Consider the following 55,487-nt stretch of genomic DNA (forward strand, 5'->3'; position numbering starts at 1 on the left):
GCAATCACGGCATGTCTCCTTTCCTTGGTGACCACGATCCCGGACCCGGGATGGGTAGATTGCGCGATTCTCGCGGCAAAAAAGTGAAATAGTCGAAATTTTGACGCTATCAACTTGGATTGGATGCAGCGAACTGTGATTCGTATCGGGATTTCACATGGGTAGCACGGGCATCAGGCGCGGACCGTTGCGTCTTCGATGCGGGATCGTCAAGGTACCTACTCTGTTCCGAAAACATGCCCACGATGCTTTCCATCCGCCCTGAACTGCCCGCAGACACTGCTGGAATCCACTCCCTGACCGAGGCGGCCTTCCGCAGCGCGCCGCACAGCAGCCACACCGAACACCACATCGTCGACGCATTGCGTGAGCGTGGCGAGCTGAGCATCTCGCTGGTTGCCGAGGATGCCGGCCGACTGGTCGGTCATGTCGCGATTTCCCCGGTCAGCGTGCAGGACGGCAGCCAGGGCTGGTTCGGGCTCGGGCCGATTTCGGTGCTGCCGGAGCAGCAGGGAAGGGGCGTAGGCACGGCATTGATGCAGGCCGCGATCGAGGCGTTGTGCGCGCAGGGTGCGCGGGGCTGCGTGCTGTTGGGCAAGCCAGGCTATTACGGGCGTTTTGGTTTTCGTGCCGTGCCGGATCTGGTGCTGCCGGGCGTGCCGGCGGAGTATTTCCAGACGCTGTGCCTGCAGCCGCCGATGGCGCAGGGCGAGGTGCGTTACTCGCCGGCGTTCAACGCGGTCGGTTGATCGGGGGACGGCCGGTGCTCCGGGCGCCGGTCAGCCTTGATGGCGCAGGTGAATGAGGGGATATGGACGACCCTGCGAATCCACCGGCGAGCGGCCGGTTTCAGTGAAACCCATGCGCTGATAGAAGCCCACAGCCTGCGCATTCTGCGCATTGACGTCGGTAGTCAGCTGCGGATGCAGGGCCAGCGCATGCAGCAGCAACTGGCGGCCGATGCCGGTTCCGCGCACGTCAGGATCGATGAACAACGCTTCCATGTGTGAGCCGTCGATCAGCATGAAGCCCTGCGGCCGGTCCTGGTCGTCGACTGCCACGACCATCGGGGCCTGCGGCAGGAAGCCGGCGACTTCAATATCGATCGTCTGGCGGTCTTCGGCGCTGAGGAAGTCATGGGTAGCGTCGACGGCGCGACGCCAGAGATCGACGAGCGCGTCGCCATCGGTGGCACGGGAAGGGCGTAGGTTGGTCATGGGATCGGCCAAGGTGCTTCGGAATACCCGGATTGTACCGGTGTGACAGCCGGCAACAGAAAGCCCCGCCGAAGCGGGGCTCTGAGCATCAGCGTTCGCTGTGTGCCTTACTGCACGGTGCAGCCGGACACGGCCGGGAAGCCGATGACTTCGCCATTGCCGGTGCAGGCAAGCGTGATCTTCTGGCCCTTCTTCAGGCTGGCAGCCACGTCCTTCGGCAGGTCGCTGGCCTGTACGAAGCCGAACGGCTTGGCACTTAGCTGCACGACCGGCTTGTCCATGAAGTCCGAGCTGATCGAATCGACCGTGCCGGAAACCAGCAGCGCCTTGCCCTTGTACTTGCCGTCAGCAGCGATCTCGTTGTCCTGGTAATCGCTGAACATCGTGGTGGCGGTCACCTCCAGCGCCGAGGCGGGTGCCATCGCGGCATCGCTGGCGACTTCGGGGGCTGCGGTTTCCGTGGCCTTGGCGGCAGCATCTGCCTCCGCGGCGGCGGACGCAACGCTGGCTTCAGCAACGGCCGCATCGTACTGGCCCTTGCTCTGCGCGCTGATGCCACTCATGGTGCCGGCAAAGATCGCCAGGCCGACGAAGTACACGATCGGCGAAACGATGATCGAGCCCAGCAGCTGGAACAGGCCCTTCATGGCGCCGCCCTTGGCCATCGCAACGATGGCAAGGATGAAAGCCACCAGGTTCAGCGGCCAGCCCAAGAACAGGCCCAGGCCGGGGAACGGTACGAGGAAGCACAACCAAGCGATCGCCAGCGTGATCCATGCGGCTTTTCCGGCAGGGCTGGCCTGCACGGTGGTATCTGCAACTGCGTTCAAAACTACCCCCTGTAGAGATCGAAAGGTGAAATCGTTGCCGTCAAACAGCGGCGCGCCATGTCAAAGCGTTGAAAGCGCGGACGCAGCGTGAAGGAGTCTTCACGCAAGATCAAGCGGCGATGCAGCGTTGACCGGGCGCGGCGCGGCGCGGCGCTTCGTATCCAGGCAGCGGAAGCATCAAAAAGCCTGCGCTACACTAGTCGCGCGCTCACCCCTTGAATCCGAGAAACGCCATGACTGATACCTTGGGCGTGCCGGTGCACGACGTCGACGAGAGCTGGATGCGCCACGCATTGGCATTGGCCGAACGCGCACAGCGTGAGTTCGACGAGATCCCGGTCGGTGCGGTACTTGTGGGTGCCGACGGTCAGCTGCTGGGCGAGGGCTGGAACCTCAACATTGCCTCGCACGATCCCAGCGCGCATGCCGAGATCGTGGCCATGCGCGAAGGGGGGCGGATGCTGGCCAATCATCGCCTGATCGGCAGCACCCTGTATGTCACCCTGGAGCCGTGCGCGATGTGCGCGATGGCGATCGTGCATGCACGTGTGGCGCGCCTGGTCTACGGTGCAAGCGATCCCAAGACGGGCGCCTGCGGCAGCGTGTTCGATCTGGTCGGTGATGCCCGCCACAATCACCGGGTCGAGGTCCATGCCGGTGTGCTGGCCAAGGAGGCCAGCAACCGCCTCACCAATTATTTCCGGGCCAAGCGCGGCAAGCCGCCGCTGCTGCTGGAGGACCACGCCGGCGAGGGCTGAGTGGCGAAAGGGTATGATGGCCGCCACTTTCCTTTACCGGCCGGCCTCGTGCCTGCCCAGCAACGAGGCGACACGATGGCAGAGAACGGCGCGGCCAACGAGCGACTGATCTGGATCGACCTGGAAATGACCGGGTTGGATACCGACAACGATTCGATCATCGAGATCGCCACCGTGGTCACCGATGCCCAGCTCAATGTGCTGGCCGAGGGCCCGGAGTTCGCCATCCACCATCCGCTGGAAACACTGGAAGCGATGGACGAGTGGAACCGCAACCAGCATCGTCGTTCGGGCCTGTGGCAGCGCGTCATCGACAGCACCACGACGCTTGGCCAGGCCGAAGCGCAGACCGTGGCCTTCCTGGCGCAGTGGATTCCGGTCGGCGTGTCGCCGATGTCGGGCAACTCCATCTGCCAGGACCGCCGCTTCCTGCACCGGCAGATGCCGCGGCTGGAGAAGTACTTCCACTACCGAAACCTGGACGTGTCCACGGTGAAGGAACTGGCCAAGCGCTGGGCGCCGACCGTGGCCGCGGGCGTGGGCAAGAACAGCAACCATACCGCGCTGAGCGATGTGCACGATTCGATCAACGAACTGCGCCACTACCGCCAGTTCATGGGCGCGCTGTCGGGGCTACCCACTGCCTGAGACGGTCACCCGGTGGGGTCGGCTCCCTTTCCAGCGGAAAGGGCTCTGACCCCCGCGACGATCCGTTCAACTTCCTGGCGCTAAGATCGGCCGTATGAACGAGCCCATCCTGCTGCCCCGTGATATCGCCCACGACGCTGGCGACTGGTCTGACCTGCAGCGGGCGGTAGCGCTGCTGGAGGCACCCACGATCACCGCGCGCATGGCCAACCTGGTCGGCACGCCGCTGGAGTTCGCGGTGAAGGCGCTGCCCACCTCGGTGTCCAACCGCATCCACGGCGCGGTGCAGGCGGCGTTGTCCAAATCCGTGCAGGCGGCGCTGTGGAGCATGGACAACACTCCTGGCAAGGGTGCCTCGACACGTTGGCACAAGCTGGCGGCGGCGACATCCGGTGCGGTTGGTGGTGCGTTCGGCTTTGCCGCGCTGTTCATCGAGTTGCCGGTGTCGACCACGATCATGATGCGTGCGGTGGCCGACGTCGCCCGCAGCGAAGGCTTCGATCTATCGCAGTTCAGCACCCGCCAGGCCTGCCTGGAGGTGTTCGCGCTGGGCGGCAATTCGCCGCGTGATGACGCCAGCGAGACCGGTTACTACCTGGCCCGTGGCTTTACCACCGATGTGATGCGCCACCTCTCGGCCGAGCTGGCCGGGCGCGTGGTGACGGGGCGTGACCTGACTCTGGGCGTGGCGCCGAAGGAAGCCGGCAAGCTGTTGGCCAAGCTGGTGGAAAAGGTCGCCGCCCGATTCGGTGTGGTGATCACCGAGAAGTTCGCCGCGCAGGCGGTGCCGATCGTCGGTGCGGCAGCCGGCGCCACGCTCAATACCATGTTCACGGACTACTACCAGGACATGGCCCGCGGCCATTTCATCGTGCGCCGGCTGGAGCTGAAATACGGCGAGGAAGTGGTTCGCAGCTGCTATGACCGCATCGCACACGGTGGGGCGTTGATCGAACCGACGTTGTAACGATGGGGTCAGAGCCCTTTCCTGCGGAAAGGGATCCGACCCCGACCTCGCACAGGGTCGGAGCCCTTTCCGCAGGAAAGGGCTCTGACCCTTGCCTGGCAGGCACAACTGTTTTGCACAAACGCGCCTGTTGCGCGCGCAGCGCCATCCCCATCCTTGCCGGCAATCCCCCGCAAGAGAATGCCGCCATGTTGTTCACCCCCCACCGCCTGGGCGCGCTGACGCTGCCCAACCGCATCGTGATGCCGCCGATGACCCGCTCGCGTGCGGCTGTCGGCAATGTTGCCACCGCACAGATGGCCGAGTACTACGCCCAGCGTGCCGGTGCCGGCTTGATTGTCAGCGAAGGCACCCAGATCAGCCCGCAGGGCCAGGGCTATGCCTGGACCCCGGGCATCCACAGCGAAGCGCAGGTGCAGGGCTGGCGCAGGGTCACCGATGCCGTGCACGCGGCCGGTGGACGCATCTATGCCCAGCTCTGGCATGTAGGCCGTGTCTCCCATGTCGCCCTGCAGCCGGAGGGCGCGGCACCGGTCTCTTCCTCGGCGCTGCTGGCCGAAGGGGTGAAGGTTTTCGTTGACCCGACCGGCGCTGGACCGGAATCCGGCGTGGGCGAGATGATCCAGCACTCGATGCCGCGCGCGCTGGGCGTAGAGGAGATTGCGGGCATCGTGGCCGACTATGCGCAGGCGACCCGCAATGCACTGGCCGCTGGCTTTGACGGCGTTGAGCTGCATGGTGCCAACGGTTATCTGATCAACCAGTTCATCGATTCGCAGGCCAACCAGCGCACCGATGGCTACGGCGGCGCGCTGCAGAATCGCCTGCGCTTCCTGCGCGAGGTGGTGCAGGCGGTGGTCGATGTTGCTGGCGGCGACCGTGTCGGCGTGCGGCTGGCGCCGTTGACCACGCTGCAGGGTGCAGTGGACGACACGCCGCAGGCGACCTATCTGGCTGCCGCGCACCTGCTGGGCGAGCTGGGCGTGGGCTATCTGCACATCGCTGAGGCCGACTGGGAGGATGCGCCGGTGATGCCGGTGGCGTTCAAGCAGGCGCTGCGGCTGATCTATCCGGGCACGTTGATCTACGCCGGCAAGTACACCGCGGAGCGTGCCGGGCAGGGGCTGGCGGAAGGCTGGGCCGACCTGATCGGCTTCGGCCGGCCGTTCATCGCCAACCCGGATCTGCCCGAGCGACTGCGCACCGGCGCGGTGTTGAATTCGCCGGATCGCGCGACGTACTTCGGTGGCGGTGCAGTGGGGTTCACCGATTATCCGGTGCTGGCGGAGGCCATGGAGGCCGTGGAGGCCTGATTCCGCATCCGCCGGGCATGGCCCGGCGCTACCTGGCCAGCTTCGGTAGCGCCGGGCCATGCCCGGCGGGCGGAGGGGTCAGGGCCTGTCGCGCACCAGTGCGTCTGCCTCGACCACGCCGCCATCCTTGCCATGCAGGTACAGGTGCATGTCCTGCTGCGGATACGGGATGTTGATTCCGGCCTTGTCGTAGCCCAGCTTGATCTGCTCCAGCAGCGTGACCTTGGTGCCGAAATGATCGGCCGACTTCACATAGCAGCGGATGCCCAGATTGATCGCATGCGCACCCAGCTCGTACACCACCACGTCCGGTGCTGGCGTCTGCAGCACGCGCGGGTCGGCCTTCATCAGCGCCAGTGCGGTATCGCGGGCCAGCTGGATGTTGTCTTCGTAACCGATGCCCACGACCAGTTCGATGCGGCGGGTGGGCTCTGCCGTAAGGTTGATGATCGGAGCGGCGGTTATCAGCGTGTTGGGAATGGTGGTGTGCTGGTTGTCGGCACCGGTGATCACGGTCTGGAAAATGCGCACTTCGCGCACGGTGCCGGTCTGTCCGGCGATGGTCACCACGTCGCCCACCCGGAACGGACGCAGGGTCACCAGCATCACGCCCGAGGCGATGTTCGACAGCGAATCCTTCAGTGCCAGGCCAACGGCCAGGCCGGCGGTGCCCAGTACGGCCAGCAGCGGGGTGATCTGTACGCCCAGGGTGCCGATAGCCAGCACCGCCACGATCACCAGCGAGGCCGCATAGACCACGTTGCGCAGGAAGCTGCCCAGCATCGGGTCCACGCCCATGCGCGCGGTCGCACGTGGCATCGCATTGGACAGGCGTCGCGCCAGCCACATCCCGACGAGGAACACGACGATGGCAGCGAACAACGGCACGCCATAGGTTTCCAGCAGGCGCTCCCAGTCGAGCGAATGGAACCAGGACGTGGTGGCGGGCGAGGGTGGGGCAGCGGCGATCATGCGGACTCCTTTGCGACGGGAACAGGTGCGACAGGAACATGGCGTGCGCGGACGCCAGAAACAGCAAGCCCCGCGAAGGCGGGGCTTGCGTGCAACTTCAGTATGGGCCGACGTCGATGAAAACGACGTCAGCCATCAAGCGTCAACAGATCAACCCTTGGCCTTCAACTTGGCCAGACGCAACCACGTATCGACCACGGTGTCCGGATTCAGCGACACCGACTCGATGCCTTCCTGCATCAACCACTCGGCCAGATCCGGATGATCGGACGGGCCCTGGCCGCAGATGCCGACGTACTTGCCCTTGGCACGTGCCGACTTGATCGCCATCGACAGCAGCTTCTTCACCGCCGGGTTACGTTCGTCGAACAGGTGCGCGACGATCGACGAGTCGCGATCCAGGCCCAGGGTCAGCTGGGTCAGGTCGTTGGAGCCGATCGAGAAGCCGTCGAAGATTTCCAGGAACTCATCGGCGAGCAGTGCGTTGGACGGCACTTCGCACATCATGATGATCTTCAGGCCGTTCTCGCCCTGCTTCAGACCATTCTGTTCGAGCACCTCGACGACCTTGCGGCCTTCTTCCAGGGTGCGCACGAACGGGATCATGACCCACAGGTTGTCCAGGCCCATCTCGTTGCGCACGCGCAGCACGGCTTTGCACTCCAGCGCGAAGGCGGCCGAGAAGCTCGGATCGACGTAACGGCTGGCGCCGCGGAAGCCGATCATCGGGTTCTCTTCGTGCGGCTCGTAGCCGCTGCCGCCGATCAGGTTGGCGTATTCGTTGGACTTGAAGTCCGACAGGCGCACGATCACCGGATTCGGTGCGACCGAAGCAGTCAGGGTGGCGATGCCTTCGGCCAGGCGGTCCACGTAGAAGCCGACCGGGTCGGAATAACCGGCGATCTTCTCGTCGATCTTCTTCTTGGTCGCGGCGTCCTGGCGGTCGTATTCCAGCAGCGCGTTGGGGTGGATGCCGATGTGGCTGGCGATGATCATTTCCAGGCGTGCCAGGCCGATGCCGGCGTTCGGCAGCTGGCCGAAGTCGAAGGCACGTTCCGGGTTGGCCACGTTCATCATGATCTTCAACGGTGCCGGCGGCATGTTGCCCAGATCAGTGGTGGTGCGCTCGAAACCGAGCTTGCCTTCGTAGATGAAGCCGGTATCGCCTTCAGCGCAGCTGACGGTGACCAGCTGGCCATCTTCGATGACCTTGGTCGCGTTGCCCGAACCGACCACGGCCGGCACGCCCAGCTCGCGGGCGATGATCGCTGCGTGGCAGGTACGGCCACCGCGGTTGGTGACGATCGCCGACGCGCGCTTCATCACCGGCTCCCAATCGGGATCGGTCATGTCGGCGATCAGCACGTCGCCCGGCTGCACGCGGTTCATGTCTTCCAGCGTCTTGACCACACGGGCCACGCCAGCACCGATCTTGGCGCCGACGGCGCGGCCTTCGGCGAGAACGTTGCCGCCCTTTTCGGTCAGCGCGAAACGCTCGATCTGGGTGGCGTGGCTGCGCGACTTCACGGTTTCCGGGCGCGCCTGCACGATGAACAGCTTGCCGCTGACGCCGTCCTTGGCCCACTCGATATCCATCGGGCGGCCGTAGTGCTTTTCGATGGTCAGCGCCTGGCGGGACAGCTCGGCCACGTCTTCATCGTTGATCGAGAAGGTGGTGCGCAGTTCGGCCGGGGTGTCCTCGATCCTGACGCGCTCGCCGGGGACATCCGAATACACCATGCGGATCGCCTTGCTGCCGAGCGAACGGCGCAGGATCGCCGGCTTGCCGGCCTGCAGGGTGGGCTTGTAGACGTAGAACTCGTCGGGGTTGACCGCGCCCTGCACGACCATCTCGCCCAGGCCGAACGAAGAGGTGACAAACACCACGTCGCGGAAGCCGGACTCGGTGTCCAGGGTGAACAGCACGCCGGACGAACCTACGCCCGAACGCACCATCAGCTGCACGCCGGCGGACAGGAACACGTCCTCGTGCTTGAAACCATGGTGCACGCGGTAGGCGATGGCACGGTCGTTGTACAGCGAGGCGAACACTTCCTTGACCTTGTGCACGACATCGTCGGCACCGGTGACGTTTAGGAAGGTTTCCTGCTGACCGGCGAAGGAAGCGTCAGGCAGATCTTCGGCGGTGGCCGAAGAACGCACGGCTACGGCCACGTCGCCGCCGCCGTTGTCGGCGCTCAGCTTGGCGTAGGCGCTGCGGATGTCCTGGTCCAGCTGCGGCTGCAGCGGCGCGTCGATCACCCAACTACGGATCTCCTTGCCGGCCGCGGTCAGCGCGGTGACGTCCTCGACGTCCAGCGTTGCCAGCTTGTCGAAGATGCGCTTGGACAGGTCGTTGTGCGCGATGAAGTCCTTGAAGGCTTCAGACGTGGTCGCATAACCTCCAGGAACGGAGACGCCCAGACCGGCCAGGTTGCCGATCATCTCGCCCAGCGAGGAATTCTTGCCGCCTACGCGGGCCAGGTCGGCCAGACGCAGTTCGTGCAACCACAGGATGTTCTCGTTCAAGCGCGATGCTCCGTTTGGCCATCGCCCGAGGCGGGCTTGGATGGCCGCGTCCGTAGGAAGAAGCCGATATGATGCCGGGCAGACCACCGTCGGCACAAGCTTGTGTTGGCGGCCCTTTTAGGCTTCGTAGGGGGTAAATGCGCGCATGTCGACCATCCGTCCGGTGTTCTACGTTTCCGATGGAACCGGTATCACCGCTGAAACCATTGGGCATAGCCTGCTGACCCAGTTCTCCGGGTTCAGCTTCATTACCGACCGGATGTCATTTGTCGATGACCCCGAAAAAGCCCGGGAAGCCTGTGCCCGGATCCAGGCGGCGGGGGAGCGGTACCAGGTCCGGCCGATCGTGGTGAACTCCTGCGTGGACCAGAGCCTGAGCGTGATCCTGTCCGAAAGCGGGGCGCTGATGCTGGATGTGTTCGCCCCGTTCATCGAGCCGCTGGAGCGCGAACTGTCCAGTTCCCGGCTGAACCGGGTCGGCCAGGCCCACGGCATGGTCGACTTCGACACCTACCACCGGCGCATCAACGCGATGAACTTCGCGCTGACCCATGACGATGGCATCGCGGTGAATTATGACGACGCCGACGTGATCCTGGTGGCGGTGTCGCGGGCGGGCAAGACGCCCACCTGCATCTACCTGGCCCTGCATTACGGGGTGCGCGCGGCCAACTACCCCTTGACCGACGAGGATCTGGAGAGCGACCGCCTGCCGCCACGGCTGCGCAACTACCGGCGCAAGCTGTTCGGCCTGACCATCGACCCGGATCGCCTGCAGCAGATCCGCCAGGAGCGCCGGCCCAATTCGCGCTACGCCAACCTGGACACCTGCAAACGCGAGGTCGCTGCGGCGGAGGTCATGTTCCAGATGGAACGCATCCCGACCCTCAGCACCACCCATACCTCGATCGAAGAGATCTCCAGCAAGGTGCTGGGTACGCTGGGATTGCAGCGCGAGCTGTATTGATCTTTTCCCTCGCGCCGCGCTGCCGGCCAGCGGCCGGCACTACCAATGGGCGCTTCAACTGCGCCCTGTAGAGCCGAGCCCACGCTCGGCTGGGCCACCGGGTTCTGGCCGAAGAGCAGCCGAGCATGGAGTCGGCTCTACAGGGGTGATCGCCGTTGGCGGCTTGGCTGCGGGTTGAACCGTCCCCACGTTGAAGCACCAACGTGTAGGATCAACCCATGGCCCGAGCATTGCCCCGTACCGAGCGCATTCCCCGCCTGAGCCGGCTGAGCTGGCTCATGGGGCTGTACGCAGAAAACTACCGCCATCTGGTGCGCCTGTTCGCTCCGGCTGAACTGGTGGCGGGAAGCTACGTCTCTTCGGTAGGTGATGGCCTGGACGTGCGTCTGGATGTGATCGAGTGCCACCGCTACACGGTGGAACTGCGCCTGACCTACGACCTGGCCGACCCGGTGACCGGTGAACCGGACCCATCAGCCTTCGTCCGCCTGTACCGGGACGCGCGCCAGGCCGAGACCACCCACTGCTACGTCGGCCGCCGCTGGCAGGACACGATGGGCCTGTACCCGCCGCCGGCCGAGCTGATCAGCCATCGCATGCGGATGAACACCTTCCTCGGCAAATGGCTGGAATACCTGGCCGAACGCGGCCATGGCGTGGCCACCCTGCGCCGTGACCCTGACGGCAACGCCGTGGGTGGGGGCGACCGTCGCCTGTCGCTGGTGCGTTGATCGGCCATAATCCACGGCTGACCCGCCGCCGGACCCGCACATGCCGTATACCCCGATCGTCGCCACTCTGGGCTATGTGCTCTCGCCCGATCGTCGCCAGGTGCTGATGATCCATCGCAATACCCGTCCGGGCGACCACCACCTTGGCAAGTACAACGGCCTGGGCGGCAAGGTCGAACCGACCGAGGACGTGGCCGCCGGCATGCGCCGTGAAATCGCCGAGGAAGCCGGCATCGACTGCACGGCCATGCGCTTGCGCGGCACCATCAGCTGGCCGGGTTTCGGCAAGCATGGTGAGGACTGGTTCGGTTTCGTGTTCGTCATCGACAGCTTCGAGGGTGCCCCACACGGCGGCAACCACGAAGGCACCCTGGAGTGGGTGGACGTGGACAAGCTGGACACGATGCCCATGTGGGAGGGCGACCGCAACTTCCTGCCGCTGGTGTTCGATGCCGATCCGCGCCCGTTCCACGGTGTGATGCCTTACCGGGATGGACGCATGCAGAGCTGGTCCTTCAGCCGTCTTTGACCTGGCCGGCACTACCTCCCCCGGTAGCGCGCTGGGCCATGCCCGGCCGGCACTACCGGCAGCGCGCCAGCAGCAGGTGGAAGTGCTTTTCCCGCTGCTGGCCGTCATTGCCGGCTGTGCATTCGCGATGCGAGCGCCATGCCGTGACGCTGAAGCCGGACACCCGCAGCGCCAGCTCCACGGCATCCAGCTCATGCAGTTCGAAGTCGGCGGCGAAGGGCAGGCTGCGCATGAATCCAGCATCGCCGAAGGCCAGGCATAGCCGTCCGCCGCGATGCAGCACCCGCGCCAGTTCATCCAGCACGGGCGCCAGGTTCGGCCAGCAGTACAGGGTGTTGACCGCCAGCGCAGCATCGACGCAGTCATCCGCCAAGGGCAGGGCATGGGCATCGCCCTCGCGCAGCGCGGCACGCCCGGCAAGGCCGCTGGCGGCAAGATGCTGGCTGCCGGCGTCGACCATGACGCTGGACAGCTCTACGCCCACGTAGCGACTGCCGCTGGCCTGCAGCAGCAGCGGCGCGAAGGCGGCGTTGCCTGGGCCGATCTCCAGCACCTGCTCTCCGGGAGCGACGGCCAGCAACGCGATTGCTGCCTGGTTGAGGGCGCCGTTGCTGCGGTTCATCGATTCGCCCACGGCCAGCGCGGCCTCGCCATGGGGCTGCCGCAACTGCGCGGCCAGGGTGCGTGCATCCAGCATCAACATCGTCCGTCGGTAAGAGGTCGGACGTGGCGGCGGCGGGTCCGCCGCAGACCATAGCGCCAGCGGATCGGCTTGGGAAGTAGGGAAACCCCGGCGCGAGGTGATGAGGAAATGTCCAACGTCGCAGTCGGTGAGAGCCAGTTGTCCACAGGGGGTGTGGATTACGCGTGGGCAACTTTGTGGATAAGCACTGGCAGGCGCCACCCCCCTAGGCTGTCAAGATGGGTGGCGAAAAATTCACCGCCGGTGAGGATCGGTGAGTGACGGGTGAAGGGCGGGGGCAGTCCACGCTGTTGCCGGTGGCGGCGCTCGCGGTACCCTGTGGGCCTTGATGCCCCGTGAGACTTCATGAAACGTCACTTCTCGATGCTGCGCGAGTTCCATCTGGCGGACTGGTTCACCCTCGCCAACGCTTTCTGCGGCACCGGCGCGGTGTTTGCCGCAATGCGTTTCCTGCAGGATGGCGAGCGCGGCTATCTGCTGTTCGGCATGGCGCTGATCCCGCTGGCTTTCATTTTCGATGCACTGGACGGCCGTATCGCGCGCTGGCGCAAGTCCAGTTCGACGCTGGGCCGCGAGCTCGACTCACTGTCGGACGTGATTTCCTTTGGTGTCGCACCCGCAGCGCTGGCCTATGCCTGTGGCATGCAGGGCGGCTGGGACTGGCTGGTGCTGAGCTACTTCGTCTGCTGCGGCGTCAGCCGCCTGGCCCGTTACAACGTGACCGCCGAGGCGATGAGCGGTGACGAAGGCAAGGTGAAGTACTTCGAGGGAACACCGATCCCCACAAGCCTGGCGCTGGTGATCGTGCTGGCGATCGCCGCCGGCACCGATGCCATCGGCCACGACCTGTGGATGGGCCAGTGGCAGATCGGCCCCTGGCAGCTGCATCCGTTGGTGCTGCTGTTCGCGCTGTCCGGGTCGCTGATGATCAGCAAGACCCTGCGCATTCCCAAGCCATGATCCAGCCCTGCGGAGGAGCGCGATGACCAGCTCGGCCAACGACGCCGGCAGCAGCGATTTCGAGAACCTGGCCCGGCAGTACTTCGGTGCCTGGGGCGATGCCCTGCGCCACGCGACTGTGCAGGGGGCCCCCGCTGGCGACGACCCGGGCAGCTGGAAGCACCTGTTCGACTGGTGGGGGCAACTGCTGCCCGAGACCGGTGCGGCCGCACCGGAAGAGGCGGTGCGGCGGTTCCGTGAACAGGCTGGCAGCTGGTACGGCACCATGCAGGAAGTGGCTGCACGCTTTGCCGGCCGCGATGCCAGCAGTGCCGAGGTTGCCCAGGCCTGGCGTGAAGCGGTGAAGGGTCAGGGCGACGGCATGCTGCAGTGGATGCTGCAGGGCGCCCGTGGCAGCACCCATGCCGGCGCTGCTCCGCCCGAGTTCATGGCGTGGTTCCAGCAGTTGCAGACGCTGGCCGGTCCTTGGCTGCAGAGCCCGGCGTTCGGGCCCGGCCGCGAGCACCAGGCGCGGTGGCAGGCCCTGCTGCGCGCGCAGGAGGAGTACCAGCATCACTCGCAGGCCTATGTCGAGCAGATCAAGCAGGCGCTGGAAGAGGCATTCGACCTGTTCGAACAGCGCCTGGCCGAGCATGAGCAGCCCGGCAGCCAGCTGACCAGCGCACGAGCGATGTTCGATCTGTGGATCGAAGTGGCCGAGGAGGCCTACGCCAAGGTCGCCATGTCTGCTCCGTTCCAGCAGATCTACGCGGCGCTGGGCAATGCGCAGATGCGCCTGCGCGCGGGGCTGCAACGCGAGGTGGAACAGATGAGTGAACGCATCGGCCTGCCGACCCGCACCGAGATGGATGCCGCCCACCGTCGCATCGCCGAGCTCGAGCGCAATCTGCGCCGGCTGCAGGCACAGGTGGCGGTGCTTGCCGGTACCGATGCGGTTGATCCGGTGGCCCAGCCGGCGCCTGCGAGGGTGAAGCCCGTCGCGCGCAAGCCTGCCGCGAAGAAGGCACCAGCGAAGAAGGCTGCCGCGAAGAAAGTGCCAGCGAAGAAGGCCACCTCCCGCACCACCACGCGGAAGTCGTAGGCCATGAAAGGACCGCTGGGCTTCAATGCCGATGACCTGATGCAGGAGACCCTGGCCATGCAGCGCAAGCTGATGGAAGGGTTGAAGCTGTTGCCGCAGGTGGAGGATGTCGACTATGGCGCCACCGCCCGCGAGGAAGTCTGGCGCGATGGCAAGGTGGTGCTGTATCGCTTCGTCGGCGAGAACGCACCGGTCCGGCGCACGCCGCTGCTGATCGTGTACGCGCTGGTCAACCGCCCATACATGGTGGACCTGCAGGCCGATCGCTCACTGGTGCAGAAGCTGCTGGCGCTGGGCCAGGACGTGTACGTGCTGGACTGGGGCTATCCGGATCGTTCCGAGCGCTACCAGACGCTTGAGGATTACCTGCTGCGCTACATCGATGGCGCGGTGGATGCGCTGCGCGCACGCAGTGGAGGCCCGGTCGACATGCTGGGCATCTGCCAGGGCGGCGTGTTCGCACTGTGCTACGCCGCGTTGCGCAGGCAGAAGCTGGGCAATCTGATCACCATGGTCACCCCGGTCGATTTCCAGACCGCCGACAACATGCTGTCGCACTGGGCGCAGCAGGTGGACGTGGATCTGCTGGTGGACACGCTGGGCAACATCCCGGCCGATCTGATGAATGCCAGCTACCTGATGCTCAAGCCGTTCCGCCTGAACGTGCAGAAGTACGTGGGCCTGCTCGACATCCTCGATGACAAGGCCGCGCTGGAAGATTTCCTGCGTATGGAAAAGTGGATCTTCGATTCGCCCGATCTGGCGGGCGAGGCCTTCCGCGAGTTCATCAAGCAGTTCTACCAGGGCAACGCACTGGTCAACGGCACCGTGCATATCGGTGAGGAGGCGGTGGACCTGGCCAAGGTGACCCTGCCCGTGCTCAACATCTACGCCGAACAGGATCACCTGGTGCCACCGGATGCATCGCGTGCGATGCGTGGCCGGCTGGGCACGCAGGACTACACCGAGTCCAGTTTCCGCGGTGGGCATATCGGCATCTACGTCTCCGGCCGCGCGCAGCGCGAAGTGCCGGCGACCATCGACAACTGGCTGAAGGAACGCACGCCATGAAGTATCTCCCCTTGCTCGCGCTTGCGCTGGCCCTCGCACCGGGCATTGCCGGCGCCGCGCCCAGCGCCGATGCGCGCCGCGAGATCACACAGTTGATCGGCAGCCTGGATGGTTCCCAGTGCCAGTTCCAGCGCAATGGCAGCTGGTACGGTCCCGCCGATGCGCGCGCCCACCTGCAGCGCAAGTACGACTACCTGCTGAAGAAGGACATGGTCGACAGCGCCGAGCAGTTCATCGAGCGTGCGGCCAGCCAGAGCAGCATGAGTGGCAAGGCGTACCGGATCCGCTGCCCCGGCCAGCCCGAACAGACCTCGGCGGCGTGGTTCGGCGCGCGCCTGCAGGCATTGCGCCAACGCACGCCGTAGACACGGCAGGCGCTACAGTGGCCGCAGCCAGTCAGCCGGGAGACCTCGCCATGAACGCTGTGCCGCGCACCCTGTCGCGCTCGCTGAACGACCGCATGATCGCCGGGGTGATGGGCGGCATCGCCCATCGTTTCGGCTGGAACCCGACCCTGGTACGGGTGCTGTACGTGGTGATCTCGCTGGCGTCGGCCGCCTTCCCGGGCATCCTGATCTACCTGCTGCTGTGGCTGCTGATCCCCAACGAGGCCGATTGAACGCCGCGTCCCGGCCCTGGCCGATCTGGCTGCGCGCGCTGCAGGTACTGGGCGCGCTGTGGACCGTTCCCAATACCCTGATCGGCCTGCTTGGCGGTCTGGCCGGGTTGCTGGGTGGTGCGAAGATGCGCTGGAGCGGTCGAGATTGCGCGGTGGTTTTCGACCATTGGCCGTGGGGCCCGGGCGGAGCGATCACCCTCGGCAACGTGATCCTGCACACCGGCCACGACCTGGGCATGTGCTGCCGTACCTACGCGCATCAAGCCGGGTGGGGCGTGGAGCCGTTGATCCGGCTGGATGACCATGAGCGCGCGCACGTGTACCAGTACCTGGTGCTGGGGCCGCTGTACCTGCCGGTGTATCTGCTGTGTGGCGGCGTCAGCGCGCGCAATCCGTTCGAGCGTGCGGCTGATCATTACGCGCGGTTCGGGCAGGGCTGGTGGCCGTAGTTTCCTGCCAACGGCGCAGCCCCTCGTGGGTGGGCGCATAGAGCGATTCATGTGATTGGGCCGGGCGGGGTGGGTTCGCGGGACACGCCGTAAACCCATCCCTGGGGGCTCGATGGCGCCATCCATGGCGCCAACGGTCCCGCGAACCCACCCCGCCCGGCCCCTGACAGTTTCCGGGTGCGTCCACCCACGGAAAAGAAAAAGAACAGCAGAAGCGGGTTGCGCGCTGCGCTTGCTCGTGTAGAGCCGAGCCTGCGCTCGGCTTCGCGGACTGGCTTGAACGCAGCCGAGCGTGGGCTCGGCTCTACAAGAAACGGCCGGCCAGGCCGCTTTTGCTTTTGATCTTCTTTTTCTTCTGCGTGGGTGGACGCGCACGGAAATTGTCAGGGGTCGGGTGAGATGGGGTCGCGGGACCGTTGGCGCCATGGATGGCGCCATCGAGCCCCCAAGGACGGGTTTACGGCGTGTCCCTCGACCCCATCCCGCCCGGTCCAATCACATGAATCGCTCTACCCGACCACCCACGAGGGGCTGCGCCGTTGGCTGGGAACCCCTCCATTCGTTAGCCGGAAGTTAAAGGTCCGTAAGCATTCTGCTGCTATCCCGCAGTCATCTGCATGCAACCGATCGTCATTAGTCTTCGTGACGTTCCAGTCAGCTTGGTCGCGGTAAGCTCTACCCCGATGGGCTCGCAAGTACCGCTCATCGTGTGCAGTACGCAGTAGCAATTTGGAGGAAGACATCACATGGCAATCGTTCTTTATGTCGGTGGTAGCAAGGATGGCGAGAAGGGCGTGGTGCCCTACGGCTTCAGCAAATCCCGCGCCGATACCGCGCTGGGGCCGGAGTTTTACACGGAGCGGTTCATGGAACTGCAGGGTGTCGGCAAGGTCCGCCTGATGGCGCTTGAGAGCCTGCGTGACGACATCGTCATGCAGCGTGCCGCCCGCCACTACCGCTGACCTTCGCAATACGCGGCAGGACGCGCCCCACCATCGCGCGTCCGCGCCGGCATCCCAGCCCCGGGGCCAGTCCGAGCCCCACTTGCCAGGATGCCGGCGTCCGATCCGGACCCGCCGCCTGAACCGCCGTTCTGTCAACGCCTTGTCCCTGCCGCCCGCGCATTGCAAGAATGGGCCTTTCCCGCAATGCGGCCCAGGCCGGAAACAATGCACGACGCCAAGCACGCCCAGCGCCAGCTCGCCCAGCAGATCGCCCAGACCATCGCCGATGAGATCGGTGCCCAGACCGCCCAGGTCAGCGCCGCCGTCGGCCTGCTCGATGAAGGCGCCAGCGTTCCGTTCATCGCCCGCTACCGCAAGGAAGTCACCGGCGGCCTGGACGACACCCAGCTGCGCAACCTGGAAACCCGCCTGACCTACCTGCGCGAGCTGGAAGACCGCCGTGCGGCGGTGCTGGCCAGCATCGGCGAACAGGGCAAGCTCAGCGATGAGCTGCGCAACGAGATCCTCGCTGCCGACACCAAGAGCCGGCTGGAAGACCTGTACCTGCCGTACAAGCCCAAGCGCCGCACACGCGCGCAGATCGCCCGCGAAGCCGGACTGGAACCGTTGGCCGACGGCCTGTTGGGCGATCCGACGCGGGACCCGCAGGTCTTTGCTGCCACGTTCGTGGATGCCGACAAGGGCGTGGCCGATACCAAGGCCGCGCTGGAAGGTGCCCGCGCGATCCTGATGGAGCGCTGGGGCGAGGACGCCACGCTGGTGGGTGAACTGCGCAGCTGGTTGAGCGAGCAGGGCGTGATCCGTGCCCGCGTTGCCGAGGGCAAGGAAACCGAGGGTGCCAAGTACCGCGATTATTTCGAACACGCCGAGTCGCTGGCGAAGATCCCCTCGCACCGGTTGCTGGCGCTGTTCCGTGCGCGCCGCGAGGAGATCCTGTTCCTGGAACTGGACCCGGGCAAGGATGCCGAGGCGGGACATCAGTACGCTGAAGGGCGCGTGGCGCACAACGCCGGCATTCGCGAGGCGGGGCGCCCCGGTGATCGCTGGCTGCTCGATGCCTGCCGCCTGACCTGGCGGGCCAAGCTGCACATGCACCTGCTGCTGGACCTGTTCAACCAGGCCCGCGAGAAGGCCGAGGCCGAAGCCATCGCGGTGTTCGGCGACAACCTCAAGGATCTGCTGCTGGCCGCGCCGGCTGGCCCGAAAAGCGTGCTGGGCCTGGACCCGGGCATCCGCACCGGCTGCAAGATCGCCGTGGTTGACGCCACCGGCAAGCTGGTCGCCACCGACACCATCTACCCGCACGAACCCCGCCGGCAGTGGGAGCAGTCGCTGCAGACGATCAAGCAGCTGTGCACCAGGCACAACGTACAGCTGATCGCGATCGGCAACGGCACCGCCAGCCGCGAGACCGACAAGCTGGCCGGTGAAGCCATCAAGGCGCTGGGTGACAACGCACCGCAGAAAATCGTGGTCAGCGAAGCCGGGGCTTCGGTGTACTCGGCGTCGGAAACGGCTGCCAAGGAGTTCCCGGACCTGGACGTGTCGATCCGTGGCGCGGTATCGATCGCGCGCCGCCTGCAGGACCCGCTGGCCGAGCTGGTGAAGATCGAGCCGAAGGCGATCGGTGTCGGGCAGTACCAGCACGACGTGGATCAGTACCGCCTGGCGCGCGCGCTGGATGCGCGGGTGGAGGACTGCGTTAACGCTGTCGGCGTGTACGTCAACACGGCGTCGGCTGCATTGTTGTCGCGCGTGTCGGGCCTGTCGTCGACGGTGGCCGAGAACATCGTGCGCCACCGCGATGACAATGGTCCGTTCAAGCGTCGCAAGGATCTGTTGAAGGTGTCGCGGTTGGGCGAGAAGACGTTCGAGCAATGTGCGGGCTTCCTGCGCATCGCCGATGGTGATCAGCCGCTGGATGCATCGTCGGTGCACCCGGAAGCCTACCCGGTGGTCGAGCGCATCGTGGCCAGCACCGCGCGCCCGATCAAGGCGCTGATCGGCGACGGCAGTTTCCTGCGCGGGTTGAAGGCCGAGCAGTTCACCGACGAAACGTTCGGTGTGCCGACCGTGCGCGACATCCTCAAGGAACTGGAAAAGCCCGGCCGTGATCCGCGCCCGGAGTTCAAGGCGGCTCGTTTTGCGGATGGTGTCGAGGACATCAAGGACCTGCGCGAGGGCATGGTGCTGGAGGGTGTGGTCAGCAACGTGGCCGCGTTCGGTGCGTTCGTCGATATCGGCGTGCACCAGGACGGCCTGATCCACATCTCGGCGCTGTCCGATACCTACGTGAAAGATCCGCGCGATGTGGTCAAGGCCGGTGACATCGTCAAGGTGAAGGTGCTGGAGGTGGATGTGCCACGCAAGCGTATCGCCTTGACCCGGCGTCTGGACGATACGCCCGGCCAGGCCACCAGCCGCCCGGGCAGCCGTGACGAACGCAGCCAAGGGCAGGCGCCACGTCGCGACGCCGGCAACCCGGGGCAGGGGCGTGGTGGCCAGGGGCGCAACCCGGGCACCGGCGGACGCCCGGCACCGGCTGCGCCGCCAGCCAACAATGCCCTGGCCGAGGCGTTCGCCAGAGCCAAGCGCAGCTGAGTCTGCCGTCCCCCTCCCGGCGCGGCCGGGTGGGGGACTTGTCGATGTTCCCCGGCAATGCGCACACTTGCGCTGGAAGGGGGGCTTGGGGCCCCGCTGTCGCTGGGGAGGCCATGCCGTCAGCACCATCCGCCTTGTTCCGTGACCGCTGTGGCGCCTCGCCACGGCCTGCGGGCAGCTGCGTCTGCAGGGGAGGCGGCTGATGGCCGATCAGGGCAACAGCGGCAACGCACTGCTGGAGCGCCGGCTGCAGGAACTGGCCGAAGAGCGCCGTCGCCTGGCGATGATCATCGAGGGCACCGCGGCCGGCACCTGGGAATGGAACGTCCAGAGCGGACAGATGCGGGTCAACGAACGCTGGGCCGAGATCGTCGGCTACCGGTTGGACGAGCTGGAGCCGATCTGCCAGAAGACGTTCATCGCGCTGGTCCATCCGGATGATCTGGCGCTGTCCGATGCGGCTCTGCAGGACCACTTCGATGGCCGCACCGACCACTATGTCTGCCTGTTGCGGATGCGCCACAGGAATGGTGAATGGATCTGGATCCACGACCGCGGACGGGTGTTCGAGTGGGACGGACAGGGCAGGCCGCTGTGGATGGCCGGTGCCCATGCCGACGTCACTGAACTGCAGCGGGCGCGCCAGGATGCGGCCGAAATGCGGCAGCGACTGCAGGCAGTAGTGGATGCATCCGACGAAGTGGCGGTGATCGCCACCGACACCGACGGCACAATCACCCTGTTCAACACGGGTGCGCAGCGGCTGCTCGGCTACACCGCTGCCGAAGTAGTGGGTGGGCGCCGGCTGGACGCCTTCCACGACCCGGTTGAACTGCAGGCGTGGCTGCGCCCGCAGGCGACCGCTGACGGACAGGTTCCCGGCGTGTTCGAGGCACTCAGTGCGCGCGCCGACGGCCAGACGTATTCGCGGCAGTGGACGTTGCTGCGCAAGGATGGCCAGCGTCGCCAGGTGCGCCTGTCGATCAGCGGCATGGATGGCGCCGATGGTGAGCGCATCGGCTATGTCGGCATGGCCATCGACATTACTGAAATCCTGCAGGCCCGCGCCGAGGCACGACTTGCCGCGGACAAGTTCGCCGGTGCGTTCACCTCGGCGGCACTGGGCATGGCGCTGGTGTCGCTGGAAGGACGCTGGCTGGATGTCAACGATGCGCTGTGCCGCATTCTTGGCTACCCGCGCGAGGAGCTGCTGCAGGTCGATTTCCAGCGGTTGACCCATCCGGCCGATCTGCAGACCGACCTGGCCCTGGTGCAGGATTTGCTGGCGGGGCGACGCACCCACTATCACCTTGAAAAGCGCTACGTGGGCCGTGATGGCAACATCATATGGGCGCGGCTGTCGGTATCGCTGGTACGCAATGAGCGCGGCGAACCGCTGCATTTCGTGTCGCAGATCCAGGATGTCAGCGCGCAGCGCAGCAGCGAGCAGCGCCTGTTCGAAAGCGAACAGCGCAGCCGCATCACCCTCGATGCCGTCGCCGACCTGGTGCTCAGTGTTGCCTTGGATGGCCGCATCGAATATGCAAACGCGGCTGCCGTGCGAATGCTTGCCGGCGATGGCGCACTGTCGCTGGCCGGGCATCTCGTGCAGGACGTGCTGTCGTTGACCACCGAATACGCACCGCAATCGCAGCTCGACGTCAGCGTACTGTTGGATCCGGAAAGCAATGCCGTGGACCTGCACGCCGATCTGCTGCTGCGGATGGGGGCGGCGACAGTACCCGTGGACCTCACCCGGGCCTGGTTGCGTGACGACGAAGGGCATGTGCGCGGCGCCGTGTGGGTGTTGCGCGATGATACGCAGCAGCGTGCACGCGAACGCGAGGCGAGACACCTGGCGGAGATGGACCCGCTGACCGAACTGGGTAACCGCCGCGGCTTCGAAGTGCACCTGCAGCAGGCGATCACCCGGGTCGAGCGGACGGGCCAGGCGGCTTCGCTGATGTATATCGACCTGGACCGGTTCAAGCCGGTCAACGATACCTTTGGACACCTGGCCGGTGACGCAGTGCTGTGGGCCGTGGCCAGCGTGTTGCGTCATGGTGTACGCGATTCGGATGTGGTGGCGCGCCTGGGCGGTGACGAATTCGCGGTGATCCTGTCCGGGTGCAGCCCGCGGCGCGCGGCGCGCATCGGCGGTGAACTGCTGCATACCCTGTCCAGCCTGTCCATTCCGTGGGACCAGCATCAGCTGCGGATCGGCGCCAGCATCGGCATCGCGCCGCTTGCTGCCGGCATGAGCGTGGACCAGGCCGTCGCGGCCGCCGATGCGCAGTGCTACCGGGCCAAGGCGATGGGCCGCAACAACGTGCAGGTGCAGGGCGAAACCAGTGAACTGCGCGGCGGCTCGCCGGCGGACGGCAGCGACCTCAGCGACGGCTGATCTCAGCCTGTGAGAGGGGCGCGGCGAATACTGCGCCAACGCCCCGCCTTCGCAGGAAAACCAAATGACGTGCTGGAACCTGAGTGCAGTCCGTGCCTATGCGCCGGCCGTTGTCGGCTGGTCCCTGGCTCTCTCCGGCTGGCTCCGGCTGGAGCAGCTGCGCAACGATCAGCAGGCCCGGATGCTGGTCCCCGTGGTGCAGTGGGGCGTGGCGGTGATGCTGCTGTTCACGCTGGGCTGCATCGTCGCTGCCAGCGTGACGATCTGGCGCGCCGGGCGTCGTGATGCGCAGCAACGCCGGTAGCGTAGCTGCTGCACTGATGAGGTGCCGGCCTCAGCGCAGCACTTCTTCCGCATCCACCAGCTGCACGTCGTGCATCATGTTGAGGTAGGCCTCGTAGTAGCCCTTGTGCGAGGCGCCAACGATGGCCAGCATGCGCGTTCCCGGCCGCTGGCCCAGCACTTCGCGGATGTTGGCGACCATGCGCAGGTTGCGGGTTTCCCAGTAGCCCACATAGTTGCGACCAAAGCCCTGGGCGGAGGGCTCGACCAGCGCGGCGCCGAAGTCCGCCTGGTAGGCCTGCAAGCCGACGCCGGGGCGGTTGTAGGCGCGGTACAGGTCCAGTACGCCACCGACCTTGCCGATGTTGGCATACAGCGGCTCGTCGGCGTCCAGCCGTGCGTTTGCGTGCGGGTTGTCCCAGGCCTTCATCATCGCTTCGCGTGCCGCCTTCTTGTCCTCGGGCGGGGTGGGCGAATCGGCAGTGTGGTCGTCCACTGCCCACAGGCGTTCCAGCCCCAGGCGGGCAGCGAGGACTGCCGCCACCAGGTTGGTTTCATTGCGGCGGGTCAGGCTCTTGTCGAGAATCCCGACCAGCGCAGCATCCAGGCCGTCGCCGGCGATCCGGTCCTGCACAGGCAGACGCAGCCATTGCACCTGCGCCGATCCGCGCTCGCCAGCGGCCAGGAACACCGCGGCCAGGTGCCGACGCTGCGCTGCTGTCGGGCTTGCCGGCCATGCCGACAGCAGGCGTCCCATCTCGGCGTTGGCGCTGGGCACGTCGAGGCCGGTGGCGACGCGGGCCTCATCGGTGTCGTAGCAGTAGGTTTCAACGCTTTCGGCATAGCGGCTGGGATTGCGACGCATGAAGTCGCACTGCAGGCCGGACAGGTTTTCGGTGGCAATCGCCTGCGGGCGCCAACGTGCCAGGCGCTGCAGCAAGGGCTCCAGCATGGCCGGCTCGAAGGTCTTTGGCAGTTCCGACAGATGTGCTGTCCCAAGCACCAGTACTTCGTTGTGGCGACCGGCAGGTGGTCCCTTCAGCTGGTCGGGATGGAAGCTGGGACGGAACCCCGCGTCGCTGGCCAATGCGCCGGCACTGCACAGGCTGAGGATGATGATGGCGTTCAAGCGTCGAAGCATGCTGCCTCCCAGGAAAAATCCAGTCAGTGGGCACATGCTCGCCGGCAGCGCGCCGGCAAGGGATGTCCCGATGGTCATTGCAACCTTCTGCGTGCCTGCCGCATCCCCTTTCCGTCGGCGCTGGTCCAGAATGGTGGCTGGAAGACTTCCGGAAGCGCGTCATGGATGAAATCGCCACCATCGTAGCCGCAGGTGCCGTGCTTGGTGCACTGGCTGGCTGGATCGGGCCGGGCAGGTGGCGGTGGCAGCTGTTGCGGCTGGTACCGTTGCTGCTGGTGCCGTTCGCGTTGTACATCCTCGCCACCCGCAACTGGTTCCTGGGTGGTGGTGGGCCACTGGTGGAACCTGCGCTGCTGGTCGTCTGCGGCAGTCTGGGCTACCTGCCGGCGGTGCTGGCAACGATGCTGCTGCGCTGGGTTCTGCGGCGCGCCGCCGACCAGGGACTGGCTCCCTAAAGTTGTTGGCCGCCGCGCCGATACCTTCTCTGGAGCCCGCTGCTGGCTCCCGCTGCCGGACCCGAGGCTGCCTCCGATGGGCGGCCCGTGCCGTGTGCTCCGCCGCTGTTTGATGACGATCGCAGCTGCCGTACTGTTTCTGCCAGTCGCTCGAGTGACGCCTTCCGGCGTCTGCAGTCCCAGGCAATCGAAGTTGCCGCCGGGCATCCCGCCCGGCGGGTCGCAACCGCTACCCGGACACCGAGGATCAGACGATGCTTATTTCAGGCTCCATGGAAGGTGCTCAGGCGCCGGCCGAAGTGCTCACCCGTTGGTCTCCCCTGCGCGTGCTGCAGGGGGTGTTGGGCAGGCAGCGCCGCGCCACGGAAGTAGCCGAGCAGCATCGGCGGCACGTCGAGCTTGAGGCCCAGGTTGCTGCACTGCATCGGGTGCAGGCGGTCATCGAGTTCGCCCTCGACGGCACCATCCTGCAGGCCAATGACAACTTCCTGCAGGCAGTGGGATATCGCCTGGATGAGATCCAGGGCAGGCATCACTCCCTGTTCGTCGATCCCGAGGACGCGCGCAGTACCGGATACCGCGACTTCTGGGCGCGACTGGGCCGCGGTGAATTCGATGCAGGGCAGTACCGGCGCTTCGGCAAGGGTGGGCGCGAGATATGGATCCAGGCCTCCTACAACCCGGTGCTTGACCAGCACGGGCGGCCGTACAAGGTGGTCAAGTTCGCGACCGACATCACGGCGCAGAAGCAGCAGGCGGCCGAGTCGACGGGGCAGCTGGCCGCCATCGACAAATCGCAGGCGGTGATCGAGTTCAGCATGGATGGCCGCATCCTCACGGCCAATGCCAACTTCCTGGCCGCCACCGGCTATACGCTGGAAGAAGTACGCGGCCAGCATCATTCGCTGTTCGTCGAGCCCGACTACCGGGCCAGTGTCGAATATCGCCGGTTCTGGGAAAAGCTCGGCTCTGGCGAGTACGACGCAGGCCAGTACCGGCGGCTGGGCAAAGGTGGCCGCGAAGTGTGGATCCAGGCGTCGTACAACCCGATCCTCGACGCGGGCGGGCGGGCGTTCAAGGTCGTCAAGTACGCCACCGACATCACCGCACAGGTGCATGAGAGCCAGGCCATGCAGCGCGCCGTGGCACAGACGCGCGAGGTGGTGGCGTCTGCAAAGGAGGGCGACCTGACCCGGAGCATCGCCATGGCCGACAAGAGCGGCCCGATCGCCGAACTGTGCGGCGGCGTCAACGCGCTGGTCGAAGCGATGGCCGGGATCATCGGCCAGATCAAGTTCGCCGCGGACACCATTGCGGTGGGTGCGAGCGAAATCGCCGAAGGCAACAACGACCTGTCCCAGCGCACCGAGCAGCAGGCGGCGTCACTGGAAGAAACTGCAGTGTCGATGAAGGGGCTGGCCGAGACCGTGCAGCGCACTGCGACCAATGCACGCCAGGCCAGCCAACTGGCCGGCGGCGCGGCCGATGTGGCCGCACGCGGTGGTCAGGTGGTGCATGAAGTGGTCTCGACGATGGCGGTGATCAACGCCTCCTCGCGTCGCATCGTCGACATCATTGGTGTGATCGACGGAATTGCGTTCCAGACCAACATCCTGGCGCTCAATGCGGCCGTGGAAGCGGCGCGTGCCGGTGAGCATGGTCGTGGTTTCGCCGTGGTCGCCACCGAGATCCGTGAGCTCTCGCAGCGCTCGGCGGGTGCGGCGAAGGAAATCAAGCAGCTGATCGATGCATCGGTTGCCAACGTCGGCGCCGGAACGGCGCAGGTCGAGAGCGCAGGGCGGACGATGGACGAGATCGTGGTCGACGTGCGTCGGGTCAGTGACCTGATGACCGAGATCAGTGCCGCTGCGCAACAGCAGAGCGACGACATCCAGCAGATGAACCACGCGGTGGATCTGATCGACCAGGGCACGCAGCAGAATGCGGCGCTGGTCGAAGAGGCATCAGCGGCCGCGCGCAGCATGGAGGAGCAGTCCTCGCAGCTGTTGCAGACGGTGGCAGGGTTCCGTGTGCACGCGGGGGCTGGTGCAGGGCATGGCCATGGCGTGCATGCGCCGGCGCTGCGGGTGGTGTAGCGCGTAGAGCCGCGCCGGCCTATGGGTCGTCGCCGTCGTCGCCCTGGCCGCCATGCAGCTGCGGATGAGTGTGCGCATACATCCAGAAGTCGCGCGGCTGCCTACGGACATGGCGATACGACTGCAGCAATCCCTCGCGTTGCATGCCTGCGCGTTCGAGCACGGCAATGGATCGCAGATTGCTGTCGAGTACGGTGGCCTGGATGCGCACGCAACCCAGTGCGGTATGCGCCCAGGCGATGACCGCGCGCGCCGCCCCGGTTGCCAGCCCGCGTCCCTGATGGGCAGGGGACAGGTCGTAGGCCAGTTCAGCCCGGTGGTGCTCGATGTCGATGTCGTTGAGGCCGACGGTGCCGAGCAGCTGGTCGTCGCTGTCGAGGATCGCCCAGCGGCGGCATCGCGTGCTGCGCGCATGGTCGACGATCTGCCGCTGCAGACCCTCTACAGAGACATCGCCCCAGCTGGTGTGCTCGATCACGCCCGGCAGCGACAGGTAGTTCGACCAGACGACAGCGTCCTGCGGGACCAGTTCGCGCAGATGAGCCTGGAACGTTGGGGGAAGGATGGGAGTGGAGTGCAATGCCATCGTTTCAGTGTCGGCGGCGTCGGTCGGGCAGGGCAAGCCCGGAAACGACAAAGGCCAGGTCGTAGACCTGGCCTCTGATCGTGGTGCCGGTGAAAGGACTCGAACCTTCATGGGGTCACCCCCGGCTGATTTTGAGTCAGCTGCGTATACCATTCCGCCACACCGGCAGCAGCGGGCTAGTGTACCCGAGCCCGGCGGGTGTTCATAGAGGTGCGGGCGAACGGAGCCGAAATGGCGTTGAATTGTCGGTATCGGCTGGCTGCTGGCTATACTGTGAAGGCTTAACAGGCACAGGAGCGATAGCGCTATGTCAGCGTTGCAGGACCTGCGGGTGCTGGTAGTCGAAAACGATGAAATGAGTGCAGCCCTGCTGCAGATGCAGCTGGTGCAGTCCGGCGCTCTGGTCGTCGGCCTGGCCGCGTCCGTTGCCGAGGCGCTGCGCCTGCTGGAAGAGGCCGCCCCTGACGTGGCTCTGTTGGATTACCGCTTGGCCCACAACGAGACCAGCGAACCGGTTGCTGCGGCGCTGGCCGTGCGTGGTGTGCCGTTCGTGCTCGCCACCGGCATGGCCGCTGAACAACTGCCGGTTGCGATGCAATCCGGCGTGCTGCTGATCAAGCCCTACCTGTCGGCGGAACTGTCCAAGGCCTTGGTCCGCGCCGTTGGGCGTTCCAGCGCCAACGCCTGATCCAGCCGCTCAGGCGGCTTCCTCGTAGACGTAACGGATGTCCTCGCGGTCGTCGAGGATGGCGTACTGCGCCGCCAGGTTGTCCGGGTCCGGGTTGAGCCATGCGTCCAGATGCTCGGCGCGGATCGGCAGTACACCCCGGTCATGGCCGGCAGCGGCGACATCGATTGACGGTCCATCGGTGATGGTGGCGAAAGACAGCAGGCGTCCTTCCGGACCGTCCCATTCGGCCCACAGGCAGGCCAGCAGCAGGTCACGCGGCGGGTCGGGGCGGAATTCCAGCACCACGTCCTGTGCTTTCTCGTCATTGTGCAAGGTGCGGCCGGCAATGGCGTGGCGAGGTACGTGTTCGTAGAAGGCCTGTACCACCACCACGCCATGGCGCAGCCCGAAGGCCCCGCGCCAATAGCCTTCCAGGCTGTCCCGCCGCGCATTGTAGGTGCCGGGGTAGAGCACATCGCTGCGCGCTGGCTTGTCCGGCAGCCGGCATTGATAGCGCATGGGCTTGATCACGCGCCGGCCATTCTCGCTGACCATTACCGGTGCGTAGGTGCCGGGGAAAATACGGTTGTCACGTGGCAGCAGCTGTTCCCGGTGCAGGTCGTCCAGCCGTGCCTGCGCGCGGTCGATGCGGTTGCCGGCAACGCGCAGGTCATTGCGCGCCTTCTGCGTGGGTCGGGTGGCCAGGGCTGCATTGGCGATGTCGCGACGTTCAAGCTGCCGTTCCAGTTCGGCCTGCAGCTGCTGCCGCTCCTGTGCATGCCATTGCTGGATCTTCGCCACGATGTCGCGGCCTAGTTCGGTACGCGCACCTGCAAATCCGTCGTCCATGGCTTTTGGCGTCTTCGGCCTTTTCTTGCCGGGATCATGCGCATAGAGTTCGGCGAATTCCTCCAGGGAGAGGACGGCGCCGAACTCGCGCACCAGCTTGGCGTAGTCGGCGCGGATCAGGGCTGAATAGCACATGGGACTCTGCCGGAAGATGGGTCGCAGCGGCTGCGACGTGGATGCGGCAGGATAGCCCGACCTTCAAGGAGACGTTGCATGAATGATCCACAGACGATCCAGTTCCGCGAGGCGGTGCCGACGGCCGAGGACTACTGCCAGCTGCGCGCATTGGCCGGCCTCAGCGCAAAGACGCATGAGGCGGCGACGCGGGCATTGCCCAACACCGTCTTCGGCGTCTGTGCCTACCAGGGCAGCGAGCTGGTAGCGATGGGCCGGATCATCGGCGATGGCGGTTGCCATCTGCAGGTCTGCGATATCGCCGTGCTGCCTCGTCTGCAGGGTCAGGGTCTTGGCAAGGCGGTGATGCAGCGTCTGAGCGACTGGATGCAGGGCAACCTGCCGCCGTCGGCGTACGTGAGTCTGTTGGCCGATGGCGAAGCGCATCGGCTGTATGCGCAGTTTGGCTTTGCGCCGACCGCGCCAGCCTCGATCGGCATGTATCGCCGGTTCTGAGGTGCGGTCACCGCGGAATCGCAGGCAAAGAAAAACCCCGGCCGAAGCCGGGGTTTCAAAGATTGGCGTCCCCACGGGGATTCGAACCCCGGTCGCCACCGTGAAAGGGTGATGTCCTAGGCCTCTAGACGATGGGGACGCACGAAAAACTTCAAGTTGTAGAACTTTCGACGGCCTAATGCCGAAAGTGGTGGAGCCAAGCGGGATCGAACCGCTGACCTCCTGCATGCCATGCAGGCGCTCTCCCAGCTGAGCTATGGCCCCATGAAACTTCGGATTCCTGCTGGGAGCAGGGTCCTTTTTGAAACTGGCGTCCCCACGGGGATTCGAACCCCGGTCGCCACCGTGAAAGGGTGATGTCCTAGGCCTCTAGACGATGGGGACGCACGAAAAACTTCAAGTTGTAGAACTTTCGACGGCCTAATGCCGAAAGTGGTGGAGCCAAGCGGGATCGAACCGCTGACCTCCTGCATGCCATGCAGGCGCTCTCCCAGCTGAGCTATGGCCCCGTGTTACCGAGCCGCCTATCATACCTGCCTGTTCACATTTGTGGAAGCTTTTTTTGAAGCTTTTTCATCGAACCGTTCATTGCCACAAGGGCAGGGAGCGTTCCGACGCCACAACCTGAATGCCGGTGGGCGGTGAACAAAAAAGACCCGGTTATCGGCCGGGTCCTCGTTGTTCATGATGAGTGGCGTCCCCACGGGGATTCGAACCCCGGTCGCCACCGTGAAAGGGTGATGTCCTAGGCCTCTAGACGATGGGGACGCAGATCTCATCAATGTTCTTTGCGACCTTTCGACGGCCTAATGCCGAAAGTATGGTGGAGCCAAGCGGGATCGAACCGCTGACCTCCTGCATGCCATGCAGGCGCTCTCCCAGCTGAGCTATGGCCCCACGTCGCTGAGGAGCGAAATAATAGCTGTGCCCCCGGGGGTTGGCAAGCGCTTTGTTGCACTTTTCTTCACGTAACGCGCGCGGTGGCGCAGCTGCGTTTTCCGCATGCCGGGCAGCACATGTGTCGATGCAGACGCGAAGGGTTCAGCGGTCTTCCCCGGTCAGCGCTGCCAGGATCGGGCACTGGTCGAGGGCGCCATGTCCGGGGCAGGCATCAACCAGTTGGGAGAGGGCGCCATGCATGCGCTGCAGTTCGGCCATCCGCAGTTCGATGTCCTGCAGGCGTATCCGCGCAGTGTCACGCACGCTGCCCATGTCCTGCGGAGGATGGTCGCTGAGGGAAAGCAGTTCACCGATCTCATCGAGACTGAAGCCCAACGCCTTTGCCCGGCGGATGAAGCGCAGGCGTCGCAGGTCCTGCTCGCCGAAGATGCGGTAGCCACCTGCCGAGCGCGCTGCGGTGGGCAGAAGCTGCTGACGTTCGTAGTAGCGGACGGTATCGATGGGAACGCCTGCCTGACGTGCCAACTGACCAATGTTCACGGCGGACTCCTTGGGACCTGCCCTGCATAGTCATCCCTGGACTCTGGTCAAGAGTCAAGGCTTTGCCCGCGCCGCCTATTCAGCACACTTTGCAACTTTCTTCATATCCCCCAGGGCAAAGCAGTTCCTACCCTGCGCCTGAACCGGCCGCTCGACGGCCTGAACCGGAAGAGGAGGTGGGGAGTGGAGGGAATCAGGAACGAGGGATTCGTCGAGGTTGCGGTGGTTGAATACCCCGGAGGCGACCCGTCGGCTGCATCGGTGCTTGCCGAAATGGCGCACGTCGCCAATCGTCTGGCACAGCAGCAACGTCGACCCTGCAAGCGGGTGCTGGTGACCCGCTGGATCGTACCCGCCAGCAATACCGGCGTGCATCGCATTGCCGGTGCCGAGATGCTGGACGCGGCAATTCCTGCGGTGATCGCCTTGCCGGGGCAGGTCAGTTCCAGCGCGTCGGTGCGTGCCGAGGACGTCCTGCTGGATTGGTTGCGAGCCCACTACGACGGCGGCAGCCTGCTGGCCGCCGCAGGTGACGGGGTGAGTGTGCTGGCGCGGGCCGGTCTGCTGACCGGGCGTACGGTGTCCGGCCCTGACCTCAACCGCCATCCGGCGCTGCAGGTGCAGGTCGGCAGCTGGGCGCCCAGTGAGCGGGCACTCGTCGATGACGGCGATCTGCTCACCGTGGGCGGCGCCCAGGCCTGGCGCTTCCTTGGCTTGCGCCTGCTGTACCGGCTGCATGGCCAAGGCGTGGCCAGCGCGGTGGCACAGCAGTTGGGAATAGTGGTGCCGGTCGGCATCCAGCAGGATCTCGAGCGATTCAGTGCCAATTTCGCCCATGGCGACCGGGACGTGCTGAAGGCACAGCGCTGGTTGCATACCACGGCTGCACGTGGGGCCACGCTGGGGGCGATCTGTGAGATCTCCGGATTGGAACCGCGGACCCTGCAGCGTCGTTTCCTGAAGGCGACCGGGCTGCGGCCCATCGAGTACTGCCAGCGGCTGCGCGTGGCGAAGGCGCAGACGTTGCTGCAGCAGGGCGCCAGCATCGATGAAGTTGCATGGGGTGTGGGTTACGCCGATCAGAGCGCATTCCGCCGGCTGTTCCTGCGCATTGTCGGCATGACGCCCGCCAACTATCGTCGCCACGTCAGCAGCAAACGCCGCGATCGTCCGCTGACGCCTGCCGTGGCCGGCAGCCTGCGGGGGCTGCGCGCCTCGCCGGGCACGCAGCTGGGTCGCAGCGCCGCTTGATGAACAAGGTTCAATACGTCGTGCTTGCATCGCGGGCGCGACGCTTTGACCATGCGGGTCTGTGCAGGCGAGAGCGGGTGAGCTGATGTCGAGTGTTGGGCCGGTGCCGATGCCGGTGGTGTTGATCCTGATCTTCCTGCTGCTGGCGATGGCCATTGCGCGGATCTGGTCGCGTGGTGAGCCTGGCCAGGTTCGGCCGCCCGCAGCTGGGATGGTGCTGGACATGTTGCTGGTTGGCCTGCTGTGTGGCCGGCTGTCCTTTGTCGCAGCGCATTTCAGCCTCTATCGTGAAGCTCCCTGGAGCGTGCTGCAGATTGCCGATGGCGGGTACCACCTTCCCGTCGTTGTTGGCGCTGGATTTGCCTGGGCGCTGTGGCGGCTGCGCAGGCAGCGCCCGTTGCGGGCACCGGTGCTGGCAGGTGCGTTGATTGGGCTGCTGTTGTGGGGTGGGGCAAGCCAGGGGCTCGCGTACTGGCAGGCTAAGCAGATGCCACTGCCCACGCTGCAGGTGGTCGACCTGCAGGGCAGGGCGATTGACCTGCAGAAGTTTCATGGCAAGCCGCTGGTACTGAACCTGTGGGCCAGCTGGTGTGGCCCGTGCCGCCGGGAGATGCCGGTGCTGGCGACGGCGCAGCAGAAGCATGCAGATGTCCAGTTCGTCTTCCTCAACCAGGGCGAGACCCTTGTGGAGGTCCAGACCTTTCTTGCCGCTGAACACATTTCGCTGGGCAACGTCCTGCTGGATGAGGCTTCGGCCGCGTCGACCACGCTGGACGTCCGTGCTTTCCCTTCCACGCTCTTCTTCGATGCGCAGGGGAGGTTGCAGGAACTGCATCTCGGCGAACTGACCCAGGCCGGTCTTGAACACAAACTGCGCCGGCTGCGGTAGCCTGCGCTGGCATCCCACTACGGAGTTTCCATGTTGTCGATTTCCCCGCGCATCGCGCATACGCTGATGCTGCCGGCCATGCTGGCGCTGGCTGCCTGCAGCCAGGCACAGACCCCGCCGGGTACGGATGCCGCTGCACCGGCAACGGCTTCGGCATCGGCGGCCGCCAAGAAGGGCGAGTTGCCGGCTGTCCTGAAGGGCATCGAGAAGCATGGCTTCGAGGTGGTCTCCGAATTCGACGCGCCTGGCGGCCTGCGTGGCTTTGCCGGAATGGTTGGCGGCCAGCAGCCGGCGGCGGCTTACGTGACCGCCGATGGCAAGCATGTGCTGGTGGGCAGCCTGTTCGACGCCGAGGGCAACGAAGTTGCAGCCGAGACGCTGGAGAAGCTGGTTGCCGCGCCGATGTCGGCCAAGATGTGGAGCAAGCTTGAAACCAGTGCCTGGGTACGCGATGGCAAGGCTGATGCGCCGCGCGTGGTGTACACCTTCAGTGATGCCAACTGCCCTTACTGCCACAAATTCTGGGAGGCGGCACGCCCTTGGGTGGACGCAGGAAAGGTGCAGTTGCGCCACATCATGGTCGGCGTGATCCGTGAGGACAGCCCGGCCAAGGCGGCGGCGATCATGGCCGCACGCGATCCGAGTGCGGCACTGCTGGAGAACGAGCATCAGTTCGATCGTGGTGGCATCAAGCCGCTGCCCAACATCAGCCGGGAGATCGCAGCCAAGCTGGATGCCAACCAGGTGCTGATGGTGGAGATGGGCTTCCAGGGCACGCCGGGCATCCTGTTCCAGGATGCACAGGGCCAGGTGCAGCGACGTGCCGGCCTTCCGCAGGGTAACGATCTGCAGGCGGTACTCGGCCCACGCTGAGGCACCTCGACATGCTGTACTGAGCGACAGGCCCGCACGGCAACGTGTGGGCCTGTTGCTTTCTGCGACAGCCCCGGCGATGAGGGCTGCGCACGTCACGAACAGATGTCACGTCTGAATCGTGACTGACATCAAGCATTTCGCTTTGATCCCAATCAAGGCCAAAAACGACAATCGAACTAGCCTTGGCGCATGGAATACAGCGTCACTGCGCTATGGATGTCGCACACGTCATGCCCTGCAGAGGGCGTGCGCGCAATGCCATTCACGACATTCTCACCCAGCGCTTGTTACCCAGTCCGCTGCGGTCGCCACCCCTTCGGCAGCACTGCTGCAGTGGGAACGACTCCGGCGCAGTGTTGGCAATCGGGACAGTGTCATTGCCCTGTTGCCTGCAACGCGCAGGCTGGCGACGGTCGTCGACGCAGTACCCGCATTTCCAGCAACGGCTCGTTGAGGTCGGGGCCGCGCGCACGCGCTGCACGGCCGGGCAGCGGGAGTTACAGTCCAGGGAGGATGCAATGCGCTTGGCGGTACTGAGTCTGGGGTGTCTGGCGGCGATGGCCGCGATGCCGGTGCATGCACAGGACGATGCGCAGGCATTGCGTCGGGAGATCGACGCGATGCGGCAGACGCTGGAAAGCATGCAGCAGCGTCTGGACCAGCTTGAACGACGCGAAGAGCATGCGGCTGCGGCTCCCGTTGCACTGCCGTCGCCGATGCCCGCTGCACCGCAGGCGACCACGACGGTGTCAACCGCCAGCGGCATCCTGCACCCTACCCAGGTGCCTGGCGTGGCGCCGCCTGTGCTGCCACAACGTGAATCGGTGGCCGATCCTTCAACGGCAGCCTCGCGTCCAGACAGCGCCGCCGGCCCCACCGATCCGGATCTGAAAGGCTTCTTTGCCATTCCCGGCACCGACACCGTGATCCGCATTGGCGGCTATGCCAAGCTCGATGCGATTGCGGATTCGCGCGGGGCAGGGGACGAGGATCAGTTCATTCCTTCGTCGATGCCGGTGGGCGGCAACCATCGCGACGTCTCGAACTTCAACATCCACGCCAAGCAGACGCGTTTCAGCTTCGAGGCGCGGCGTCCAACCACGCACGGCAACCTGCGCTTCTATCTGGAGAATGATTTCTTCGGCAGCGGCGATGGCTATGAATTCCGCCTGCGCCATGCCTATGGCCAGCTGGGCAATACCTACGCAGGCTATGGCTATTCCAGTTTCATGGATCCGGACAGCCTGCCCGACACGCTGGATTTTGCTGGCCCCGGCGGCGCCGGCTACCTGCTGGTGGCCGGTATCCATCACAGCTTTGCGCTGGGCAAGGGCAACACCCTGACGCTGGCCGCCGAAGACCCGGACACCGAGCTGGCTGGCGCCAGCGATGCGATGGCGGCGGTCAATCGACTGCCGGATGTGAGTGCCATCGCGCGCATGGAGCGCGACTGGGGGCATCTGCAACTGGGCGTCGTGGCGCGCAATCTGGCCTACGACGGCGATACCCGTCGTGACCGCGTCTTTGCCGGTGGCGCGCAGCTCAGTGGCTCGGCCTCGGTGGGGGAACGCGATCTGCTGCTGTTCGGCGCGCTGGGCGGCCGCGGCCTGAGCCGCTACACCGCCGATCTCACCGGCTCCGGTCTGGATGCCGTGGTAGGTGCCGATGGACGCATCGATGCGCTGGACCTGCACGGTGGCTTCGTCGGCTACACCCATTACTGGTCGGATCTGTGGCGCTCGAACCTGATCTACGGCCAGCTGACCCTGGAACGCAATGCGGCGCTGCCGACCGATGCATTCCGGCAAAGCCGCTACGGCGTGTTCAACCTGATCTGGAGCCCGGCCCCTTCGTGGACGATGGGCATGGAGCTGCTGTACGGCCGCCTGCAGCAGCAGGGCGGAGCGCGCGGCGACACGGTCCGGGTGCAGGGCAGCCTGCAATACAACTTCATCAAGTAGGCGCCAGCGGCAGCACGCCAGCGTAGCCATTCCCCACGCCCGGGTGCACCGGGCCCATGCCAGGTACAGGAGATTGTCATGGCAGAAGCAAAGAAAATCGGGGTGGTCGGAGCCACCTTCCTCGTCGCCGGCAACATGATGGGCTCAGGGGTGTTCCTGCTGCCCTCCAGCCTGGCCAAGATCGGTACCGCCTCGATATGGGGCTGGCTGATCACCACGGCCGGCGCGCTGCTGCTGGCCTTCGTGTTCGCCAAGCTCGGCAAGCTGGCGCCGAAGGCGGGCGGCCCGTATGCGTATGCGCGCGATTGGTTCGGCCCCTACATGGGCTTCCAGACCAACACCATCTACTGGTTCGCCAACTGGATAGGCAACGTTGCCATTCCCATCGCGGCGGTGGGTTACTTCAGCTATTTCTTCCCGATCCTGTCCGAGCCGCTGGTGCGCTGCATCGCGGTGCTGATCCTGGTGTGGGCGCTGAGCTTTGCCAACATGATCGGCCCGGCATTCGTCAGCCGCGTGCAGACCGTCACCACCAGCTTTGCGCTGGTGCCGATCCTGGGTATCGCCATCTTCGGCTGGTTCTTCTTCGATGCCGACATCTTCAAGGGCGCGTACAACGTGTCCGGCGAATCGAACTTCGGCGCGATCTCCAGTGCTGCGGCATTGACCCTGTGGGCGTTCATCGGCGTGGAATCGGCGTCGGTGACCGCCGGTGTGGTCGAGAACCCGGAGAAGAACGTCGCCCGCGCCACCCTGGCTGGCGTGTTCCTGGCCGCCATCGCCTACATCGCCAGCTCGTCGGTGATCATGGGCATGGTGCCCAACGGCGAACTGCAGACCTCCGATGCACCGTTCGCACTGGCAGCGGCCAAGGCCGTCGGTGCCTGGGGTGGTGCGGTGGTCAGCCTGTGTGCCTTCGTCGGCGCCGCCGGTTCGCTGGGCGGTTGGATCCTGTTGACCGCGCAGAGCGCCAAGGCGGCCTCCGATGATGGCCTGTTCCCGAGCATCTTCAGCAAGACCAACAAGGACGACGTGCCGGTCAAGGGCGTGCTGATCGTGGCCGTGCTGATGACCCTGGCGGTGCTGGTGACCTCCACCTCGAAGACGGCCTCGGCCCAGTTCGATGTGATCACCTCGGCGGCGGTGGTACTGACGCTGCTGCCGTACATCTACTCGTGCGTGGCCTGCTATTTCGTGGTGGAGCGTTCGCACACGCTGGTGCACACCGGTGCGTTCTGGACCCTGACCAGCCTGACGGTCGTGTACTGCCTGTGGGCGATCTATGGCTCGTCGGGAACGATCGTGCAGTACGCCTTCCTGTTCGTGCTGTTCATCACCGTGTTCTATCCCTTCTTCAGCGAGGAGCGTCGCCAGCAGCGGCAGCGTTCCCGCGAGGCGGCGGCAATTTCGTCCTGCGCCCAGCGTTCCTGAGTTAGACAAGGAGAATCAACGTGTATTTCAAGTCCCTGGATTATCCGGTCATCGTCATTGACGGTGACTACGATTCGCCGCGCATCGGCGGCATCCTCATCCGTGCGCTGGTGGAAGAACTGCGCAGCAACGACCAGCGCGTGCTGTGCGGCCTGAACCTGGATGATGCCCGTGCCGGCGCCCGTACCTACGTGGCCGCTTCGGCGGTGCTGATCTCGATCGACGGCAGCGAGGAGGTCGATGGCGAGTTCCAGCGCCTGACCGCCTTCCTGCGTGAGCAGAGTGCGCGCCGCGCCAACCTGCCGGTGTTCCTGTACGGCGAGCGGCGCACCATCGAGAAGGTGCCGAGCAAGCTGCTCAAGTACATCCACGGCTTCATCTTCCTGTTCGAAGACACCAAGAGCTTCATCTCGCGGCAGGTGATGCGTGCGGCTGAAGACTACATGCAGAACCTGCTGCCGCCGTTCTTCAAGGCGCTGATCCATCACGCAGCCGAGTCGAACTATTCCTGGCATACGCCGGGTCATGCCGGCGGCGTGGCCTTCACCAAGTCGCCGGTCGGGCGTGCCTTCCACCAGTTCTATGGTGAGAACACGCTGCGCAGCGATCTGTCGATTTCGGTGCCGGAACTGGGCTCGCTGCTCGACCACACCGGCCCGATCAAGGACGCCGAGAACGAGGCCGCACGCAACTTCGGTGCCGACCACACCTTCTTCGTCACCAACGGTACGTCGACGGCCAACAAGATCGTGTGGCACGGCACCGTGGCCCGCGGCGACGTGGTGTTCGTCGACCGAAACTGCCACAAGTCGTTGCTGCATTCGTTGATCATGACCGGCGCGGTGCCGGTGTACTTCACGCCCAGCCGCAATGCACACGGCATCATCGGCCCGATCAGCCTGGACCAGTTCACGCCGGAAGCGCTGCAGCAGCGCATCGCCGCCAATCCGCTGGCCAGCCAGGCCTACCAGGCCGGCTCCAAGCCGCGCATCGCGGTGGTGACCAACTCGACCTACGACGGCCTGTGCTACAACGCCGAGAAGATCGCCGATGAGATCGGCAGCGCGGTCGACTTCCTGCATTTCGATGAAGCCTGGTATGCCTATGCCGCGTTCCATCCGTTCTACGAGAACCACTACGGCATGGCCAAGGGCAAGCCGCGTGAGCAGGATGCGATCATTTTCACCACGCACTCCACGCACAAGTTGCTGGCCGCGTTCTCGCAGGCTTCGATGATCCATGTGCGCAACTCGGCCAGCCGCGACCTGGATGCCGAGCGCTTCAACGAAGCGTTCATGATGCATACCTCGACCAGCCCACACTACGGGGTGATCGCCGCGTGCGATGTGGCCTCGAAGATGATGGAGGGCGATGCCGGTCGTTCGCTGGTGCAGGAAATGCATGACGAGGCGATTGCCTTCCGCCGGGCCATGCTGCACGTGCGCGATGATCTGGGTCGCGATGACTGGTGGTTCAGCGTATGGCAGCCGACCCAGGTCGAGCGCAGCCTGGACAAGGGCGATACACCGGCGCCGCTGGTCGCCAAGCGCGAGGAGTGGTACCTGCAGCCCGATGCGCATTGGCACGGGTTCGAAAACCTGGTCGACGACTATGTGCTGATCGATCCGATCAAGGTGACCCTGCTGACCCCGGGCCTGTCGATGGACGGCAGCATGGGCAAGCTGGGCATTCCGGCAGCGGTGCTGAGCAAGTTCCTGTGGGGCCGTGGCATCACCGTGGAGAAGACCAACCTGTACTCGGTGCTGTTCCTGTTCTCGATGGGCATCACCAAGGGCAAGTGGAGCACGCTGGTTACCGAACTGATGGCGTTCAAGGAGCTGTACGACCGCAACGCGCCGCTGACCCAGGCGCTACCGTCGCTGGCTGCCGACTACCCCCATGCCTATGCCGGCTGGGGCCTGCGTGACCTGTGTGACGCACTGCATGCGTTCAACCAGGAGTTCGCGGTGGCCAAGGTGATGCGTGAGATGTACGTGGACCTGCCGACACCGGTGATGACCCCGGCCGATGCGTACAACCACCTGGTGAAGGGCGAGATCGAGCGGGTCGACATCGAGCAGATCAGTGGCCGTATCGCTGCGACGATGCTGGTGCCGTACCCGCCGGGCATCCCGACGATCATGCCGGGCGAGCGCTTCGGCGACCGCGACGAGCCGATCATCCAGTCGCTGCGCATCGCCCGTGAGCAGAACGCGCGCTTCCCGGGTTTCGAGTCGGATGTGCATGGCCTTATCATCGAGCGCGATGGCGACGTGCCGTCCTACAAGGTGGAGGTGCTGAAGGCCTGAGCCGGTACGGTCGGCCCTTCGGCGAACGATGGATACTGCGCGCGAGCAACGCATCCTGAAGTTCTCGATCGGGGTCACCGTGGCGGTCAGCGCGGTCGGCTTCATCGGTGGCCTGCTGGTGGGATCGCAGGCCATCCTGTTCGACGGCATCTACAGCCTGGTCGATGTAGCCCTGACCCTGGTGTCGTTGTCGGTGCTGCGGTTGGTGGCGCGGGAGCACAGCCCGCGCTTCCAGTACGGCTATTGGCACCTGGAGCCGATGGTCGAGGCGCTGGGCGGAGTGATCCTGTCGTTGGCCTGCGTGTATGCGCTGGCCAACGCGGTGATTGGATTGACCACCGGCGGGCACGAAGTGAAGTTCGGACCCGCCCTCTGGTGGGCGGCGCTGCTGAGTGCCAGCAACCTGGGCATGGCTGCGTTCGTGGCCCAGCGTGCGCGCAGGTTGCAGTCGGCATTGCTGTGGCTGGATGTGCGTGGCTGGCTGCTGGGTGGATTGATGAGCCTGGCGGTGGTGCTGGCCTTCGTGTTGGCGCTGGCGCTGCACGGTGGGCAGTGGCACCACTGGGTGCCGTATCTGGATTCGATGGTGCTGGCGTTGATCAGCCTGGCGGTGTTGCCGGTGCCGGCGCGTAGTGCGTGGAAGGCCATGCGGGAGGTGCTGCAGGTGGCGCCCGATGACCTGGACGAGCGCGTGCAGCAGGTGATGCAGGCGTTCGTGGCCGAGCATGGCTATGCCGGCTTCACCAGCCATGTCGCGAAGATGGGGCGCATGCGGTTCATCGAGATCCACATCCTGACCTCGCCGTCGACCCCGCTGGGCACAGTAGGCGAGGTGGTTGCGATGCGCAATGAGATCGCGGTGCGGATGGACGCGCGCAGCAGCACGTTCTGGCTGACGATCGATTTCACTGCGGATCCGGCATGGACCTGATGTTGTTGCAGCCGATCGTTGCGTGCGGTGGACCGCTCTGTTGCATGCAATGGGTTTGACCTCAACAGCAGTTGAGGTCGCAGACTGCCTCGCATTCCCCACGAGGCATGCGGTATGAACCTGCTGACCACTCCGGACTTCAGTCATGGTCTGCTGGATCTGTTCGATCCCCCTGGCCTGCACGATCCCAGTGCCAACGGATATTCGCACGTGGCCGTGGTACGACTGCCAGCGCGGGTGATCCATATCGCCGGGCAGGGGGGCGAAGACGACCAGGGAAACCTATCGCCCGGTTTCGAGGAGCAAGTGTCGCAGGCACTGGACAATCTGCAGACCGCGCTGCGCTCTGCCCATGCGGACCTGACCGATGTTGCGCGACTGCGGATCCTGGTGGTCGACCACGATGAGGACCGCCTGGGCATCATCGCCCGCCAGGTGCGGCGGCGCTGGGCCAATCGCCCGGCACCGACCTGCACGCTGATTCCTGTGCCGCGGCTGGCGCTGGACGGAATGCTGTTCGAGATCGAGGCCGAGGCCTACAGCGCCTAGCGCAGGTAGTACTCCACGGGCACCACCAGTTCCTGCGGAGCTGGCAATTCTTCTGGAATCCGCGGCAGGGGCTGCGCGCGGCGGAATGTCTGCAGCGCGCTTTCATCCAGCATCGGCTGTCCGCTGGGCTGCTCCAGGCGCAATGCCAGCAGGTGGCCGTCGCGGCTGATGCTGGCCCTGACCCATGCGGTGCCCTGCTGGCGCCGCGACCTCGCTACGGCGGGGTAGTAGCGGTAACGCTCCAGCCGCGCCATCAGGCGGGCTTCCCACTGGTCGCTGGCGGCGCCGGCCTGGAAGGCTGCCGGTGGTGCGTCCGGGGCGGGCGGTGCGGCCGTGATCGATGCCGGTGCGGAACGGGCATCGGTCGCGGCCGCAGGCGGGGCCACGGGCAAGGGCTGGTGGCCATCGCCATTCTTCTCGCTGGCGGCGAGGTTGCCTTCGGGGGCCGCCGTGGCCCGCGGTGGCGGGGGTGCTTTGCGCGCTTCGGCTGCCCGCGATTGCTGCGCCTGGCTGGGGCGTTCGGACTGCAGCTCTTCCACCGGCTGCGGTGGCGTGGCCGGAGCCAGCAGGCGCAGGCTGATGCGCACGTCCTGTTCCGGTGGTGGTAGCAGCGACGGAGTGGATACCCAATGTACGAACAGCAGCAACGGCAGCAGGTGCAGCCCGATGCTGATCGTCACCGCTTGCCAGTGCTGCCGACGCTCACTCATCGCCGACCACCCACAACAGATCAGCGTCATCTCTCGCCACATCTTCGTCGACTGATGCCAGCGCGATCACCAGCGCTGGCGCAGAGATTGGCAGATGGCCGGGCACGCCGGTGCCACGCAGCACATGCCAGCGGCCGGCGACGAGCAGGGCGGGGGCCGGCGACTGCATCAGCACCCGTGCCATCCGCGTGTCGCGTGCGTGTTGAACGGCGAGCATGCCATCGAGCATGGGCGCAGCGTCGGCGTGCTGGGCCAGCACCACCGCTGACAACCGCTGCCGCGCGCCGTCGGCCGGGAACACCACCTCGGGCGATGACGCCAGCAGCGTGTTGACGTCAGCGCGCGACAGGTTGCCTCCCTGCAGGCGGATGCCGCTGTCGGTGGCGATCTGTACCAGTCCGCCATAGCGTGTCCATGGCCAGCGGGGATCCCAGTCCAGCAGTTCGGCCAGCCGCTGCGATTCTGCCCGGTTGCCCTTGTCCAGCCAGCGCTGCACACGCTGCAGTCGGGGCTGACGTTCGCTGGCGATCATCTCCAGCACCAGCGCACCCTGCGGACGCCGCTGCTGCAATGCCTGCAGCAGCCAACGTTCGGCGGCATGGTCTGCGTCGATATCGTGACGCTCGCCGAGCAGCACGCGCTCGGCAGCGGCAACCCGCTGCACGAAAGCAGCCTGGTCCAGTTCCTTGCCACTGGCCAGATCGATCACCTTGCCGGGCATCGGCTGCGCGCTGGCTGCCGCCGCCAGCGCGATCAGCCCCAGCGCCAGCCAGCGCCGCCTAGAACGCCACATTGACGCCCACCGAGACGGTACGGCCACGGCCGTTGCCGCGGTCCAGGATCGGGCTGAAGATGCTGTCGATGGAGGCGTTGTTGTCATAGGCCTTGTTCTGCAGGTTTTCGATGTTCAGCCACAGCGTGGTGTTGGCCTGTGGCTTGAAGCTGGCGTAGAAATCGAGCAGCACGCCGGTGCCGCCGGTCTTGCGGGTCTGGAAGAAGTCGTAACCCTCTTCGGTGGGGCCGGAGTACTCGGCGCGCACACCGGCCTGCAGGCGCTGCTGCCACCAGCGGCCGCCGACATCCAGCGTCCAGTAGCGGTCGGGCAGGGCAGTGATGTCTTCCAGGTTGACGAACTCGATGGCCGGCGCGCTGGTACGCGAGCGGGTCCAGCTGAGGGTGGCGTGGTAGTGCTCGCTGGCGTAGTGCGCTTCCAGTTCGAGGCCGCGCATGCGCACCTCGCCAGGATGGTTCATCCAGCGCGTGGTGGTGCTGAAGTCGTCCACGTCCAGGCTGTCGGTCCACGCGTTGAGCTGCGGGTCGCTGTCGATCGGCACTACGAACGGTTCGACTTCCGGCGGGTGCACGATCAGCAGGTACTGCGGCTTGATGTAATCGCGGATGCGGTTGTCGAAGCGGGTCAGGCGCAGCTGCGCAAGGTCGCCGTCGACCAGCAGCGAGCTGGCGCTGAGGTTGGCGCCGAACTGCAGGTTGCGCGAACGCTCGCGGCGCAGGAAGGGATTGGCGCCGACGCCGTCGGCATCGCTCATGCCTTCCAGCGGGATCTTCTCGAAGAACATTTCCTGCACGCGCGGCGGCCGCGAGGTGCGCGAGACTTCGGCAAACAGCTGCAGCCAGTCGGTGGCCTGCACCGACAGCGAGAGGCTGGGGCTTAGCGCGTGCTGGGTGCGATCGACGTCGATGCCACCGCCGCCGATCTCCAGGCATTGCCCAGGCACATCCGAGCAGGTGGGAACGTGACCACGGATGCCGTAGCGGTCCTGGCGCAGGCCCGCCGACAGCGCGTAGATGTCGTACTGCAGCTCCAGCGTGGTGAACACGCTGTCGAGTTGGCTGCGCCCTTGTGGGTTGGCGCCGCGCAGGGTGGGGGTATCGGCAACGAAGATGTCCGACTGGTGCTTGATGCCGGTGTTCCAGCGTGCCTGTACGGCGCCGATGTCGAAGCGGCTGGTGTTGTCCACGTTCCAGCTGCTCAGGCTGCTGTGGGTACGCCGGCCGATGTAGCTGGAATCTTCCACGGGAGGATAGAACAGCCGGGTCTTGTTGGCGGCGAAGCTGGCGCGCAGGTCGATCCACGGCGAGTAGGGCGTGTAGTGGTAGCTGGCGCGCTGGTTGCGAGCGGAAATCTGCCACGGATAGTTGTGGTAGAAGTCGTTTTCATAGCGCATGTGGCTCAGGTCCAGGCGGTGCTGGTCGCTGGGCTGCAGGCGCGCCTTCAGCAGCCAGCTGCTGGGCTGCTGGCTGCCGGGGTCGGCGCTGTTTTTCTGGCCGCGGGACGTTGCGTATTCACTGCTGCGGCTGCTGCTGGCTGCTGCCAACAGGCCGAACTGGCGATCGCCGCCGCCTTCGCTGTGGCGCCAGGCACCGGCGAAGGTACGTCCGCTGCCATAGCCGTTGTTGCCATGCCGGTAGCCTGCACGCAGGCCCCACTCGCGGCCGTCGGAGACCAGGTCCTCGATGTCCAGGGTGCGGAAGTTGGCACTGCCGGCCAGCGTGCCGGCACCCTCGCCACCGCTGACCGCGCCGCGCTGAACGTCGACGCCTGCCAACAGGAACGGGTCCACGTAGGTGAACGGGCCGCCCGAGCCATGGCCGGCGTTGTTGCGGAAGGTCTGGGTGACGCCGTCGATCATGGTGTTGACCCGGCCTGCGCCGGCCATGCCGCGGATGTTGACCTGCAGGCCGGGCTGGCTGCGCGAGTGGAAGCTGTGCGTGCCGGGCATCGAGCGCAGCAGACTGTTGCCGTCCTGGCGCTCGGCCATGGCGACCCGTTCGCTGCCGATCTTCGGCGCGAAGCCATCCTGCGTGGCCGGAATGTACTGGCTTGCCCCGGTACCCGGTGCAATGGCATGGGCGGTGCGCCCCTGCACGCGCAGCGGGCCGGTGTGGCGGCTACCGTCGCCGGTGCTGGCCGGCGACGGTTCGAGGGTGGCACGGCGTGCATCGATGAAGCGCGCGCGCAGGCCACTGCCGGCCAGCAGCCGTGCCAATGCCTGGGTGTCGTCGAAGTCACCCTGCAGGGCGGGTGCACTCTGGGTGGCCGGCAGGGCACGGCCGATCACCAGGTCGACGCCGCTGAGGCGGCTGTACGCGTCCAGCGCGGTGACCAGCGGCTGGGCGGGAATATCGTAGCGGCGGGTTGCGCTGGTCTGTGCCTGCGCGGTGGCAGCAAGCACGGGGGCGATACCGGCGCAGGCAAGAGACAGCGCAAGAACAAGGGGGCGGTGGGACAGCATCGTGGGCTCCAGGGAGTGACGCAGTGCGTCGTCACCCTGGGAAGACGCAGCGGTGGCCCGGATGTCAGGGTCGATGCGTTCAGCGTGCATCGGACGATGCCTTCGCCGGCAGCCACACCTGCAGGTTGGGCCCGATACGGACAACGCGCACGTGCAGCTCGGTGGCCAGCTGGTCGCGGCTGCGCGCGGCCGTATCCGCGTCGGCCAGCACCGTGACCGGCTGCTGCCGCAGTGCGTCGCCGGCGATCCAGGTGCGGCCGCCGTGCCAGCGATCCAGATCCTGGACGACGGCAGCCAGCGGCGCGGAGACCCAGGCCAGCCGGCGTTCGCGCCATGCCAGCTGTGCCGGGGCTGCTGCAAGCGCGGTCGAGGGCGCAGTGCCATCGAAGCGCAGCTGCTGGCCGGCGGCCGCTTCGCTGCTGCCCGCGCCACCGTCCACGCGCACCTGGTGCTCGGTGACGGTCACTACGCTGGCATTGCCACTGACGGCGATGTCGAAGGCAGTACCCAGCGCCGTGACCGTGCCGTGCGGCGTATGCACCTGGAACGGACGGTCGCGATCAGGTGCGACCTGGAACCAGGCCTGGCCATGCCGCAGCTGCAACGTACGTCGGTTGGCATCGATGCGCACGCCCAGTTCGCTGTCCGGCGAGAGCTGCAGGCGAGAACCGTCCTGCAGGCGCACCTCTTCGATCTCGCCTGATGCCGTGCGCAGTGTCTTTTCCGGCAATGGGGCGTTGTGCCGGGTGTAGAGGCCGAGCGCCCACAGCAGCAGCACGGCGATGCCGGCTTCGCGCAGTCGCCGGCGCTGGCGACGCTGCTGTTGCCGTTGCAGGCTCGGCAGTGCTGCACCGGCCTGCCACAGCTGCAACAGGTGTTGGTATTGCGCCGCGTGGCGTGGATCGGCCTCGTACCACTTGGTGAAGGCAGCTTCGTCGCGCTGTTCGTCGTGCGCATGCAGCCACCAGCGCGCTGCTTCGCGGGCAATCGGATCCTGGCTCATGCGGCGGGCACCTGCTGCAGGGCCACCAGCGCGCGCAGCAGATGGCCATGCGCGGTCTGCCGGCTGATGCCGAGCTGGCGGCCGATGTCGGCCAGGCTGAGCTGTTCGACGCGCGCCAGCAGGAACACCTCGCGCGATCGCGGCGGCAGGGCGGCGATGATCGCATCGAGGTGGCGCAGTTGTTCGGCATCGAGCAGGCATTGCTCGGGCAATGGGGCGGGATCGGCGATGGCCTGCAGCTGCGCGTCATCCAAGGCCTCTTCGCGACGGCGCTGGATCAGGCGATAGTGGTCGGCGATCAGGTTGTGGGCGACGCGATACAGATAGGCGCGGCCATTGCTGAGCAGGCCGCTGGCGGCGACTTTGACGACACGCAGCCAGGTTTCCTGGACGACATCATCGGCGTCACTGCGTTGTGGGAGTTTGCGACGGACGTGGGCGTGCAGCGGCCGGTAATGGGCGGCGCACAGCTGCGCGACATCCGTCGATTCGACAGGCGTGGGCACGGGGCGGGCGAAGGCTGGGGAAGGGAACAGCCCGCGGCGGCAAGGGCAGCGGCATTACCTTACAGTAAAGAAGAATCATTTGCATCTGCGCTCAGAAGGGGGAGCGAGCGTGGGTTGCCACGTGCAGATAGCGCTACGGCGAGCGCGCGGCGTGTGCCATCTGCAGCAGCAGTCTGTGGGCCGGGAACAGGCGCAGGCTGGAGTAGCGGGCGCGGTAATAAGCATCCCAGTAGCTGGCGGCGCGTTGCCGGCAGAGGTCGACGAAGGCGTGGTTCTCGCCGATGAGCGCGGCATAGCGCTGCAGGCCGGTCTGTTGCGCCTGGATCGCCACGGCCGATGCGATCTCGTCCACGTACTCCCCCAGCAAGGTCAGCTGGAAGGCATGCACCCAGGGCATCGGCGAGGGCCCCAGCGTCTCGATCGCACGTTGCCGTACATGTCCGTCGCAGTGACGCGAGAGCAGGCAGAGGCAGAGGGTGCGCGTATCACCCTGCAGTTGGGATGCGAGCCGGAACAGGTCCGTGGCGTCGGCGTAGATACGATAGGGGAACCGCAGCAGCTCTCCTTCGATGCTGAGGCGGCGTTCACCACTGCCCGACAGGTTGTCGATCCGGCCCAGCCGTTGCTGAAGGTCGGTGCAGGTTGCCTGCAGTGCGCGGGGAACGTCGATCAATGCGACGGTTCCATCAGCGTGGTGCCGCGATAGTCGCAGTGGATCTGCAGGCTCTCCGTGGCGTTGGGGTGCAGATCGAAGCCGCACTGCTGCAGCGCATCCTTGGCCGCTGCAACGGCGTCGGCATGGCCGCTGACGCGCTGCTGCTGCCAGCGCAGTGGAGTGAACACACCCAGCGGAAGCAGGCGCAGGCGCTGGCCGTGCAGGACCAGCGAGACATCCACATGGCGTCCGTCCAGGTCGTGGCCATTGGCGCCGAAGATGGCGTCGATCTCATCATGGCGATGCCGATAGCAGCAGCGGAACACGGCGATGCCCAGCCGCCGGACCACGCGCCGGAAGCCGCCCAGCGGTCCCTGGCTGCATTCGAAGCCGCGGGTGACCAGCAGACGCAGCGTGGACGGCAGCAGTGCCTGCGCATCGAGCAGGCGCTGCAGAACCTCGGCCTCGAGGATGACCTGTGACGCGGGCCAGCGTGGGGCAATGCGCAGGCCATCGATGGTGCCGCGTGACAGTTTCAACATGCGTGAAGCTTCGCATGGGAGTGGGTCGCCGGGTAGTGCCGGCCGCTGGCCGGCACCCGGCGCGATGGTCAGAGATCGCGGTACTGGATCTGCGCGGCCAGCACGCGCAGGCCATCGGCGGTGCTGGAGAGGATGCGCTCCTCACCGATGCCCTTCTGCCGTTGCAGGGTGAAGCCTTCGGCAGCGGGCAGGCGTGCGGCGATGGCATCGATGCGTTGCAGCGCGTTGGGACCGTCGCAGTCGACATGGCCCCAATGGATGCCGTTGTGCTGGATGGTCAGGCGGTAATGCATGGGCGGATCTCCGGAAGATTGTGCAGCCACTGATGGAACATCGCGGTCGCCGCGGCGGCGAGGGGGCCGCCATAGCGTCGGGCGTGCGCGCGCAGGTCGATGGGATCGATGCCAGCTTCGGCCAGTTCCAGTGCATGGCCGATCAGCCAGCGTTCGAACTGGCGCGCGTCCAGTTCGGGATGGCATTGCAGGGCGAGGGCGTGGTGGCCGATGGCGAAGGCCTGGTGGCGACAGGCGGGCGTGCTGGCGAGGCGCCGCGCGCCCACCGGCAGTTCGAAGGCTTCGCCATGCCAGTGCAGCACCGGGATGCCCTGCAATGCCTGCAAGGGCGAGCGCTGGCCTTCGTCGGTGAGCAGCAGCGGTGCGAAACCAATTTCCTTGCCACCGGTGGGGGCGACGCCAGCGTGCAGTGCGCGCGCCATCAACTGGGCGCCGAGGCAGATGCCGAGCGTCGGCCGCTGCTGCTGCAGCCGACGCTGCAGCAACGCGATGCTGTCGGCGAGGAACGGATAGGCAGCTCCATCGTTGACGCTGATCGGTCCCCCCAGCACCACCAGCAGATCGGCATCTTCGGCGTCGTCGAGTGCATCCACGCCTGCCTGCAGGACCTTTACCTGCCACCCTTGTGCGAGCAGCAGCGGGTGCAGGGTGCCAAGATCTTCAAAGGCCACGTGCTGCAGGGCAACGGCGCGCTTCATGCCGGTGCTCCCGGAACGGGCCAGTAGAAGCTGTCGGGCGTGGAGCGTGCACCGAAGATCGCTTGTCCGACACGGACGACGGTGGCGCCTTCCTCGATGGCGACTTCAAAATCACCGGACATGCCCATCGATAGCTGCGACAGGTCGATGCCGGCCGGCGCTGTCTGCTGCAGCTGATCGCGCAGCTCGCGCAGGCGCACGAAGCAGGCGCGTACCCGTTCCACCTCGGGAGTGAAGATGGCCAGGGTCATCAGGCCGCGCACGCGCAGGCGGTCGAAGGCGGGCAGTTGCTGCACGAAGTCGGCCACCGCGGCCGGCTCCAGGCCGTATTTGCTGGGCTCGGCCGAAGTGTTGACCTGTACGAACACATCCAGCGTGCGGTCCTCCAGCAGCAGCCGCTGCTGAAGTGCCTCGGCCACGCGCAGACTGTCCAGCGCCTGGAACTCGCTGGCGAAGCGTGCGACGTAGCGGGCCTTGTTGGTCTGCAGGTGGCCGATGACCGACCAGTGCACGCCAAGGTCGGCCATGGCCTCGGCCTTGCGCTGCGCCTCCTGCACCTTGTTTTCGCCCAGTTCGTGGCAACCGGCGGCTACGGCCATGCGGATGCGCGCTTCATCGACGGTCTTGCTGACCGGCAGCAGGCGCACGCTGGCCGGATCACGACCGGCGCGGGCACAGGCACTGGCGATGCGCTGGCGCACGGTGGCGAGGTTGGCGGCGATCTGTTCGACGGACTGGGCGACGGGCCAGTCGGCGGGGGCGAGGGACATGGGGCACCTCCGGTGCGGGGTGGCCAGGGTGGGATACACTGGCACAGGACAAGAGATAGTTTGGCATAGGACAAAATGAAAATCACCGGGAGCAGCGCCGAAGCGATCTTCGACAGCATCCGCGAGGGCATCGGCAGCGGTCAGCTGGTGGCGGGCAGCGTACTGCCGCCGGTGCGGGATCTGGCCGATCAGCTGGGGGTCAACCGCAATACCGTGGCCGCCGCCTACAAGCGGCTGGATGCGGCGGGCCTGGCCAGTACGGCGGGGCGTCGCGGCACCGTGGTGCGCGGCCTGCCAGCGACGATGGCGCGCGAGGGCAGTGCGCCAGGGCTGGCCCTGCATGATCTGGCCGGCGGCAATCCGGATCCGCGCTGCCTGCCCAGCCTGCGCGTGGCTGCGACGGCCTCGCGCCTGTATGGGGTGGCGACGGTAGATCCACGCATGCAACGCCTGGCACGGGCCTCGCTGGATGCTGATTGCCCGCCGGGCTACGCGCTGGAACTGACCCATGGCGCGGTCGATGGCATCGAGCGCTTGTTGTCGGCGTGGCTGCTGCCGGGGGACCGCATCGCAGTGGAGGATCCCTGTTTCCTGGGCAGCCTCAATGTACTCGGTGCGGCCGGACACGCGCCGTTGCCGGTGGCGGTGGATGCGCACGGCATGCAGGTGGAATCGCTGCGGCAGGCGCTGGATGCAGGCGCACGTGCGGTGCTGCTGACCCCGCGCGCGCACAATCCCACCGGTGCCAGCCTGGATGCGAAGCGCGCGCGTGCGCTGCGCCAGTTGCTGGCCGGCTATCCGCAGGTGGCGGTGCTTATCGACGATCACTACGCGCTGCTCTCGCAGCAGGCCTATCACTCGGTGTTGCCGATGGACGGTCGGCGTTGGGCGTTGTTGCGTTCGTTGTCCAAGGCATTGGGCCCGGACCTGCGCGTGGCCTGGCTGGCCTGCGATGGGCAGACCGCGGCGCGCCTGCGCCTGCGCCTGGCGGCGGGCACCGGCTGGGTCAGCCATCTGCTGCAGGATGCGGTCAGTGCGGTACTGGAGTCGGCGCAGCAACGAGCGAAGGTCGCAGCGGCCGGTGAGCGCTACCAGCAGCGGCTGCAGGGTCTGCAGGCGCTGTTGCAGGCGCGTGGGCTGCCGACACCCATGCCGATGGAAGGTTTGAATCTGTGGCTGCCACTGCCGGCCGACAGCACGCCACAGGTGCTGGCGCTGGCCGCGCGTGGCTGGCATGTGCGCGGGGGTGAAGTCTTTGCCGTGTCTGCACCGGCGCATGGGCTGCGCATCACCTGCGCGGCACTCGGCCCGCCGCAGCAACGGCGATTGGCCGATGACCTGGCGGCGGTGATGCGCTGAGCGTGCTCAGGGCGCGGCGCTGGCGCCGGGGCGCACGTAGTAGGACTGGCCGCTGTCGTCGAGGAACACCAGCTCCGGCTTGCCCTGCCAGGAACTCAGCATGGCGCCGGTGTTGTTCTGGTGCTTGACCATCAGGCTGGCGCCGCGGTCCGGGTTGGCGACCACTTTGAAGACTTCGGTGGTGCCAGTGGCATCGTCAAGGGTCAGCAGCGCTTCGCCACCCCGGTCGCTGGTGCCGTAGCCGCCGCGCTCGGAACCATCGGGGCCGAGCAGGATCAGGCCGGACAGCGCGGTGGCACGCGGCCCCTGCGGACGGCCCTGGCTGAGGGGATCGGGGACCGGTGCACCGAGGATCACCCGCGGCTGGCCGCTGGCATCGTGGATGATCAGGCCGCGCGCTTCGATCACGCGTTGCGGTGACTGGCTGCGATGCAGGTTCCAGGCGGTCCAGCCGGAAACGAGCAACGCGAGTGTGGCGACCACCAGGGTGATCAGGGTCAGGGCACGAGCCATTGTGTATTCCTTCCTTGGACATGGCCGACGATAGCGGAATCCGGTCGATCATGGCCAGTTCGTTGTGTGACGATGTGTATCGTCAATGGAAGTCGCGGCTGTGGCTGCGCAGTCCCTGCAGCAGTTCGTCCAGGCAGTGCATGCGCTGCACGATCACATGCTGCACGCCATCCACGCGTTCCAGTCGGCCATCGATCTGCATCAGCTGCGTGTCTACCAGGATGCGGTGCTGGCGGTCGGCCAGATGTCGCCAGACCACGGCGTTGACCATGCCGGTTTCATCTTCCAGGGTAATGAAGGTGACGCCGCTGGCGGTCTGCGGGCGCTGGCGCATGCGTACCAGGCCGGCGATGCGTATGCGCCGGCCATGGCCGTGGTTGGCCAGCTGCGCGGCATCCAGGCAGCCACGGGTTCGCAGCTGCGCGCGCAGGAACGACATCGGATGGCGGCCCAAGGTGGTACCGGTGCTGCGGTAGTCGGCCTGCATGTCTTCCCAGGCACTGGGCAGGGGCAGGGCCACGCGTGCTTCGGCGGTGGCGCGGGCCTGGTCGAACAACGGCAGGCGGTTCTCCACGCCGGAGATATCCCAGCGTGCACGGTGGCGATGGCCGCTGAGGCCGCGCAGGGCACCAGCATCGGCGAGCAGGCCCTGCTGGCGGCGATCCAGTGTGGTGCGCTGGCAGAGGTCGCCGACATCGTCGAACGGGCGCCGCGCGCGTTCGCGCATGATGGCCTGCGCGGCCGGTTCGCTGCAGCCATCGACCAGGCGCAGGCCGAGGCGGATTGCCGCCGCGCCTTTGCTGAAGTCCAGCGTGCAGTCCCAATCACTGTGGCGCACGTCCACCGGCAGTACGGTGATGCCATGCCGGCGCGCATCCTGCAGCAGCTGGTCGGGGCTGTAGAAGCCCAGCGGCTGGCTGTTGATCAGGCTGGCGGCGAACGCGGCCGGATGATGGCACTTCAGCCAGCAGCTGGCATAGGTGAGCAGGGCGAAGCTGGCGGCGTGGCTTTCGGGAAATCCGTAATCGCCGAAGCCCTTGATCTGCTCGAACAGGTGTTCGCCATACTCGCGGCTGAAGTTGTTTTCCATCATGCCAGCCAGCAGCTTTTCGCGATGGGGCTCCAGGCCACCACGACGCTTCCAGGCGGCCATCGAGCGGCGCAGGGCATCGGCTTCGCCGGCGGTGTAGTTGGCCGCATCCACCGCCAGCTGCATCACCTGTTCCTGGAACAAGGGCACGCCCAGAGTGCGCGCGAACACGCGTTCCAGTCGCGCTGGATACAGCGGGTTGTCCGGGTCGTTCAACGCATCCGGGCCCTGTTCACGCAGGATCCGCCGACGTTCCAGGTAGGGGTGGACCATGTCGCCCTGGATCGGACCGGGGCGCACGATCGCCACCTCGATCACCAGGTCATAGAAATTGCGCGGTTGCATGCGTGGCAGCATCGCCATCTGCGCGCGCGATTCGATCTGGAACACGCCGATGGTGTCGGCGGCGCAGATCATGTCGTAGGTCCTGGCATCTTTGGAGGGAATGGCATCCATCCGCCCTGCATGCAGGCCATGCTGCTGCAGCATCGCCAGGCATTTGCGGATGGCGGTGAGCATGCCCAGCGCCAGGCAGTCGACCTTCATCAGGCCGGTGGCGTCCAGGTCGTCCTTGTCCCACTGGATGACGGTGCGGTCGGCCATCGCCGCGTTTTCCACCGGTACCAGGGTCGACAGCGGGTGTTCGGAAATCACGAAGCCGCCCGGATGCTGCGACAGGTGGCGCGGAAAATCGATCAGCTCGGCGGTCAATGCCAGCAGCCGTCGCATCAACGGTGTTTCCGGATCAAAACCACGCTCGCGCAGGGTTTCCGGCAGTGGGATGTTGCCGCCCCAATGGTCCATCGCCGCGCCCAGCTCGTTGACCTGGTCCATCGGCAGGCCCAGCGCACGGGCGACATCGCGGATAGCGCTGCGGCCACGATAGCTGATCGCCACCGCCGTCAACGCGGCACGCTCGCGGCCATAGCGGTTGAACACGTACTGCAGCACTTCCTCGCGGCGCTCGTGCTCGAAATCGATGTCGATGTCCGGTGGTTCATCACGCTCGGCGGAGATGAAGCGCTCGAACAGCAGGTTGCTGCGCGCCGGGTCGATCTCGGTCACGCCCAGTACGAAACACACCGCCGAATTGGCCGCCGAACCGCGCCCCTGGCACAGAATGCCCTTGCTGCGCGCGAAGCCTACGATGTCCTGCACGGTGAGGAAGTAGGACGCGTACTGTTTCTTCGCGATCAGGTCCAGCTCGTGTTCGATCTGCTCACGTTGCGCGGGCTCGATGCCCTTTGGCCAACGCCAGGGAATATTTTTCTCGACCAAGGCGCGCAGCCAGCTGTCCGGGTCGTGGCCCCCGGGTACCAGTTCGCGCGGGTAGGTGTATTTCAGCTGGTCCAGGGTGAAGTGGCAGCATTCGGCGATGCGCAGGGTTTCAGCCAGCAGTCCGGGCGGATACAGCTGGGCCAGTGCGGTGCGTGGGCGCAGATGGCGCTCGCCGTTGGCAAACAGCCGCCAGCCGGCCTCGGCCACGCTGCAGCGGTGGCGGATCGCAGTCAGCGTGTCCTGCAGGGCGCGGCGCCGGCGCACGTGCATGTGCACGTCACCACTGGCGACCAGTGGCAACTGGTGGCGTTCGCCGAAAGCCTGCAGCTGCTGCAGCCGGCGCGTGTCGTCGTGTTCGTGATGCAGCTCCACCGCCAGCCACAGGCGCTGCGGAAAACAACGGCGCAGCAGTTCCAGTTCGGTGGCCGCCGGTTGCCGGTCCAGCCACAGGCACAGCAGGCCCTCGGGGAGTCCATGCAGATCCTCGCGCAGGCAGCGGTATTCGCCCTTGGCCGCCCGCCGCCGGCAGGTGGTGATCAGCTGGCACAGCCCGGCATAGGCGGCCTGGTCGGTGCACAGCAGGGCCAGTTTCGGCCCATCTTCAACCTGGAATTCGGCGCCGACGATCAGTGCCACGCCGTGTGCCTTCGCCGCCTGCCACGCGCGCACGATGCCGGCCAACGAGCACTCATCGGTGATCGCCAACGCGCGATAGCCTTGGCCAGCGGCGCGTGCGAACAGCTCCTCGGCGATGGAGGCGCCACGCTGGAAACTGAAGGCCGACAGGCAATGCAGCTCAGCGTACCCGGGTAGATCGGTGTGCATGGGGATCAACCGAACCAGCCGTGCAGCATCCACGGTGCATGCGGATCATTGCGCGTGCGGAAGGCCCAACCACGCTGGCCCTGCGCGGTTTCCACCACGTAATAGTCGCGGCGTGCGTCGGCCTGGTCCCACCAGCCCGATTCGATCCGCTCCGGCCCGGCGACGATGCGCAGGCGCGGATCGCGCAGCGGCTGCGGCGTGTCCAGCAGCCAGCCGGGACGCAGCGGCCAGTACGCCGGTGGCTTGGCCGGTGGCTGGGTGCCGCTGGCGCGCTCGGGGCGGTGGTCGGCCTGCACGGCCAGCGGCTGCACGGCGTCATCGCCGAGGCGGGCACGCAGGCGCTCGCGCAGCTGTGTCCATGGCATCGCCTGCGCTGGACGCGTATCGAACAGATCACGCGCGGCCGGCACGAACGGCGGCAGCTGCTCGGCCTGCAGGCGCAACGCACGGCTGCCGGCGGGCAGGGCGAAGGCTTCCATGCGGTTGCGCGCGATCTCGAACAGCAGCGCCGCATCGCGTTCGGGGGCCAGCAGGCCGATGGTCAGCACGCTGGCCGGCAGCAGGTCATGCTCGAAATGCAGGTCGAAACGCTGCACGCCGCCATCGCGTGAACACAGGAATGCGGCCAGGTCCAGCAGCAGGCGCCGCAGCGGGAACAGCAGGGCCTGGCTGGATTCGATCTCGTATTCGAATTCGATGCGCGCATCGAACCGGTCCGGCGGCTGGTAATAGCGCAACGGCGCGTTGCCCAGGCCGCGCACGGCATCCAGCTGCTGCAGCACCCCGGGGGCGAAGCGGCGGGCCAGGCTCTCGCGTGGCAGGTCGAAGGCCGCGCCCAGCGTGCGCAGGCCGGAGCGTGCCAGCACGGTCACCGCATCAACGGGCAGGCCACTACGTGCCAGTGGCAGCTGCGCCAGTGCGGCGGGCAGTTGCTGCGCATCGATGCCAAGGCCATCGTGCACATTGGCCAGCACGCGCGCGGCATGCGGGTTGGGGGCGGCGACCAGGCGATGGCGGAAGCCCAGTTCGTGCAGGCCATGGCGCAGGCGTTGTTCGATCGTCAGCCAATCGCCGAACAGGGCACGGCTGGCACCGATCTCCAGCACCAGCGCATGCGGAAAATCGAGGCTGACCAGCGAACTGGTGGCATACAGCCAGCTGGCCAGCAACTGCCGGGTGTGCTGTTCGGCGCTGGGATCGTAGTCGTGCAGCTGCAGGTCCTGCACCAGCACCTGCGCGGCCGACAGCAGCATGCCCGGGCGCAGCCCCGCTGCCCGCGCGGCAGGGCTGACCGCACGCAGCACACGACGCTGCGCCGGCCCCTGCAGCAG

53 protein-coding genes and 7 tRNA genes (1 of these 60 running past the window's edge) are annotated in these 55,487 nt (G+C 66.0%); 31 read left to right on the forward strand and 29 right to left on the reverse strand.

Annotated features, from left to right (window positions below):
- Positions 1-245: 245 nt before the first annotated feature.
- Positions 246-749, forward strand: coding sequence for an N-acetyltransferase (locus QOL57_RS14935; protein ID WP_089236012.1), 504 nt, complete (start codon positions 246-248; stop codon positions 747-749).
- Positions 750-779: 30 nt separating this feature from the next.
- On the opposite strand, the gene QOL57_RS14940 is transcribed toward QOL57_RS14935, so the two are convergent.
- Complete coding sequence (locus QOL57_RS14940; RefSeq protein WP_089236011.1) at positions 780-1,217, reverse strand: acetyltransferase; 438 nt, start codon at positions 1,215-1,217, stop codon at positions 780-782.
- A gap of 107 nt (positions 1,218-1,324) precedes the next feature.
- On the reverse strand, positions 1,325-2,047 hold the full coding sequence (locus tag QOL57_RS14945) for a hypothetical protein (protein ID WP_198512169.1): 723 nt from the start codon (positions 2,045-2,047) through the stop codon (positions 1,325-1,327).
- A gap of 233 nt (positions 2,048-2,280) precedes the next feature.
- On the opposite strand from QOL57_RS14945, the gene tadA reads away from it, so the two are divergent.
- The 4 genes from tadA (at position 2,281) to QOL57_RS14965 (ending at position 5,733) form a co-directional block, all read left to right on the forward strand.
- A complete protein-coding gene (tadA, locus tag QOL57_RS14950; RefSeq protein ID WP_089236010.1) occupies positions 2,281-2,805 on the forward strand; it encodes a tRNA adenosine(34) deaminase TadA in 525 nt (174 codons plus the stop codon).
- Between the two features lie 75 nt (positions 2,806-2,880).
- Entirely contained in the window at positions 2,881-3,453 is a 573-nt protein-coding gene (orn, locus tag QOL57_RS14955; RefSeq protein WP_089236009.1) for an oligoribonuclease, read from the forward strand.
- 94 nt (positions 3,454-3,547) lie between these two features.
- Positions 3,548-4,420, forward strand: coding sequence for an EcsC family protein (locus tag QOL57_RS14960; RefSeq protein ID WP_089236008.1), 873 nt, complete (start codon positions 3,548-3,550; stop codon positions 4,418-4,420).
- A 188-nt stretch (positions 4,421-4,608) separates the two neighbouring features.
- The gene (locus tag QOL57_RS14965; protein WP_089236007.1) at positions 4,609-5,733 is read left to right on the forward strand and encodes an alkene reductase; all 1,125 of its coding nucleotides are present in this window, start codon (positions 4,609-4,611) and stop codon (positions 5,731-5,733) included.
- A 78-nt stretch (positions 5,734-5,811) separates the two neighbouring features.
- Here the strand turns inward: QOL57_RS14965 and QOL57_RS14970 are convergent, their stop codons facing one another.
- Positions 5,812-6,705, reverse strand: coding sequence for a mechanosensitive ion channel domain-containing protein (locus QOL57_RS14970; protein ID WP_089236006.1), 894 nt, complete (start codon positions 6,703-6,705; stop codon positions 5,812-5,814).
- A gap of 150 nt (positions 6,706-6,855) precedes the next feature.
- Positions 6,856-9,234, reverse strand: coding sequence for a phosphoenolpyruvate synthase (gene ppsA, locus QOL57_RS14975; RefSeq protein ID WP_089236005.1), 2,379 nt, complete (start codon positions 9,232-9,234; stop codon positions 6,856-6,858).
- Positions 9,235-9,379: 145 nt separating this feature from the next.
- Here ppsA and QOL57_RS14980 point away from each other — a divergent pair, with 145 nt between their 5' ends.
- The 3 genes from QOL57_RS14980 to QOL57_RS14990 all read left to right on the forward strand — a co-directional run bounded on the left by QOL57_RS14980 (position 9,380) and on the right by QOL57_RS14990 (position 11,461).
- A complete protein-coding gene (locus tag QOL57_RS14980; protein WP_089236004.1) occupies positions 9,380-10,201 on the forward strand; it encodes a pyruvate, water dikinase regulatory protein in 822 nt (273 codons plus the stop codon).
- Between the two features lie 218 nt (positions 10,202-10,419).
- Entirely contained in the window at positions 10,420-10,932 is a 513-nt protein-coding gene (locus QOL57_RS14985; protein ID WP_089236003.1) for a DUF1249 domain-containing protein, read from the forward strand.
- Between the two features lie 40 nt (positions 10,933-10,972).
- Positions 10,973-11,461: an 8-oxo-dGTP diphosphatase gene (locus QOL57_RS14990; protein ID WP_089236002.1), complete on the forward strand. Its 489-nt coding sequence runs from the start codon at positions 10,973-10,975 to the stop codon at positions 11,459-11,461.
- 52 nt (positions 11,462-11,513) lie between these two features.
- Here QOL57_RS14990 and QOL57_RS14995 read toward each other — a convergent pair whose 3' ends face one another.
- Complete coding sequence (locus QOL57_RS14995; RefSeq protein ID WP_089236001.1) at positions 11,514-12,164, reverse strand: class I SAM-dependent methyltransferase; 651 nt, start codon at positions 12,162-12,164, stop codon at positions 11,514-11,516.
- A gap of 345 nt (positions 12,165-12,509) precedes the next feature.
- Between QOL57_RS14995 and QOL57_RS15000 the strand changes: the two genes are divergently transcribed.
- The 10 genes from QOL57_RS15000 to QOL57_RS15045 all read left to right on the forward strand — a co-directional run bounded on the left by QOL57_RS15000 (position 12,510) and on the right by QOL57_RS15045 (position 22,618).
- Entirely contained in the window at positions 12,510-13,124 is a 615-nt protein-coding gene (locus QOL57_RS15000; protein WP_089236000.1) for a phosphatidylcholine/phosphatidylserine synthase, read from the forward strand.
- Positions 13,125-13,146: 22 nt separating this feature from the next.
- Complete coding sequence (gene phaE / locus QOL57_RS15005) at positions 13,147-14,205, forward strand: class III poly(R)-hydroxyalkanoic acid synthase subunit PhaE (RefSeq protein ID WP_089235999.1); 1,059 nt, start codon at positions 13,147-13,149, stop codon at positions 14,203-14,205.
- Positions 14,206-14,208: 3 nt separating this feature from the next.
- Entirely contained in the window at positions 14,209-15,276 is a 1,068-nt protein-coding gene (locus tag QOL57_RS15010; RefSeq protein WP_089235998.1) for a class III poly(R)-hydroxyalkanoic acid synthase subunit PhaC, read from the forward strand.
- Complete coding sequence (locus tag QOL57_RS15015) at positions 15,273-15,641, forward strand: YfeK family protein (protein ID WP_089235997.1); 369 nt, start codon at positions 15,273-15,275, stop codon at positions 15,639-15,641. Before QOL57_RS15010 ends, QOL57_RS15015 begins: the two co-directional genes overlap by 4 nt.
- Before the next feature lie 50 nt (positions 15,642-15,691).
- Positions 15,692-15,895: a PspC domain-containing protein gene (locus QOL57_RS15020; RefSeq protein WP_089235996.1), complete on the forward strand. Its 204-nt coding sequence runs from the start codon at positions 15,692-15,694 to the stop codon at positions 15,893-15,895.
- Positions 15,892-16,344 (forward strand): hypothetical protein, encoded by a 453-nt coding sequence (locus tag QOL57_RS15025; RefSeq protein WP_089235995.1) that lies wholly within the window; start codon positions 15,892-15,894, stop codon positions 16,342-16,344. The genes QOL57_RS15020 and QOL57_RS15025 overlap by 4 nt, the downstream gene beginning before the upstream one ends.
- Before the next feature lie 746 nt (positions 16,345-17,090).
- Complete coding sequence (locus QOL57_RS15030) at positions 17,091-17,306, forward strand: hypothetical protein (RefSeq protein ID WP_025879252.1); 216 nt, start codon at positions 17,091-17,093, stop codon at positions 17,304-17,306.
- 207 nt (positions 17,307-17,513) lie between these two features.
- Positions 17,514-19,910, forward strand: coding sequence for a Tex family protein (locus QOL57_RS15035; protein ID WP_089235994.1), 2,397 nt, complete (start codon positions 17,514-17,516; stop codon positions 19,908-19,910).
- A gap of 202 nt (positions 19,911-20,112) precedes the next feature.
- The gene (locus QOL57_RS15040) at positions 20,113-22,314 is read left to right on the forward strand and encodes a PAS domain S-box protein (protein ID WP_089235993.1); all 2,202 of its coding nucleotides are present in this window, start codon (positions 20,113-20,115) and stop codon (positions 22,312-22,314) included.
- Positions 22,315-22,378: 64 nt separating this feature from the next.
- Positions 22,379-22,618 (forward strand): hypothetical protein, encoded by a 240-nt coding sequence (locus QOL57_RS15045; protein WP_089235992.1) that lies wholly within the window; start codon positions 22,379-22,381, stop codon positions 22,616-22,618.
- A gap of 30 nt (positions 22,619-22,648) precedes the next feature.
- On the opposite strand, the gene QOL57_RS15050 is transcribed toward QOL57_RS15045, so the two are convergent.
- A complete protein-coding gene (locus tag QOL57_RS15050; protein WP_089235991.1) occupies positions 22,649-23,737 on the reverse strand; it encodes a DUF5694 domain-containing protein in 1,089 nt (362 codons plus the stop codon).
- 161 nt (positions 23,738-23,898) lie between these two features.
- Between QOL57_RS15050 and QOL57_RS15055 the strand changes: the two genes are divergently transcribed.
- Both QOL57_RS15055 and QOL57_RS15060 read left to right on the forward strand, forming a co-directional pair.
- Positions 23,899-24,192, forward strand: a complete 294-nt coding sequence (locus QOL57_RS15055; RefSeq protein WP_089235990.1) for a hypothetical protein — start codon at positions 23,899-23,901, stop codon at positions 24,190-24,192.
- A gap of 254 nt (positions 24,193-24,446) precedes the next feature.
- Complete coding sequence (locus QOL57_RS15060) at positions 24,447-26,288, forward strand: methyl-accepting chemotaxis protein (protein WP_089235989.1); 1,842 nt, start codon at positions 24,447-24,449, stop codon at positions 26,286-26,288.
- 19 nt (positions 26,289-26,307) lie between these two features.
- Here QOL57_RS15060 and QOL57_RS15065 read toward each other — a convergent pair whose 3' ends face one another.
- Positions 26,308-26,874: a GNAT family protein gene (locus QOL57_RS15065; RefSeq protein WP_089235988.1), complete on the reverse strand. Its 567-nt coding sequence runs from the start codon at positions 26,872-26,874 to the stop codon at positions 26,308-26,310.
- Positions 26,875-26,955: 81 nt separating this feature from the next.
- Positions 26,956-27,041: transfer RNA gene (locus QOL57_RS15070), tRNA-Leu, on the reverse strand.
- 140 nt (positions 27,042-27,181) lie between these two features.
- Between QOL57_RS15070 and QOL57_RS15075 the strand changes: the two genes are divergently transcribed.
- Positions 27,182-27,562: a response regulator gene (locus QOL57_RS15075; RefSeq protein WP_089235987.1), complete on the forward strand. Its 381-nt coding sequence runs from the start codon at positions 27,182-27,184 to the stop codon at positions 27,560-27,562.
- Between the two features lie 9 nt (positions 27,563-27,571).
- On the opposite strand, the gene QOL57_RS15080 is transcribed toward QOL57_RS15075, so the two are convergent.
- Positions 27,572-28,528 carry an SOS response-associated peptidase family protein gene (locus QOL57_RS15080; protein WP_089235986.1) on the reverse strand — a complete coding sequence of 319 codons (957 nt, stop codon included), beginning with the start codon at positions 28,526-28,528 and terminating at the stop codon, positions 27,572-27,574.
- A 78-nt stretch (positions 28,529-28,606) separates the two neighbouring features.
- On the opposite strand from QOL57_RS15080, the gene QOL57_RS15085 reads away from it, so the two are divergent.
- Positions 28,607-29,023 carry a GNAT family N-acetyltransferase gene (locus QOL57_RS15085; protein ID WP_089235985.1) on the forward strand — a complete coding sequence of 139 codons (417 nt, stop codon included), beginning with the start codon at positions 28,607-28,609 and terminating at the stop codon, positions 29,021-29,023.
- Positions 29,024-29,086: 63 nt separating this feature from the next.
- Here QOL57_RS15085 and QOL57_RS15090 read toward each other — a convergent pair.
- The 7 genes from QOL57_RS15090 to QOL57_RS15120 form a co-directional block, all read right to left on the reverse strand.
- Positions 29,087-29,162, reverse strand: a tRNA-Glu gene (locus QOL57_RS15090).
- Between the two features lie 49 nt (positions 29,163-29,211).
- Positions 29,212-29,287: transfer RNA gene (locus QOL57_RS15095), tRNA-Ala, on the reverse strand.
- Between the two features lie 44 nt (positions 29,288-29,331).
- Positions 29,332-29,407: transfer RNA gene (locus QOL57_RS15100), tRNA-Glu, on the reverse strand.
- A gap of 49 nt (positions 29,408-29,456) precedes the next feature.
- Positions 29,457-29,532, reverse strand: a tRNA-Ala gene (locus tag QOL57_RS15105).
- A 183-nt stretch (positions 29,533-29,715) separates the two neighbouring features.
- A tRNA-Glu gene (locus tag QOL57_RS15110) sits at positions 29,716-29,791 on the reverse strand.
- A gap of 53 nt (positions 29,792-29,844) precedes the next feature.
- A tRNA-Ala gene (locus QOL57_RS15115) sits at positions 29,845-29,920 on the reverse strand.
- Positions 29,921-30,064: 144 nt separating this feature from the next.
- Positions 30,065-30,463, reverse strand: a complete 399-nt coding sequence (locus tag QOL57_RS15120; protein WP_089235984.1) for a MerR family transcriptional regulator — start codon at positions 30,461-30,463, stop codon at positions 30,065-30,067.
- A 183-nt stretch (positions 30,464-30,646) separates the two neighbouring features.
- Here QOL57_RS15120 and QOL57_RS15125 point away from each other — a divergent pair, with 183 nt between their 5' ends.
- The 8 genes from QOL57_RS15125 (at position 30,647) to QOL57_RS15160 (ending at position 40,660) form a co-directional block, all read left to right on the forward strand.
- Positions 30,647-31,714, forward strand: coding sequence for a helix-turn-helix domain-containing protein (locus QOL57_RS15125; protein ID WP_089235983.1), 1,068 nt, complete (start codon positions 30,647-30,649; stop codon positions 31,712-31,714).
- Positions 31,715-31,799: 85 nt separating this feature from the next.
- Positions 31,800-32,603, forward strand: coding sequence for a TlpA disulfide reductase family protein (locus tag QOL57_RS15130; protein WP_089235982.1), 804 nt, complete (start codon positions 31,800-31,802; stop codon positions 32,601-32,603).
- Positions 32,604-32,633: 30 nt separating this feature from the next.
- On the forward strand, positions 32,634-33,476 hold the full coding sequence (gene dsbG / locus QOL57_RS15135; protein ID WP_089235981.1) for a thiol:disulfide interchange protein DsbG: 843 nt from the start codon (positions 32,634-32,636) through the stop codon (positions 33,474-33,476).
- A 521-nt stretch (positions 33,477-33,997) separates the two neighbouring features.
- Positions 33,998-35,440: a DcaP family trimeric outer membrane transporter gene (locus QOL57_RS15140; protein WP_089235980.1), complete on the forward strand. Its 1,443-nt coding sequence runs from the start codon at positions 33,998-34,000 to the stop codon at positions 35,438-35,440.
- 78 nt (positions 35,441-35,518) lie between these two features.
- Positions 35,519-36,871 carry an arginine/agmatine antiporter gene (adiC, locus tag QOL57_RS15145; protein ID WP_089235979.1) on the forward strand — a complete coding sequence of 451 codons (1,353 nt, stop codon included), beginning with the start codon at positions 35,519-35,521 and terminating at the stop codon, positions 36,869-36,871.
- Between the two features lie 20 nt (positions 36,872-36,891).
- Positions 36,892-39,180 (forward strand): Orn/Lys/Arg decarboxylase N-terminal domain-containing protein, encoded by a 2,289-nt coding sequence (locus tag QOL57_RS15150; protein ID WP_089235978.1) that lies wholly within the window; start codon positions 36,892-36,894, stop codon positions 39,178-39,180.
- A gap of 28 nt (positions 39,181-39,208) precedes the next feature.
- Complete coding sequence (locus QOL57_RS15155) at positions 39,209-40,111, forward strand: cation diffusion facilitator family transporter (RefSeq protein ID WP_089235977.1); 903 nt, start codon at positions 39,209-39,211, stop codon at positions 40,109-40,111.
- A 114-nt stretch (positions 40,112-40,225) separates the two neighbouring features.
- Positions 40,226-40,660 carry a RidA family protein gene (locus QOL57_RS15160; RefSeq protein WP_089235976.1) on the forward strand — a complete coding sequence of 145 codons (435 nt, stop codon included), beginning with the start codon at positions 40,226-40,228 and terminating at the stop codon, positions 40,658-40,660.
- Here QOL57_RS15160 and QOL57_RS15165 read toward each other — a convergent pair.
- The 10 genes from QOL57_RS15165 to QOL57_RS15210 all read right to left on the reverse strand — a co-directional run bounded on the left by QOL57_RS15165 (position 40,657) and on the right by QOL57_RS15210 (position 49,091).
- The gene (locus QOL57_RS15165; protein WP_089235975.1) at positions 40,657-41,370 is read right to left on the reverse strand and encodes an energy transducer TonB; all 714 of its coding nucleotides are present in this window, start codon (positions 41,368-41,370) and stop codon (positions 40,657-40,659) included. The two genes, QOL57_RS15160 and QOL57_RS15165, sit on opposite strands and share 4 nt — an antisense overlap.
- Positions 41,363-42,163 carry a ChaN family lipoprotein gene (locus QOL57_RS15170; RefSeq protein WP_089235974.1) on the reverse strand — a complete coding sequence of 267 codons (801 nt, stop codon included), beginning with the start codon at positions 42,161-42,163 and terminating at the stop codon, positions 41,363-41,365. Before QOL57_RS15170 ends, QOL57_RS15165 begins: the two co-directional genes overlap by 8 nt.
- Entirely contained in the window at positions 42,150-44,624 is a 2,475-nt protein-coding gene (locus QOL57_RS15175) for a TonB-dependent receptor (protein ID WP_089237989.1), read from the reverse strand. Before QOL57_RS15175 ends, QOL57_RS15170 begins: the two co-directional genes overlap by 14 nt.
- Before the next feature lie 79 nt (positions 44,625-44,703).
- A complete protein-coding gene (locus QOL57_RS15180; RefSeq protein ID WP_089235973.1) occupies positions 44,704-45,627 on the reverse strand; it encodes a FecR domain-containing protein in 924 nt (307 codons plus the stop codon).
- On the reverse strand, positions 45,624-46,133 hold the full coding sequence (locus QOL57_RS15185) for an RNA polymerase sigma factor (protein WP_089235972.1): 510 nt from the start codon (positions 46,131-46,133) through the stop codon (positions 45,624-45,626). Before QOL57_RS15185 ends, QOL57_RS15180 begins: the two co-directional genes overlap by 4 nt.
- Positions 46,134-46,266: 133 nt before the next feature.
- On the reverse strand, positions 46,267-46,806 hold the full coding sequence (locus QOL57_RS15190; RefSeq protein ID WP_089235971.1) for a hypothetical protein: 540 nt from the start codon (positions 46,804-46,806) through the stop codon (positions 46,267-46,269).
- Positions 46,803-47,330 (reverse strand): hypothetical protein, encoded by a 528-nt coding sequence (locus tag QOL57_RS15195; RefSeq protein ID WP_089235970.1) that lies wholly within the window; start codon positions 47,328-47,330, stop codon positions 46,803-46,805. The genes QOL57_RS15190 and QOL57_RS15195 overlap by 4 nt, the downstream gene beginning before the upstream one ends.
- Before the next feature lie 68 nt (positions 47,331-47,398).
- Positions 47,399-47,623: a hypothetical protein gene (locus QOL57_RS15200; protein WP_032975245.1), complete on the reverse strand. Its 225-nt coding sequence runs from the start codon at positions 47,621-47,623 to the stop codon at positions 47,399-47,401.
- Complete coding sequence (locus QOL57_RS15205) at positions 47,608-48,321, reverse strand: glutamine amidotransferase (protein WP_089235969.1); 714 nt, start codon at positions 48,319-48,321, stop codon at positions 47,608-47,610. Before QOL57_RS15205 ends, QOL57_RS15200 begins: the two co-directional genes overlap by 16 nt.
- Positions 48,318-49,091 (reverse strand): YggS family pyridoxal phosphate-dependent enzyme, encoded by a 774-nt coding sequence (locus QOL57_RS15210; protein WP_089235968.1) that lies wholly within the window; start codon positions 49,089-49,091, stop codon positions 48,318-48,320. Before QOL57_RS15210 ends, QOL57_RS15205 begins: the two co-directional genes overlap by 4 nt.
- Before the next feature lie 75 nt (positions 49,092-49,166).
- Between QOL57_RS15210 and ptsJ the strand changes: the two genes are divergently transcribed.
- Entirely contained in the window at positions 49,167-50,450 is a 1,284-nt protein-coding gene (ptsJ, locus tag QOL57_RS15215) for a transcriptional regulator PtsJ (protein WP_089235967.1), read from the forward strand.
- Positions 50,451-50,456: 6 nt separating this feature from the next.
- Here ptsJ and QOL57_RS15220 read toward each other — a convergent pair whose 3' ends face one another.
- From QOL57_RS15220 to QOL57_RS15230, 3 genes are all read right to left on the reverse strand, one after another.
- Positions 50,457-50,963, reverse strand: a complete 507-nt coding sequence (locus QOL57_RS15220; RefSeq protein WP_089235966.1) for a hypothetical protein — start codon at positions 50,961-50,963, stop codon at positions 50,457-50,459.
- An 82-nt stretch (positions 50,964-51,045) separates the two neighbouring features.
- Positions 51,046-54,156, reverse strand: coding sequence for an error-prone DNA polymerase (locus QOL57_RS15225; protein ID WP_089237987.1), 3,111 nt, complete (start codon positions 54,154-54,156; stop codon positions 51,046-51,048).
- Between the two features lie 5 nt (positions 54,157-54,161).
- Positions 54,162-55,487, reverse strand: the 3' portion of a protein-coding gene (locus QOL57_RS15230) for a DNA polymerase Y family protein (protein WP_089235965.1). 84 nt of this gene lie beyond the right edge of the window; only the last 1,326 of its 1,410 coding nucleotides appear in the window; its start codon lies beyond the right edge, outside the window; the stop codon is at positions 54,162-54,164.

It is taken from the genome of Stenotrophomonas sp. yr243 (genome assembly GCF_900184195.1).
In the GTDB taxonomy this organism is placed as follows: Bacteria; Pseudomonadota; Gammaproteobacteria; order Xanthomonadales; family Xanthomonadaceae; genus Stenotrophomonas; species Stenotrophomonas lactitubi.

Excerpts from the sequence above, each read along its gene's own strand:
- QOL57_RS14935 (WP_089236012.1), top strand. The coding sequence starts at position 246 with ATGCTTTCCATCCGCCCTGAACTGCCCGCAGACACTGCTGGAATCCAC.
- QOL57_RS14940 (WP_089236011.1), bottom strand. The coding sequence starts at position 1,217 with ATGACCAACCTACGCCCTTCCCGTGCCACCGATGGCGACGCGCTCGTC.
- tadA (WP_089236010.1), top strand. The coding sequence starts at position 2,281 with ATGACTGATACCTTGGGCGTGCCGGTGCACGACGTCGACGAGAGCTGG.
- orn (WP_089236009.1), top strand. The coding sequence starts at position 2,881 with ATGGCAGAGAACGGCGCGGCCAACGAGCGACTGATCTGGATCGACCTG.
- QOL57_RS14960 (WP_089236008.1), top strand. The coding sequence starts at position 3,548 with ATGAACGAGCCCATCCTGCTGCCCCGTGATATCGCCCACGACGCTGGC.
- QOL57_RS14965 (WP_089236007.1), top strand. The coding sequence starts at position 4,609 with ATGTTGTTCACCCCCCACCGCCTGGGCGCGCTGACGCTGCCCAACCGC.
- QOL57_RS14970 (WP_089236006.1), bottom strand. The coding sequence starts at position 6,705 with ATGATCGCCGCTGCCCCACCCTCGCCCGCCACCACGTCCTGGTTCCAT.
- QOL57_RS14980 (WP_089236004.1), top strand. The coding sequence starts at position 9,380 with ATGTCGACCATCCGTCCGGTGTTCTACGTTTCCGATGGAACCGGTATC.
- QOL57_RS14985 (WP_089236003.1), top strand. The coding sequence starts at position 10,420 with ATGGCCCGAGCATTGCCCCGTACCGAGCGCATTCCCCGCCTGAGCCGG.
- QOL57_RS14990 (WP_089236002.1), top strand. The coding sequence starts at position 10,973 with ATGCCGTATACCCCGATCGTCGCCACTCTGGGCTATGTGCTCTCGCCC.
- QOL57_RS14995 (WP_089236001.1), bottom strand. The coding sequence starts at position 12,164 with ATGTTGATGCTGGATGCACGCACCCTGGCCGCGCAGTTGCGGCAGCCC.
- QOL57_RS15000 (WP_089236000.1), top strand. The coding sequence starts at position 12,510 with ATGAAACGTCACTTCTCGATGCTGCGCGAGTTCCATCTGGCGGACTGG.
- phaE (WP_089235999.1), top strand. The coding sequence starts at position 13,147 with ATGACCAGCTCGGCCAACGACGCCGGCAGCAGCGATTTCGAGAACCTG.
- QOL57_RS15010 (WP_089235998.1), top strand. The coding sequence starts at position 14,209 with ATGAAAGGACCGCTGGGCTTCAATGCCGATGACCTGATGCAGGAGACC.
- QOL57_RS15015 (WP_089235997.1), top strand. The coding sequence starts at position 15,273 with ATGAAGTATCTCCCCTTGCTCGCGCTTGCGCTGGCCCTCGCACCGGGC.
- QOL57_RS15020 (WP_089235996.1), top strand. The coding sequence starts at position 15,692 with ATGAACGCTGTGCCGCGCACCCTGTCGCGCTCGCTGAACGACCGCATG.
- QOL57_RS15030 (WP_025879252.1), top strand. The coding sequence starts at position 17,091 with ATGGCAATCGTTCTTTATGTCGGTGGTAGCAAGGATGGCGAGAAGGGC.
- QOL57_RS15035 (WP_089235994.1), top strand. The coding sequence starts at position 17,514 with ATGCACGACGCCAAGCACGCCCAGCGCCAGCTCGCCCAGCAGATCGCC.
- QOL57_RS15040 (WP_089235993.1), top strand. The coding sequence starts at position 20,113 with ATGGCCGATCAGGGCAACAGCGGCAACGCACTGCTGGAGCGCCGGCTG.
- QOL57_RS15045 (WP_089235992.1), top strand. The coding sequence starts at position 22,379 with ATGACGTGCTGGAACCTGAGTGCAGTCCGTGCCTATGCGCCGGCCGTT.
- QOL57_RS15050 (WP_089235991.1), bottom strand. The coding sequence starts at position 23,737 with ATGCTTCGACGCTTGAACGCCATCATCATCCTCAGCCTGTGCAGTGCC.
- QOL57_RS15055 (WP_089235990.1), top strand. The coding sequence starts at position 23,899 with ATGGATGAAATCGCCACCATCGTAGCCGCAGGTGCCGTGCTTGGTGCA.
- QOL57_RS15060 (WP_089235989.1), top strand. The coding sequence starts at position 24,447 with ATGCTTATTTCAGGCTCCATGGAAGGTGCTCAGGCGCCGGCCGAAGTG.
- QOL57_RS15065 (WP_089235988.1), bottom strand. The coding sequence starts at position 26,874 with ATGGCATTGCACTCCACTCCCATCCTTCCCCCAACGTTCCAGGCTCAT.
- QOL57_RS15075 (WP_089235987.1), top strand. The coding sequence starts at position 27,182 with ATGTCAGCGTTGCAGGACCTGCGGGTGCTGGTAGTCGAAAACGATGAA.
- QOL57_RS15080 (WP_089235986.1), bottom strand. The coding sequence starts at position 28,528 with ATGTGCTATTCAGCCCTGATCCGCGCCGACTACGCCAAGCTGGTGCGC.
- QOL57_RS15085 (WP_089235985.1), top strand. The coding sequence starts at position 28,607 with ATGAATGATCCACAGACGATCCAGTTCCGCGAGGCGGTGCCGACGGCC.
- QOL57_RS15130 (WP_089235982.1), top strand. The coding sequence starts at position 31,800 with ATGTCGAGTGTTGGGCCGGTGCCGATGCCGGTGGTGTTGATCCTGATC.
- dsbG (WP_089235981.1), top strand. The coding sequence starts at position 32,634 with ATGTTGTCGATTTCCCCGCGCATCGCGCATACGCTGATGCTGCCGGCC.
- QOL57_RS15140 (WP_089235980.1), top strand. The coding sequence starts at position 33,998 with ATGCGCTTGGCGGTACTGAGTCTGGGGTGTCTGGCGGCGATGGCCGCG.
- adiC (WP_089235979.1), top strand. The coding sequence starts at position 35,519 with ATGGCAGAAGCAAAGAAAATCGGGGTGGTCGGAGCCACCTTCCTCGTC.
- QOL57_RS15155 (WP_089235977.1), top strand. The coding sequence starts at position 39,209 with ATGGATACTGCGCGCGAGCAACGCATCCTGAAGTTCTCGATCGGGGTC.
- QOL57_RS15160 (WP_089235976.1), top strand. The coding sequence starts at position 40,226 with ATGAACCTGCTGACCACTCCGGACTTCAGTCATGGTCTGCTGGATCTG.
- QOL57_RS15165 (WP_089235975.1), bottom strand. The coding sequence starts at position 41,370 with ATGAGTGAGCGTCGGCAGCACTGGCAAGCGGTGACGATCAGCATCGGG.
- QOL57_RS15170 (WP_089235974.1), bottom strand. The coding sequence starts at position 42,163 with ATGTGGCGTTCTAGGCGGCGCTGGCTGGCGCTGGGGCTGATCGCGCTG.
- QOL57_RS15175 (WP_089237989.1), bottom strand. The coding sequence starts at position 44,624 with ATGCTGTCCCACCGCCCCCTTGTTCTTGCGCTGTCTCTTGCCTGCGCC.
- QOL57_RS15180 (WP_089235973.1), bottom strand. The coding sequence starts at position 45,627 with ATGAGCCAGGATCCGATTGCCCGCGAAGCAGCGCGCTGGTGGCTGCAT.
- QOL57_RS15195 (WP_089235970.1), bottom strand. The coding sequence starts at position 47,330 with ATGTTGAAACTGTCACGCGGCACCATCGATGGCCTGCGCATTGCCCCA.
- QOL57_RS15200 (WP_032975245.1), bottom strand. The coding sequence starts at position 47,623 with ATGCATTACCGCCTGACCATCCAGCACAACGGCATCCATTGGGGCCAT.
- QOL57_RS15205 (WP_089235969.1), bottom strand. The coding sequence starts at position 48,321 with ATGAAGCGCGCCGTTGCCCTGCAGCACGTGGCCTTTGAAGATCTTGGC.
- QOL57_RS15210 (WP_089235968.1), bottom strand. The coding sequence starts at position 49,091 with ATGTCCCTCGCCCCCGCCGACTGGCCCGTCGCCCAGTCCGTCGAACAG.
- ptsJ (WP_089235967.1), top strand. The coding sequence starts at position 49,167 with ATGAAAATCACCGGGAGCAGCGCCGAAGCGATCTTCGACAGCATCCGC.
- QOL57_RS15220 (WP_089235966.1), bottom strand. The coding sequence starts at position 50,963 with ATGGCTCGTGCCCTGACCCTGATCACCCTGGTGGTCGCCACACTCGCG.
- QOL57_RS15225 (WP_089237987.1), bottom strand. The coding sequence starts at position 54,156 with ATGCACACCGATCTACCCGGGTACGCTGAGCTGCATTGCCTGTCGGCC.